This is a genomic window from Micromonospora sp. NPDC092111 (assembly GCF_044755745.1).
Classification (GTDB): domain Bacteria; phylum Actinomycetota; class Actinomycetes; order Mycobacteriales; family Micromonosporaceae; genus Micromonospora.
The window spans coordinates 1-49,859 of sequence record NZ_JBIVRQ010000017.1; the positions used below are offsets into that span (position 1 = coordinate 1).

General features: G+C 73.2%; 42 protein-coding genes and 1 pseudogene. 28 read left to right on the plus strand and 15 right to left on the minus strand.

Annotated elements, in window-relative coordinates:
- Positions 1–650 (minus strand): annotated as a pseudogene (locus tag ACIQG9_RS25275) (hypothetical protein); the annotation flags it as partial.
- A gap of 337 nt (positions 651–987) precedes the next feature.
- The gene (locus tag ACIQG9_RS25280) at positions 988–2,469 is read right to left on the minus strand and encodes an aminopeptidase P family protein (RefSeq protein WP_400406929.1); all 1,482 of its coding nucleotides are present in this window, start codon (positions 2,467–2,469) and stop codon (positions 988–990) included.
- A 110-nt stretch (positions 2,470–2,579) separates the two neighbouring features.
- On the opposite strand from ACIQG9_RS25280, the gene asnB reads away from it, so the two are divergent.
- Positions 2,580–4,541: an asparagine synthase (glutamine-hydrolyzing) gene (asnB, locus tag ACIQG9_RS25285; protein ID WP_400406932.1), complete on the plus strand. Its 1,962-nt coding sequence runs from the start codon at positions 2,580–2,582 to the stop codon at positions 4,539–4,541.
- A gap of 68 nt (positions 4,542–4,609) precedes the next feature.
- Here the strand turns inward: asnB and ACIQG9_RS25290 are convergent, their stop codons facing one another.
- Positions 4,610–5,731, minus strand: coding sequence for a lytic polysaccharide monooxygenase (locus ACIQG9_RS25290; RefSeq protein WP_400406935.1), 1,122 nt, complete (start codon positions 5,729–5,731; stop codon positions 4,610–4,612).
- A gap of 328 nt (positions 5,732–6,059) precedes the next feature.
- Here ACIQG9_RS25290 and ACIQG9_RS25295 point away from each other — a divergent pair, with 328 nt between their 5' ends.
- A complete protein-coding gene (locus tag ACIQG9_RS25295) occupies positions 6,060–6,992 on the plus strand; it encodes a carbohydrate kinase (RefSeq protein ID WP_400406938.1) in 933 nt (310 codons plus the stop codon).
- A gap of 31 nt (positions 6,993–7,023) precedes the next feature.
- On the opposite strand, the gene ACIQG9_RS25300 is transcribed toward ACIQG9_RS25295, so the two are convergent.
- Both ACIQG9_RS25300 and ACIQG9_RS25305 read right to left on the minus strand, forming a co-directional pair.
- Positions 7,024–7,854 (minus strand): MBL fold metallo-hydrolase, encoded by an 831-nt coding sequence (locus ACIQG9_RS25300; RefSeq protein ID WP_400406941.1) that lies wholly within the window; start codon positions 7,852–7,854, stop codon positions 7,024–7,026.
- A complete protein-coding gene (locus ACIQG9_RS25305; RefSeq protein ID WP_400406944.1) occupies positions 7,851–8,255 on the minus strand; it encodes a thioesterase family protein in 405 nt (134 codons plus the stop codon). The genes ACIQG9_RS25300 and ACIQG9_RS25305 overlap by 4 nt, the downstream gene beginning before the upstream one ends.
- Before the next feature lie 203 nt (positions 8,256–8,458).
- On the opposite strand from ACIQG9_RS25305, the gene ACIQG9_RS25310 reads away from it, so the two are divergent.
- Complete coding sequence (locus ACIQG9_RS25310; protein ID WP_400406947.1) at positions 8,459–9,508, plus strand: phosphatase PAP2 family protein; 1,050 nt, start codon at positions 8,459–8,461, stop codon at positions 9,506–9,508.
- A 118-nt stretch (positions 9,509–9,626) separates the two neighbouring features.
- On the opposite strand, the gene ACIQG9_RS25315 is transcribed toward ACIQG9_RS25310, so the two are convergent.
- The 3 genes from ACIQG9_RS25315 to ACIQG9_RS25325 form a co-directional block, all read right to left on the minus strand.
- Entirely contained in the window at positions 9,627–10,946 is a 1,320-nt protein-coding gene (locus ACIQG9_RS25315; RefSeq protein WP_400407147.1) for a PH domain-containing protein, read from the minus strand.
- 149 nt (positions 10,947–11,095) lie between these two features.
- Positions 11,096–11,614, minus strand: a complete 519-nt coding sequence (locus tag ACIQG9_RS25320) for a PH domain-containing protein (RefSeq protein WP_400406950.1) — start codon at positions 11,612–11,614, stop codon at positions 11,096–11,098.
- The gene (locus ACIQG9_RS25325; RefSeq protein ID WP_400406953.1) at positions 11,611–11,841 is read right to left on the minus strand and encodes a hypothetical protein; all 231 of its coding nucleotides are present in this window, start codon (positions 11,839–11,841) and stop codon (positions 11,611–11,613) included. Before ACIQG9_RS25325 ends, ACIQG9_RS25320 begins: the two co-directional genes overlap by 4 nt.
- A 239-nt stretch (positions 11,842–12,080) precedes the next feature.
- Here ACIQG9_RS25325 and ACIQG9_RS25330 point away from each other — a divergent pair, with 239 nt between their 5' ends.
- The 7 genes from ACIQG9_RS25330 to ACIQG9_RS25360 all read left to right on the plus strand — a co-directional run bounded on the left by ACIQG9_RS25330 (position 12,081) and on the right by ACIQG9_RS25360 (position 19,135).
- Positions 12,081–13,187, plus strand: a complete 1,107-nt coding sequence (locus ACIQG9_RS25330; protein ID WP_400406956.1) for an AAA family ATPase — start codon at positions 12,081–12,083, stop codon at positions 13,185–13,187.
- Positions 13,166–14,170 (plus strand): DUF58 domain-containing protein, encoded by a 1,005-nt coding sequence (locus ACIQG9_RS25335; protein WP_400407150.1) that lies wholly within the window; start codon positions 13,166–13,168, stop codon positions 14,168–14,170. Before ACIQG9_RS25330 ends, ACIQG9_RS25335 begins: the two co-directional genes overlap by 22 nt.
- A complete protein-coding gene (locus ACIQG9_RS25340; RefSeq protein ID WP_400406959.1) occupies positions 14,167–15,117 on the plus strand; it encodes a VWA domain-containing protein in 951 nt (316 codons plus the stop codon). The genes ACIQG9_RS25335 and ACIQG9_RS25340 overlap by 4 nt, the downstream gene beginning before the upstream one ends.
- Positions 15,118–15,721: 604 nt before the next feature.
- On the plus strand, positions 15,722–16,426 hold the full coding sequence (fabG, locus tag ACIQG9_RS25345; RefSeq protein WP_400406962.1) for a 3-oxoacyl-ACP reductase FabG: 705 nt from the start codon (positions 15,722–15,724) through the stop codon (positions 16,424–16,426).
- Between the two features lie 23 nt (positions 16,427–16,449).
- Positions 16,450–17,217, plus strand: a complete 768-nt coding sequence (gene fabI, locus ACIQG9_RS25350) for an enoyl-ACP reductase FabI (protein WP_400406965.1) — start codon at positions 16,450–16,452, stop codon at positions 17,215–17,217.
- 70 nt (positions 17,218–17,287) lie between these two features.
- Complete coding sequence (locus ACIQG9_RS25355; protein WP_400406968.1) at positions 17,288–18,319, plus strand: ferrochelatase; 1,032 nt, start codon at positions 17,288–17,290, stop codon at positions 18,317–18,319.
- 36 nt (positions 18,320–18,355) lie between these two features.
- A complete protein-coding gene (locus tag ACIQG9_RS25360) occupies positions 18,356–19,135 on the plus strand; it encodes an HAD-IIA family hydrolase (RefSeq protein ID WP_400406971.1) in 780 nt (259 codons plus the stop codon).
- 63 nt (positions 19,136–19,198) lie between these two features.
- Here ACIQG9_RS25360 and ACIQG9_RS25365 read toward each other — a convergent pair whose 3' ends face one another.
- The gene (locus ACIQG9_RS25365; RefSeq protein WP_400406974.1) at positions 19,199–19,993 is read right to left on the minus strand and encodes a hypothetical protein; all 795 of its coding nucleotides are present in this window, start codon (positions 19,991–19,993) and stop codon (positions 19,199–19,201) included.
- A gap of 129 nt (positions 19,994–20,122) precedes the next feature.
- Here ACIQG9_RS25365 and ACIQG9_RS25370 point away from each other — a divergent pair, with 129 nt between their 5' ends.
- On the plus strand, positions 20,123–20,935 hold the full coding sequence (locus ACIQG9_RS25370; RefSeq protein ID WP_400406976.1) for a DUF3097 domain-containing protein: 813 nt from the start codon (positions 20,123–20,125) through the stop codon (positions 20,933–20,935).
- Between the two features lie 24 nt (positions 20,936–20,959).
- On the opposite strand, the gene ACIQG9_RS25375 is transcribed toward ACIQG9_RS25370, so the two are convergent.
- Positions 20,960–22,273 (minus strand): serine hydrolase domain-containing protein, encoded by a 1,314-nt coding sequence (locus ACIQG9_RS25375; RefSeq protein ID WP_400406978.1) that lies wholly within the window; start codon positions 22,271–22,273, stop codon positions 20,960–20,962.
- Positions 22,274–22,367: 94 nt separating this feature from the next.
- Between ACIQG9_RS25375 and ACIQG9_RS25380 the strand changes: the two genes are divergently transcribed.
- The 4 genes from ACIQG9_RS25380 (at position 22,368) to ACIQG9_RS25395 (ending at position 27,374) form a co-directional block, all read left to right on the plus strand.
- A complete protein-coding gene (locus tag ACIQG9_RS25380) occupies positions 22,368–22,841 on the plus strand; it encodes an NfeD family protein (RefSeq protein ID WP_400406981.1) in 474 nt (157 codons plus the stop codon).
- 5 nt (positions 22,842–22,846) lie between these two features.
- Positions 22,847–23,953: an SPFH domain-containing protein gene (locus tag ACIQG9_RS25385; RefSeq protein ID WP_400406983.1), complete on the plus strand. Its 1,107-nt coding sequence runs from the start codon at positions 22,847–22,849 to the stop codon at positions 23,951–23,953.
- A 153-nt stretch (positions 23,954–24,106) separates the two neighbouring features.
- Positions 24,107–24,946 (plus strand): hypothetical protein, encoded by an 840-nt coding sequence (locus tag ACIQG9_RS25390; protein WP_400406985.1) that lies wholly within the window; start codon positions 24,107–24,109, stop codon positions 24,944–24,946.
- Between the two features lie 199 nt (positions 24,947–25,145).
- Complete coding sequence (locus tag ACIQG9_RS25395) at positions 25,146–27,374, plus strand: transglycosylase domain-containing protein (RefSeq protein ID WP_400406987.1); 2,229 nt, start codon at positions 25,146–25,148, stop codon at positions 27,372–27,374.
- 279 nt (positions 27,375–27,653) lie between these two features.
- On the opposite strand, the gene ACIQG9_RS25400 is transcribed toward ACIQG9_RS25395, so the two are convergent.
- Positions 27,654–29,492: a thiamine pyrophosphate-requiring protein gene (locus ACIQG9_RS25400; RefSeq protein ID WP_400406990.1), complete on the minus strand. Its 1,839-nt coding sequence runs from the start codon at positions 29,490–29,492 to the stop codon at positions 27,654–27,656.
- 64 nt (positions 29,493–29,556) lie between these two features.
- Between ACIQG9_RS25400 and ACIQG9_RS25405 the strand changes: the two genes are divergently transcribed.
- Both ACIQG9_RS25405 and ACIQG9_RS25410 read left to right on the plus strand, forming a co-directional pair.
- Positions 29,557–30,432, plus strand: a complete 876-nt coding sequence (locus ACIQG9_RS25405) for a TrmH family RNA methyltransferase (protein WP_400406993.1) — start codon at positions 29,557–29,559, stop codon at positions 30,430–30,432.
- Between the two features lie 41 nt (positions 30,433–30,473).
- Entirely contained in the window at positions 30,474–32,291 is a 1,818-nt protein-coding gene (locus ACIQG9_RS25410; RefSeq protein ID WP_400406995.1) for a PucR family transcriptional regulator, read from the plus strand.
- Between the two features lie 125 nt (positions 32,292–32,416).
- On the opposite strand, the gene ACIQG9_RS25415 is transcribed toward ACIQG9_RS25410, so the two are convergent.
- Entirely contained in the window at positions 32,417–33,766 is a 1,350-nt protein-coding gene (locus tag ACIQG9_RS25415; RefSeq protein WP_400406997.1) for a hypothetical protein, read from the minus strand.
- Between the two features lie 87 nt (positions 33,767–33,853).
- Here ACIQG9_RS25415 and murD point away from each other — a divergent pair, with 87 nt between their 5' ends.
- Entirely contained in the window at positions 33,854–35,203 is a 1,350-nt protein-coding gene (gene murD / locus ACIQG9_RS25420; protein ID WP_400407000.1) for a UDP-N-acetylmuramoyl-L-alanine--D-glutamate ligase, read from the plus strand.
- A gap of 425 nt (positions 35,204–35,628) precedes the next feature.
- Here murD and ACIQG9_RS25425 read toward each other — a convergent pair whose 3' ends face one another.
- The gene (locus tag ACIQG9_RS25425; protein WP_400407003.1) at positions 35,629–36,603 is read right to left on the minus strand and encodes a hypothetical protein; all 975 of its coding nucleotides are present in this window, start codon (positions 36,601–36,603) and stop codon (positions 35,629–35,631) included.
- Between the two features lie 271 nt (positions 36,604–36,874).
- On the opposite strand from ACIQG9_RS25425, the gene ACIQG9_RS25430 reads away from it, so the two are divergent.
- Positions 36,875–38,182, plus strand: a complete 1,308-nt coding sequence (locus ACIQG9_RS25430) for an aspartate aminotransferase family protein (protein ID WP_400407006.1) — start codon at positions 36,875–36,877, stop codon at positions 38,180–38,182.
- Between the two features lie 53 nt (positions 38,183–38,235).
- Complete coding sequence (locus ACIQG9_RS25435) at positions 38,236–39,738, plus strand: CoA-acylating methylmalonate-semialdehyde dehydrogenase (RefSeq protein WP_400407153.1); 1,503 nt, start codon at positions 38,236–38,238, stop codon at positions 39,736–39,738.
- On the opposite strand, the gene ACIQG9_RS25440 is transcribed toward ACIQG9_RS25435, so the two are convergent.
- On the minus strand, positions 39,710–40,018 hold the full coding sequence (locus ACIQG9_RS25440; protein WP_400407009.1) for a hypothetical protein: 309 nt from the start codon (positions 40,016–40,018) through the stop codon (positions 39,710–39,712). The genes ACIQG9_RS25435 and ACIQG9_RS25440 overlap by 29 nt on opposite strands.
- A gap of 190 nt (positions 40,019–40,208) precedes the next feature.
- Here ACIQG9_RS25440 and ngcE (ACIQG9_RS25445) point away from each other — a divergent pair, with 190 nt between their 5' ends.
- The 3 genes from ngcE (ACIQG9_RS25445) to ACIQG9_RS25455 all read left to right on the plus strand — a co-directional run bounded on the left by ngcE (ACIQG9_RS25445) (position 40,209) and on the right by ACIQG9_RS25455 (position 43,506).
- Positions 40,209–41,624 (plus strand): N-acetylglucosamine/diacetylchitobiose ABC transporter substrate-binding protein, encoded by a 1,416-nt coding sequence (ngcE, locus tag ACIQG9_RS25445; RefSeq protein WP_400407013.1) that lies wholly within the window; start codon positions 40,209–40,211, stop codon positions 41,622–41,624.
- 71 nt (positions 41,625–41,695) lie between these two features.
- On the plus strand, positions 41,696–42,604 hold the full coding sequence (locus ACIQG9_RS25450) for a carbohydrate ABC transporter permease (RefSeq protein WP_400407016.1): 909 nt from the start codon (positions 41,696–41,698) through the stop codon (positions 42,602–42,604).
- Positions 42,601–43,506 (plus strand): carbohydrate ABC transporter permease, encoded by a 906-nt coding sequence (locus ACIQG9_RS25455; protein WP_400407019.1) that lies wholly within the window; start codon positions 42,601–42,603, stop codon positions 43,504–43,506. The genes ACIQG9_RS25450 and ACIQG9_RS25455 overlap by 4 nt, the downstream gene beginning before the upstream one ends.
- Positions 43,507–43,523: 17 nt before the next feature.
- Here the strand turns inward: ACIQG9_RS25455 and ACIQG9_RS25460 are convergent, their stop codons facing one another.
- Complete coding sequence (locus ACIQG9_RS25460) at positions 43,524–44,510, minus strand: N-acetylglucosamine kinase (protein WP_400407022.1); 987 nt, start codon at positions 44,508–44,510, stop codon at positions 43,524–43,526.
- Positions 44,511–44,708: 198 nt separating this feature from the next.
- On the opposite strand from ACIQG9_RS25460, the gene ACIQG9_RS25465 reads away from it, so the two are divergent.
- Genes ACIQG9_RS25465 through ACIQG9_RS25485 form a run of 5 tightly spaced genes read left to right on the plus strand, consistent with a single transcriptional unit; the run spans position 44,709 to position 49,715 of the window.
- Positions 44,709–45,656, plus strand: coding sequence for a MurR/RpiR family transcriptional regulator (locus ACIQG9_RS25465; RefSeq protein WP_400407024.1), 948 nt, complete (start codon positions 44,709–44,711; stop codon positions 45,654–45,656).
- The gene (locus ACIQG9_RS25470) at positions 45,653–46,402 is read left to right on the plus strand and encodes a sugar isomerase domain-containing protein (RefSeq protein WP_400407026.1); all 750 of its coding nucleotides are present in this window, start codon (positions 45,653–45,655) and stop codon (positions 46,400–46,402) included. Before ACIQG9_RS25465 ends, ACIQG9_RS25470 begins: the two co-directional genes overlap by 4 nt.
- A gap of 25 nt (positions 46,403–46,427) precedes the next feature.
- On the plus strand, positions 46,428–47,864 hold the full coding sequence (gene ngcE / locus ACIQG9_RS25475; protein WP_400407029.1) for an N-acetylglucosamine/diacetylchitobiose ABC transporter substrate-binding protein: 1,437 nt from the start codon (positions 46,428–46,430) through the stop codon (positions 47,862–47,864).
- 20 nt (positions 47,865–47,884) lie between these two features.
- A complete protein-coding gene (locus tag ACIQG9_RS25480) occupies positions 47,885–48,793 on the plus strand; it encodes a carbohydrate ABC transporter permease (RefSeq protein ID WP_400407032.1) in 909 nt (302 codons plus the stop codon).
- 1 nt (position 48,794) lies between these two features.
- A complete protein-coding gene (locus ACIQG9_RS25485) occupies positions 48,795–49,715 on the plus strand; it encodes a carbohydrate ABC transporter permease (RefSeq protein WP_400407035.1) in 921 nt (306 codons plus the stop codon).
- Positions 49,716–49,859: the final 144 nt, after the last annotated feature.

Below are 49,859 nucleotides of genomic sequence, written 5' to 3' on the forward strand. Positions count from 1 at the left end.
GCGGCCGGGGCGGCTGCTCCGTGTGCTGCCTCGGGTGCCTGACCGCCCTGACCGCCCTGACCACCCGGAGCACCCTGCGGACCCTGCGGGCCCCATTGCAGGCGGGCGGCGTTGCCGTCCTTGAGGGTGAGGTCCTTGAGGGTGAGGTTGCCGCCGTCGGCGACTCGGAAGATGCGGAAGGCGTCTTCGGAGTCGCGCTTGATGGTGGAGTCGTCGCCCTTGATGGTGATGGCCTGTCGGATGGTGGGCAGGCCGGTGCCGGTCTTCTTGTCGTACCGGTCCAGCCTGTAGGTGCAGTCGCGGGCCAGCTTCAACGTGCCGCCGTGGTCACGGTTGGCCAGGTCGACGGCCTCGATCAACTTCTCGTCGTCACAGGGCACCTCCCGCACCCGACCGTGCTCGTCCCGGCCGCGTTGGTCCGGCGGCTTCTGTTCGGACGCGTCGGTGCCGTCCTTCTCCTCGGCCGCCTTGCCTGCGTCGCTGACCTTCTTCGGCGCGGCCGCGTGGTTCTCCGACGCGCGCTGCGAGTCGTCGGACTTGTTGTCCCGTGCGGCGAGACCCCCCAGCGCCGCCAGACCGACGACGCCGGTCAGCCCGGCCACGCCGGTGGCGACCCAGAGCGCCCGCCGCCTGTTCGTCGGTGGGGTCATCGGGGCCCCACCGTCGGTAGTCGTTACGTCGTTGGACATCAGAGCCTTCCGCCCTTTCGTGCTACAAAGGGGTCGCACACCTCAGGAGGGGCGACCAGCTACAAATCGGTTGTAGCCTCTGATGCACACCGTATGAGAAGGATCCTCGTGACGAGGACGTATCCGAGAAAACCGCACATTCGCCTCACATCTGGCGGCGGGCGACCCTTCGGAGCGTGCGGGCCAGGACGGCGACGAGCAGCGCAAACAGCGACGGGCCCCACCATCGGCGGCCCTACGACGAAACCGTCGTGGCTGCCGGCGGTGGGGCCCGCCGTCGTGGTCGTACCGGCCGGGATCAGCCCGGCAGACGCGGCCCTGCCTCCCGCTGCTCGGCCAGCCAGGTCTCCACCTCGGCGGAGCGGCGCGGCAGCCCGGCCGACAGGTTGACCGAACCCGTCGCGGTGACCAGGATGTCGTCCTCGATCCGTACGCCGATGCCGCGAAGCTCCTCGGGGACCAGCTCGTCCTCGGGCTGGAAGTACAGCCCCGGCTCGACGGTGAGCACGTAGCCCTCGCCGAGCGCGCCGTCGCGGTACGTCTCCTTGCGGGCGTTGGCGCAGTCGTGCACGTCGATGCCGAGCATGTGGCTGGTGCCGTGCAGGGTCCACCGCCGGTAGACCGTGGAGGCCGGGTCCATCGCCTCGTCGACGCTCACCGGCAGCAGGCCGAGATCCTTCAGCGCCTCGGCGAGCACCCGCATCGAGGTCAGGTGCACGTCCCGGAACGCCACGCCCGGCCGGATGGCGTCGATGCCGGCCTGCTGGGCGGCGTACACGGCGTCGTAGACCTGGCGCTGCAACGGGGTGAACCGGCCGTCGACCGGCAGCACCCGGGTCACGTCGGCGGTGTAGAGGTGGCGGTTCTCCACGCCCATGTCCATCAGCAGCAGCTCACCCGGCCGGGTCGCGCCGTGGTTGTGCACCCAGTGCAAGATCGTGGCGTGCTCGCCCGCGCCGACGATCGAGTTGTAACCGACGTCGTTGCCGTCGTGCCGGGCCCGCAGCGCGAAGATCCCCTCCAGCAGCCGCTCGGAGACCCGCCGGTCGGCCGGCAGCGCCCGGGCCACGTCCTCGAAGCCGCGTACGGTGGCGTCCACCGCGTCCTGGAGCTGGGCGATCTCCCACTCGTCCTTGACCAGCTTCAGCTCGGAGATGGCGATGGCCAGCTCCCGGTCGCGGGCCGGCTGGCCCTCCGCGCGGGCTCCGTCCCAGGGGCGCACCGCCGCGTCCACCCGGGAGTCGAACCCGCGCAGCACCCGGGTCCGCCCCGGCGCCAACCCGGCCAGGGCCGCGTCCAACTCGGTCAGGTCCTCCGTGGGCAGGCCCAGCTCGGTGGACTTCTCGGTCAGCGTGTGTCGCCGGCCCACCCACAGCTCGCCGTGCCGGCTGCGGAAGAACTCGTCGGTCTCCCGCGAGGACCGGGGGCGCATGTACAGCGTCGCGTCGTGCCCCGAGCCGTTGGGCCGCAGCACCAGGACGCTGTCCGGGTCGTGATCGCCGGTGAGGTACGCGAAGTCGCTGCCCGGCCGGAACGGATGGTCGGTGTCGTTGGCCCGTACCTTCTCGGTGCCGGTCGGGATGACCAGCGTCTCGCCCGGGAAGGCCGCGGAGAGCGCGGCCCGCCGCTTGGCGTGGTTGGGCACCTCCGGCCGGGGACCGACCGGCAGGGTGGTGTCGCGCCAGCCCTCCCGCATGAAGGACAGGAACGCCTCCGGGAAGTCCGGGTCGTGCGATTCGGTGCCGTCCGCCGGCTTGCTGTCCGTCCGTTCCTCGCCCATGGTCGGCTCCCTCCGCCTCGTCGCTGGTCCAGACGGTACCCCGGGCCCGGTCCGGAGGAGTGCCTGCGGTGCCGCGACGGGCGCTTCCCGCGCGTGGAAAGATGACGGCCATGTGCGGACTCCTGGCCTTCTTCAGCGCGAACGGCAACGCCGCGGCCCACCGTGACAACATCGCGGGGGCGTTGGAATGCCTGCACCACCGCGGACCGGACGAGACAGGGGTCGAGGTGGTCGGTGACGCCACCGGCCAGCACGCGGACGGGGTCTTCGCGCACAAGCGGCTGGCGATCATCGACGTCGCGTCCAGCCACGAGCCGCTGCCCTACGCGGGCGGCCGTTACCTGCTCACCTTCAACGGCGAGATCTACAACTACATCGAGCTGCGCGACGAGCTGGTCCGCAGCTTCGGCGCCCAGTTCGCCACCGCCGGTGACGGCGAGGTGATCGTCGCCGGCTACCACTACTGGGGCGAGCAGGTGCTCACCCGGCTGCGCGGCATGTTCGCCTTCGTCATCTGGGACCGGCAGGAGCGCCGGGCGTTCGGTGCCCGGGACTACTTCGGCATCAAGCCGCTGCACTACCTGGAGACCTCCGACGGCCTCTACCTCGCCTCGGAGAAGAAGGCGCTGCTGCCCTTCGCGCACTCCTACTACCAGGGCGACGCCGGGATCGACACGGCCAACCTCAGCCACTACCTGACCCTCCAGTACGTCCCCGAGCCCGGCACCCTGCACCAGGGGGTCAGCCGGATCGGCTCCGGCGAGTACCTGACCTGGACCCCGGGCGGCCGGATCGACGTGCGGCGCTGGTACCGGCCGGTGTTCCGGCCCGCCCCGGTCTCCGACGAGCAGCGGCTCTACCACGACATCCGGGAGACGCTGCGGGAGAGCGTCCGGATGCACATGCGCTCGGACGTGCCGGTCGGCTCGTTCCTGTCCAGCGGCATCGACTCCACCGCCGTGGTGGCCCTGGCGCGGGAGTTCAACCCGAACATCCTCACCTTCACCGTCGGCTACGACGTGCCCGGCTACTCCGAGATCGACGTCGCCCAGGACTCGGCCCGGCACCTCGACGTGACCACCATCCCGACCAAGATCGGGCCGCAGGACATGATCGACGCGCTGCCGAAGATCGTCTGGCACCTGGACGACCCGGTGGCCGACCCGGCCCTGGTTCCGCTCTACTTCGTCGCCAAGAAGGCCGCCGAGCACGTGACCGTGGTGCTCTCCGGCGAGGGCGCCGACGAGTTCTTCGGCGGCTACACGATCTACCGCGAGCCGCTCTCCCTCGGCACGGTCAACGGCCTGCCCGGCGGGGTGCAGAAGGGCCTGCGGGCGGTCTCCAAGGCGATCCCGCAGGGCGTCAAGGGCAAGAGCTTCCTGGAGCGCGGCACCACGCCGATCGAGCAGCGCTACTACGGCAACGCCCGGATGTTCACCGAGGAGGAGAAGCAGCACCTGCTGCGCCGCTACGACCCGTCGGTGCGGTACACCGACGTCACCGCCCCGATCTACGCCGAGTGCACCGAGCTGGACGACGTCACCAAGATGCAGTACGTCGACCTCTACACCTGGCTGCGCGGCGACATCCTGGTCAAGGCGGACCGGATCTCGATGGCCCACTCGCTGGAGGTCCGGGTGCCGTTCCTGGACCGGGCGGTCTTCGACGTGGCGGCCACCATCCCGGTGGACCTGAAGCTGCCGCCCCGCTCCGACGCCACCAAGTACGCCATGCGGCAGGCGTTGCAGGGGGTCGTCCCGCCGGCCATCGTCAACCGCAGGAAGCTGGGCTTCCCGACCCCGACCCGGGTCTGGCTGCGCGGCGAGATGTACGAGTGGGCCCGGCACGTGCTGTCCACCTCCGGCGCCGGTGACCTGGTCGACCTGTCGTACGCGATGCGGCTGCTGGAGGAGCACAAGCGGGAGGAGGCCGACCACTCCCGCAAGGTGTGGACCGTGCTGATCTTCTGCATCTGGCACGCCATCTTCGTGGCGAAGACCCTCGACCCGGGCATCCAGCGCAACCAGTCCGCCCTGCTCACCAAGCCGGTGGTCGGCAGCATGGTCCGCTGACGCCGTGCTGGTCGACCCGGAGGTCCGCGCCCGGCCGGGCGCGGACCTCCGGTCCTGCTAGCGGTGCGTCACCGACCGGTGCAGGTGACCGTGGGCAGACCGTTGGTCCCGGTCGTGCTGGCCGTGAAGCCGAAGGTGGTGGTCCCCTCCGGCGCGATGCTGCCGTTGTACGCGGCGTTGGTGACGGTCACCGACGATCCGCTCGTGCTCAGCGTGCCGTTCCACACCTGCGAGATCTGCTGACCGTTGGGCCAGGTCCAGTTCGCCACCCAACCGCCGTAGGTCCGGGAGCTGTGGTTCATGATCATGACCTCGCCCTGGAAGCCGCCGGTCCAGGCGCTGACCACCTTGTAGACCGCCATGCAGTCGCCACCCGGCGGCGGCGTCGTCGGGCTCGGCGGCGGGGTGGTCGGGCTCGGCGGGGGAGTGGTCGGGCTGGGCGGCGGGGTGGTGGGGCTCGGCGGGGGCGTCGTGCCACCACCGTTGCCGACCCCGGTCACCTCGCCGTTGCCGCCGTCGAAGGTGACGTCCGAGCAGCCGAAGAAGTTCTCCTGGCTGTCCGAGCGCACCCAGCGGGAGTAGATGATGTGCCGCCCGGACTTGCCCGACGGCAGGTTGCCACTGAAGTAGTAGTGCCCCTCGTTGGTGCCCGGCGAGCCGTTCTGCGGCGGGTTGGTCACCTGGAGGAACGGCTGCTCCTCCAGGTCGCTCCAGGCCAGCGGCCGGGTCGGGCTCCAGGTGTTCTTGGTGACGTAGAAGTAGAACGTGCCCGGGTGGTGGGCCCAGTTGCTGTACTTGAAGTCCAGCCGGGCACCGGACGTCAGGTGGGTCAGCGGCCAGTCGGTGCGAGCCAGGTCGTACCCGGTGTAGCCGGGGTTGCCGCCGCTGCACAGCTTGCCGTCGGGGATGAAGCCGACGGTGCGCCCGCCGGCGTCCGAGCGGAGCACGCTGAACCAGTTGTAGAGGGAGTTGGCGCCGCTCTGGGCGACGGCGGCGGAGCAGGCCGGGTTGATCGGCTTGATCTCGCCGGTGGGGCTCAGGCCGTCCTTCCAGCACAGGTAGGTCCGGCTGCCCGGGGTGATCGGCGTGCCGTGCGCGGCAGCCGGTTCGGGGCTCGACACCAGGGCGAGTCCGCCCAGGGCGAGGGTGGCGGCCGCGGTGAACAGCGCGGCCGTACGGGAACGGAGCACGAGCTTCTCCTGATCCGCGGGGTGGCGCGAGCGCCGCCCCGCACATGGTGGGGGATGCGTCGATCGCGGCGTCAGGCCGACGGCCCCGGAGGGCCGGACGGCCGCGTGCCGCCCCCGGTCCGTGCCCACGGACCGGTGCCTCTCGCGTCGACCCCAGCTCGTCGCCGGCGGTACGGCAGCCCCCGCACCGACCCGGCACGGGCAATCCCATCACGCCCGGACGAACCATGCAATAGCCGTTGCTCGATGTGTGAAGACGGGGGCCTCGCCCCGCCCCGGCGGGCACTGTGCCAGCCTGGTACCGAGCGACGACGGGCTGGGAGGCGACGTGGGATACGCGGTGGTGGTCGGTGAGGCACTGGTCGACCTGCTGGACGACGAGTGCGAGGGCCGGCCCGTGTTTCGCCAGGAGATCGGCGGCGGCCCGCTCAACGTCGCCGTCGGGGTGGCCCGGCTCGGCGGGACGGCCCAGTTCGTCGGCTCGCTCGGTGACGACGTGCTCGCCGACCGGATCCGCGCCTTCCTGGCCGGTGCGGGGGTCGGGCTGGCCGGCTCGGTCACCGTGCCGGCGCCCACCACGCTGGCGGTGACCACCCACTCCGGGGCCGAACCCGACTTCCGCTTCTACGGCGAGCCCCCGTCGTACGGCCTGCTCGCCGCCGACGACCTGGACGTGGCGCTGGTCGAGGGCGCCGACGTGCTCTACTGCGGCTCGATCGTGCTGCTGAGCCCGCCGACGCTGGCCGCCGCCCGCCGGGCCTGGGCACTCGCTCCCGGGCTGCGCGTCTTCGACCCCAACGTCCGCCCCCGACTGCTGACCGGCCCGACGGCGCTGACCGCCCTGCGGGAGGTGGTGACGGAGTTCGCCGCCGGGGCGCACCTGGTCAAGCTCAGCAGCGCCGATGCCGCGCTGCTCTGGCCGGGCGAGCCGGTCGAGGGGGTCGCGACGTACCTGCGGGAGCTGGGGGCCGGCACGGTGGTGGTCACCCTCGGCGCGGACGGTGCGGTGGTCGCCGCCGGCCCCGACCCGGTCCGGGTGCCCGCGCCGAAGGTACGCGCGGTGGACGCCACCGGCGCGGGCGACTCGGTGATGGCCGCCCTCGTCGCCGACCTGCTGGTCGACGGCGAACCGGCCGAGCCGGTCGACTGGCACCGGCGGGTGGCGTTCGCGCTGCGGGTCGCCGGCCTGGTCTGCGAGTCGCCCGGCGGGGCGGTCGCCATGCCCACCCGGGCCGAGGTGCTGCGCCGCTTCGTCGACTGAGCGCGCGGCGGCCCCGCCGTCGGGGGAGAGGCTAGCCGTTGCCGTCGAGTTCGGCGTAGCCGCGGCGGGCGGCGATCAGGCCGGGGCGGGCGCCGAAGGGCGAGTCGGCGGCGACCCGCTCCGGTGGGGCGGTCGCCGTGTGGGCGGCCCGGATCAGCCAGGCCAGCTCCACGAGCTGGGCGTGCTGCGCCCGGACGAAATCGACGTCCACCGGGTCGCCGTGCCCCGGCACCACCACCGTCGCGGGCGTGGTCATCCGCAGCAGCTCGGCGACCGCGTCCGGCCACTGCAACGGGTACGAGTCCTCGAAGGCGGGCGGCCCCGCCCGCTCCACCAGATCCCCGGCGACCAGCACGTCGGCGTCCGGCACGTGTACCACCAGGTCGGCGTCGGTGTGCCCGTGCCCGGGGTGGCGCAGCACCACCCGGCGACCCCCGACATCCAGCACCGTCTCGGTGTGCACGGTGTGCGTCGGCGCCAGCAGGACCGTCGTCGCCAGTTCGGCGGCGAGCTGTGGCTGTTCCTCGCGCATCTCCTCGTACGCCGCCCGGCGCAGCCGGTCCGGCTGCTCGCGGAGCGCGGCGGCGGCCACCTCGTGCGCGTACACCGGTCGGGCCGGGTCGGCGGCGAGCGTCGCGTTGCCGAAGCAGTGGTCGAAGTGGTGGTGGGTGTTGACGACCGTCCACGGGTGCGGGGTGACCGCCCGGGCCGCGGCGGCCAGCTCGGCGGCCTGCCCGGCGGTGGAGAGGGTGTCCACCAGCAGCGCCGCGCCGTCGCCGACGACCAGCGTGACGGTGACGTCGAGCAGTGGCTCGCGCAGCACGTGGACCCGGTCGGCGATCTCCACGAACCGGACGGTCACGACGCCCGCACCGCGCGTTCGACGAAGCGCTGCCGGTCGACCAGCGCCCGCTCCACCCGGCCCACCGCCACCGTCGCGTCGCCGTCGGTGACCGTCACCTCGAAGAGCAGCCGCCGGCCGCCGGCCTCGGCCAGTCGGGCCCGCGCGACCACCGTCCGCCCGACCGGGGTGGCGGCCAGGTGCTCCAGCTCGACCCGGACCCCGACCGTGGTCCGGCCGGCGGGCATCCGGGCGGCGGTGGCCGCCACGGTGGCCGCCTCGGCGAGGGCGAGCACCCGGGGCGTGCCCAGCACCGGCACGTCGCCCGAGCCCACCGCCAGCGCGGTGTCGGCGTCCGTGACGGTCAGCTCGATCCGGGCGGTCAGCCCGGGTGGGAACGGGCTCTCCGGCTGCTCCTGCATGCGCCCAGCCTAGGTGTTCGACGGTGATCCGGACCACGCCGACCGAGATCCCGCCGCCGCCCGGGGCCGGACCTGCCGTCCCGGCCGGCCGCTCCGACCAGGGCCGGGAGTCCGGTACCGGGCCGGGGGTGACTCCGCCGGTCGGCCACCGGACGGGTGGTCGGCGGCGGTCGATGCGTTGCCCGCCGTTAACCTAGACCGCGATGGCCGTCGTGACTGACCCCCAATCCCCCGCCCCGACCGGACCCGCCGACCCGCCCGCCGGCGGGCGACGCCGCGTGATCGCGATGTCGGTCTGGGGCGTCGTCTTCGTGGTGGCCTGGCTGGCCATCGGCCTGCCGACCGACCCGGCGTACGCCTTCCTGTGGATCTGGGCGGGCACCGTCGCGTGGAACTGGGGCCGGCCGTGGCGCACCCACCTGCGCTTCGCCCGGGACTGGATCCCGGTGTTGCTGCTGCTCGCCGTCTACAACCTCTCCCGCGGGCTCGCCGACAACGGGCGGATCCCGCACGCCTACGAGCTGATCGTCGCCGACCGGGTGATGTTCGGCTGGGCCACCGGCGGAGAGGTGCCCACGGTCTGGCTCCAGCAGCACCTCTACCGGCCCGAGGTGCACTGGTGGGACGTGGCCGTGAGCTGGATCTACTTCTCCCACTTCGTGGTGACCCTGGCCGCCGCCGCGGTGCTCTGGGTGCGGAGCCGCGACCGCTGGGCGGCGTACATGCGGCGCTGGGGTTTCCTCTGCGCGGCGGGCCTGGTCACCTACTTCGTCTACCCGGCCGCGCCACCCTGGTGGGCGGCGCAGAACGGCCTGCTCACCGAGGTCGCCCGGATCTCCACCCGGGGCTGGAAGGCGTTCGGCATGCACGGCGCCGGCAACCTGCTCAACGCCGGGCAGATCGCCTCCAACCCGGTCGCGGCGATGCCCTCGCTGCACACCGCGTGGGCCCTGTTCGTGGTGCTGTTCTTCCTCCGGGCCACCCGCAGGCGGTGGTGGCCGCTGCTGCTGGCCTACCCGCTCGCGATGACCTTCACGCTGGTCTACAGCGGCGAGCACTACGTCATCGACGTGCTGGTCGGCTGGGCGTACGTGGGGATGACGTTCCTGGTCGTCGGCCTGGCCGAGCGGGGCTGGCGGGCCTGGCGGGTCCGCCGCCGGCCGGACCGGGAGCCGTCACCGGCCCAGTTGGTCACCCCCCGGGACATGCCGCCGGAACCCGCCGCCGATCCGGCGCGGACCGCCTCCGGCTGATCCGGCGCGGGCCGCCGGTGGTTGTTCCGGCGCGGGCCGCCACGGCTGATCCGGCGTGGGGCCGCCTGCGGTTCCGGCGCGGGCCGGCCTCGGCCGGTCGGGAACGGGCCGGGCGGGGTCAGCGGGCGCGGCGCGCGGTGTGCGCCCGCGCGGTCAGCTCGGCCGCGAGGGCCCACGCCTCCGCCAGGTCCCGGTCGTGGGCGGCGGCACCGGCCCCGCCGGCGGTGTCGGCGTGCACCGTCGCCAGCCGCAGCCGCCGCTGCGCCGGGCCCTGCACCACCCGTACGCTCTGGATCCGGGCGTACGGCACCAGCGCCACCTGCCGGGTGAGCAGACCGGACCGGACGGCGAAGACCCGCTCGTCGAGCCCGGCGCCGAGCACCCGCGCGCTGAGCGGGCGCAGCCAGCGGGCCCGGGCCGGCGGGGCGGTCAGCGGCAGCGCGGTGAGCCGTACCCCGGGCAGCACCTCGGCGAGGAGTTCCTCGGCGGTGCGCAGGTCACCGACGGGGAGCAGCCGGTCCGGCCGGTTGCGGTCGTCCGGCTCGCCGCCGGAGTAGCCGGCGACCTCCAGCCGCAGCCGCAGCCAGCCCTTCATCCGCCACAGCAGCGGCCAGGTCACCCCGATGGTCTGCACCCGCACCAGCGGGACCGTCTGCACCCGGGTCTCCAGCAGGCCGTTGCGGATCCGCAGCCGGTCGGCCTCGCGGACCAGCCGGAAGTTCCAGTCGTCGAGCACCCGCCGGACCGGTTGCAGCAGCACACCGGCCATTGCGGTGAGGGTGCTGGCGACCGCGATGAACGACCAGGAGCCCTCGTTGACGAACTGCACCACCACGAAGGCCAGACCGAACGGGAGCAGGAACGCCTGCGGGGTGAGGAGTTGGCTGACCAGCAGGTCGGAGTTCGTCACGTCGTGCAGCGGGCGGCCGACCGGCTCGTCCGGCGCGGCCACCGGGGCGGCGGCCCCGGGACCCGGCGGGCCGGCCGGCTGGGCCGGGGTGGCGGCGGGCTCCCGGCCGTGCGTGCCGGCCGCGACGGCGAGCAGCCGCTGCCGCAGCCGGGCCGCGTCGGTGACCGAGAGGTACGCCAGCGGCGCCTCGGTCTTGCCCCCGCCGACCACCTCCAGCCGCAGCTCGGCCAGGCCGGTGAGCTGCGCCAGCAGCGGCCGGACCACCTCGACGGCCTGGAGGCGTTCCAGCGGGATCGCCCGGGTACGCCGCCACAGCAGGCCCTCGTGCACCCGCAGTTCCCGCCCGACGATGTGGTAGCCGGTGTTCCACCAGCTCACCACCGCCAGCACCGTGGCACCCAGCGCGAGCAGCACCACCATCGCCGCGAACCAGCCGAAGCCGACCCGGGACAGCGTCGACCAGGAGAGCCCGGCGATCACCACGACCAGGGACTTCGCCCCCTGCAACACCGGGCTGAGCGGGTGCAGCCGTTGCCGTGGCTCCGCGCCGGCCGGCGAACCGGGGGCGGGCGGACCTGCGGCGGACCAGCCGGGGGCGGGCGGGCCCGGGGCAGGCCAGCCGGGTACGCCGGCAGGCGGCTCGGGGTGGGCCGGAGCCGGGCCGGGGTGCCCGTCGGTCACAGCCCCTCCGCCCGGTCCTCGCCGAGCGCGGTGAGCCGATCCCGCAGCCGGGACGCCTCGGCCGGGCGCAACCCGGGCACCCGGGCGTCGCTGGCTGCGGCGGCGGTGTGTAGCTGCACGGTGGCCAGGTCGAAGGCGCGTTCCAGCGGCCCGGCGCTGACGTCGACGAACTGCATCCGCGCGTACGGCACGATGGACAGCCGTCGGACCAGCAGCCCGTGCCGGACCAGCAGGTCGTCGGCGCGTTCGGCGTACCCCCAGGCGCGGACGGCGCGGACGACGGTCACCGCCCGCCAGAGGCCGCCGAGCAGCACCACGGCGCATCCCGCGCCGAACAGCCAGTGCCCGCTGAACGCCCAGCCCAGCGCCAGCCCGACCAGCAGCACCGCCAGGCCCACGGCGAGCCGGAGCAACTCCACCCAGATCAGGTCGGTGGAGATGGGCTGCCAGCGGACGGTGGCCGGCCAGGGTTCCAGGGCACTGACCGGGGGCTGGGATGGCTCGGCACCGTTCACGGTTCGAGGGTATGCGATCCGGGGAGCGTGGTGACCTCCCGCAGGAACCCCCGGGCGTCGAGGAAGTCGCCGAGGGTGTCGCGGTGGGCCGGACAGGCCAGCCAGGTCTTGCGTCGCTCGGGCCCGTGCAGCCGGGGATTGTTCCAGCGCAGCGCCCAGACGGCGGGAGCGCGGCACCCACGGGACGAACAGATCGGTGCCTCGTCGGCGGGTGCGGGAGCGGTCACCCGGGGAGTCTAGTGCCGCCGGGGTGGGAGTTTGAGCGCCGGGCGACCACGGGGGGAGCCGCCCGGCGACGGGGTGAATCGTACACGTGGCAGGCCCCGTCGTGTCCACCCTCGTTCAGCGATTCGGCGATCCGGACGGCGTGGCGGAAATCGGGTTCTCCCCACCTCGGCTCTCAGCCGGGCATGCGAGTCTTGATACCGCACCACGCCGCGACGACCGACCATGCTGTGGAGGACCGGTGGCCCAGCCGACCACGCCCGACGCCCCGACCCCGAACGGGGCGGCACCCGTGACACCCGCGACGGTGACCACCCCGGCGCAGGACGCGACCCTGCTGGAACGCGCGCTGTTCGAGATCAAACGGGTGATCGTCGGGCAGGACCGGATGGTGGAGCGGATGTTCGTGGCGCTCCTCGCCCGGGGGCACTGCCTGCTGGAGGGCGTACCCGGGGTGGCCAAGACCCTCGCGGTGGAGACCCTGGCCAAGGTGGTCGGTGGCGACTTCGCCCGGGTGCAGTTCACTCCCGACCTGGTTCCCGCCGACATCATGGGCACCCGGATCTACCGCCAGTCGAGCGAGAAGTTCGACGTCGAGTTGGGCCCGGTCTTCGTCAACTTCCTGCTCGCCGACGAGATCAACCGGGCGCCGGCCAAGGTGCAGTCGGCGCTGCTGGAGGTGATGAGCGAGCGCCAGGTCTCCATCGGCGGCGAGACCCACCGGGTGCCCGACCCGTTCCTGGTGATGGCCACCCAGAACCCGATCGAGCAGGAGGGCGTCTACCCGCTGCCGGAGGCGCAGCGGGACCGGTTCCTGATGAAGATCGTGGTCGGGTACCCCACCGACGCGGAGGAGCGGGAGATCGTCTACCGGATGGGGGTCGCCGCGCCCGAGCCGGCGCAGGTCTTCACCAGCGACGACCTGCTCGCCCTCCAGCGCAAGGCCGACCAGGTCTTCGTGCACAACGCACTGGTCGACTACGCCGTCCGGCTGGTGCTGGCCACCCGTACCCCCGCCGAGCACGGCATGCCGGACGTGGCCCGGCTGATCCAGTACGGCGCCAGCCCGCGCGCCTCGCTTGGCCTGGTCCGGGCCACCCGGGCGCTGGCCCTGCTGCGCGGCCGGGACTACGCGTTGCCGCAGGACGTGCAGGACATCGCCCCGGACATCCTGCGGCACCGGCTGGTGCTCAGCTACGACGCGCTGGCCGACGACGTGCCCGCCGACCACGTGGTGCACCGGGTGATGTCGACCATCCCGCTGCCCTCGGTGGCGCCCCGGCAACAGGCGTCCCCGCCACCGGTCAGCGGTCCGCCGGCCGCCGGCTGGCCCGGGCAGCGGCCGTGACCGCACCGGTGCGCCCGGCCGACGCCGGTGGGGAGCGGACCGAGGCGGTGCTGTCCCGCTTGCAGTTGCTGGTCACCCGCAAGCTCGACGGGCTGCTCCAGGGCGACTACGCCGGGCTGCTGCCCGGACCGGGCAGCGAGGCGGGTGAGTCCCGGGAGTACCGCCCCGGCGACGACGTACGCCGGATGGACTGGCCGGTCACCGCCCGCACGACCATGCCGCACGTACGCCGTACCGTGGCCGACCGGGAGCTGGAGACCTGGCTGGCGGTGGACCTGTCGGCGAGCCTCGACTTCGGCACCGGCCGGTGGCTCAAGCGCGACGTGGTGGTCGCCGCGACGGCCGCGTTCACCCATCTCACCGTGCGCGGCGGCAACCGGGTCGGCGCGGTGATCGGCACCGGAGCCGAACCGCCCGCGCCGACCGGCCGGTGGCGGTCCGCCCCGCCGCCGCCCACCGGGCCGGGAACGCTGACCCGGGTGCCGGCCCGCTCCGGCCGGCGGGGGGCCCAGGCCCTGCTGCGGGCGGTGGCGCACACCCCGTCACGGCCCGGCCGTGGCGACCTGGGCGCCCTGGTGGACCTGCTCAACCGGCCGCCCCGCCGACGCGGCCTGGCCGTGGTGATCTCGGACTTCCTCGCACCGCCCGAGCAGTGGGGCCGGCCGCTGCGTAAGCTGCGGGTCCGGCACGACGTGCTGGCGGTCGAGGTGGTCGACCCGCGCGAGCTGGAGCTGCCCGACGTGGGGGTGCTGCCGGTGGTGGACCCGGAGACGGGGGAGCTGCACGAGGTGCAGACCGCCGACCCGCGGCTGCGCCAGCGGTACGCCGACGCGGCGGCCGCCCAGCGCGGCGCGATCGCCGCCGAGTTGCGCGCCGCCGGGGCCGGGCACCTGCGCCTGCGTACCGACCGAGACTGGCTGCTGGACATGGTGCGATTCGTGGCCGCCCAGCGGCACGCCCGCACCCGGGGGACGACGCGATGATCCGTTTCATGCAACCGTGGTGGCTGCTGGCCCTGCTGCCGGTGCTCGCCCTCGCCGCGTGCTACGGGTGGCGGCAGCGGCACCGCCGGGCGTACGCGATGCGGTTCACCAACGTGGACCTGCTGCGTACCCTCGTGCCCCGGGGCCTGGGCTGGCGGCGGCACGCGGCGGCCACCGTGTTTCTGCTGGCCCTGGTGGCGCTCGCCACCGGGATGGCCCGTCCGGCGGTCGACACGAAGGAGCCGCTGGAGCGGGCGACCGTCATGCTCGCCATCGACGTGTCGTTGTCCATGCAGGCCGACGACGTGTCGCCGAACCGGCTGGAGGCCGCGCAGGAGGCGGCGAAGCAGTTCGTGGGCGAGCTGCCGGCCAGCTACAACCTGGGGCTGGTCTCGTTCGCCAAGGCGGCCAACGTGCTGGTGGCCCCGACCAAGGACCGGCAGGCGGTGACCGCCGCGATCGACGGGTTGACCCTGGCCGAGGCGACCGCCACCGGGGAGGCCGTCTTCACCTGCCTGGAGGCGATCCGTTCGGTGCCGGCGGACGGCGCGGCCGGTATCCCGCCGGCCCGCATCGTCCTGCTCTCCGACGGTTTCCGCACCTCGGGGCGGTCGGTGGAGGAGGCCGCGGCGGCGGCGCAGGCGGCGAACGTGCCGGTCTCCACCATCGCGTTCGGCACCGACGCCGGGCAGGTGGACATCGGCGGTCAGTTGCAGCGGGTGCCGGTCGACCGGCTGGCGTTGGCCCAACTCGCCGAGACCACCGAGGGCTTCTTCTACGAGGCGGCGTCGGTCGCCGAGTTGAAGCAGGTCTACCAGGACATGGGTTCGTCGATCGGGTTCCGCACCGAGCCGCGCGAGATCACCCAGTGGTACGCGGGGGTGGCGCTGCTGCTGGCGCTCTGTGCGGGCGGGCTGAGCCTGCTGTGGACGTCCCGGATGCTCTGAGCGGGACGTCCGGGCCGGTGGCGGTCAGTGACCGCCACCGGCCAGCACGAAGATCACGACCACCCAGACGGCGGCGAGGGTGAAGCCCAGCGGGGCGACGTAACGGCTCATGGACGGCTCCGTGGCGACTGGACGGTCCGCGGGCGGGCGGGCCGCAGGGGTTGATCAGGACGCGCACACGAAGTCGTGACCGGGCTGCTCCACCGCGGGGCGTCCCGGCGCGGGACGACACACGCCGGCCTCCCCGGTCGACGGCCGAGGGTGGGACGGTGCGGGGAGCGGAAGCTGGGTCAGCTCCACCGACTGAGGCGTGGCTCAGCGGGGCTGACGGAGGGCCCGGCCACGACTGGGAGGATCGCTATTTCGCACAGCGATCACCTCCTGCGGTCGGCGGGGCCCGGAAGGCGAGCCACATTCGGCTCGCAGACGCCGGTCATCGTACAACGGGGACGCCGGGGACGCGTACTCGGCCGGCCGGGTCGGATCGGCACCCGGACGGGTCCGGCCGCACCCCGGCGCCGGATCACCGGGGCCGCCGTTAGCGCTTACCTGCCGGTAACGCCTAGGCTCCGACCGGAATGATCAGCTCAACTGAGGGGGACCCGTGGCCCGTACCGTGCTGGTGACCGGCGGCAACCGGGGGATCGGACTGGCCATCGCGCAGACCTTCGCCAAGCAGGGCGACCGGGTGGCGGTGACCCACCGTAGCGGCGACGCGCCCGAGGGGCTGTTCGGGGTCCGCTGTGACGTCACCGACTCCACCTCCGTCGACGCGGCCTTCACCGCGATCGAGGCCGAGCTGGGTCCGGTCGAGGTGCTGGTCGCCAACGCCGGCATCACCGACGACACGCTGCTGATGCGGATGTCCGAGGAGCAGTTCACCGGGGTGCTGGACACCAACCTCACCGGCGCCTTCCGCTGCGCCAAGCGGGCCTCGTCGAAGATGCTCCGGGCCAAGTGGGGCCGGATGATCTTCATCTCCTCGGTGGTCGGGCTCTACGGCGGCGTCGGCCAGGTCAACTACGCGGCCAGCAAGGCCGGCCTGGTGGGCGTGGCCCGCTCGATCACCCGGGAGCTGGGCAGCCGCAACATCACCGCGAACGTGGTCGCCCCGGGCTTCATCGACACCGACATGACGGCGAAGCTGCCCGAGGAGCGCCGCACCGAATACCGCAAGGCCATCCCGGCCGGCCGGTTCGCCGAGCCGGACGAGGTCGCCGGGGTGGTGACCTGGCTGGCCTCGGACGCCGCCGGCTACATCTCCGGCGCCGTCATCCCGGTCGACGGCGGCCTCGGCATGGGTCACTGAGAACGTACGGAGGAAGCCTTCACATGTCAGGACTGCTCGCCGGTAAGCGGCTGCTGGTCACCGGTGTCATCACCGACGCCTCGATCGCCTTCTCGGTGGCGAAGCTCGCCCAGGAGAACGGCGCCCAGGTCGTGCTCACCGGCTACGGCCGGCTCTCGCTGGTCGAGCGGATCGCCCGCCGGCTGCCCGAGCCGGCCCCGGTGATCGAGCTGGACGTCACCAGCCCGGAGCAGCTCGCCGGGCTGGCCGACAAGGTGCGGGAGCACGTCGACGGCCTCGACGGCGTGGTGCACTCGATCGGCTTCGCCCCGCAGAGCTGCCTCGGCGGCGGCTTCCTCGACGCGCCCTGGGAGGACGTGGCGACCGCGTTGCAGGTGTCCACGTTCTCGTACAAGTCGCTGGCGATGGCGGCGTTGCCGCTGATGTCGGCGGGCGGCGCCGTGGTCGGCCTCACCTTCGACGCCACCAAGGCGTGGCCGGTCTACGACTGGATGGGTGTGGCCAAGGCCGGGCTGGAGTCCGCCTCCCGTTACCTCGCCCTGCACCTGGGCAAGCAGGGCATCCGCAGCAACCTGGTCGCCGCCGGCCCGCTGCGTACCATGGCCGCGAAGTCGATCCCCGGCTTCGAGCAGTTCGAGGAGGCATGGGCCGAGCGCGCACCGCTCGGCTGGAGCCTCACCGACCAGGAGCCGGCCGCCCGGGCCTGCCTGGCGCTGCTGTCGGACTGGTTCCCGGCGACCACCGGTGAGATCGTCCACGTCGATGGCGGCTACCACGCGCTCGGCGCCTGACACCACCCGGAAACCGCACGGTCGAGGGGGCGTCGCGGGTCCGTCACGGCCGTCGGGGGAGAATGGCACCATGGCGTACGACGCGTTGGTGCTGGTCTCCTTCGGCGGCCCGGAGCGGCCCGAGGACGTGCTGCCCTTCCTGCAGAACGTGACCCGGGGCCGGGGCGTCCCGCCCGAGCGGCTGGCGGAGGTCGCCGAGCACTACCTGCGCTTCGGTGGCGTCTCGCCGATCAACCAGCAGTGCCGGGAACTGCTCGCCGCGATCCGGGCGGACTTCGCGGCCCACGGCGTCGACCTGCCGGTCTACTGGGGCAACCGGAACTGGGACCCGATGCTCGCCGACACCGTGGCGCAGTTGCGCGACGCCGGGGTACGGCGGGCGCTGGCCTTCGTGACCAGCGCGTACGGCGGCTACTCGTCCTGCCGGCAGTACCAGGAGGACATCGCCGCCGCCCGGGCCGCCGTCGGTCCGGACGCCCCGGTGATCGAGAAGCTGCGCCAGTTCTGGGACCACCCCGGCTTCGTCGAGCCGCACGCCGACGCGGTGCGCGCGGCGCTGGCCCAGCTCGACCCGGCCCGGCGGGAGACCACCCGGCTGGTCTTCACCGCGCACTCCATCCCCTGCTCGGCGGCGGCCACCGCCGGCCCGGACGGCGGACGGTACACCGCGCAGTTGGCCGAGACGGCCCGGCTGGTGCACGCCGCCGCCGCGCCCGACCTGCCGTACGACCTGGTCTGGCAGAGCCGCTCCGGCCCGCCGCAGGTGCCGTGGCTGGAACCGGACATCAACGACCACCTGACCGCGCTCGCCGGGCAGGGCGTGACGGGCGTGGTGGTCAGCCCGATCGGCTTCGTCTCCGACCACCTGGAGGTGGCCTGGGACCTGGACACCGAGGCGCTGGAGACGGCCAAGCAGCTCGGCCTGGACTTCGTCCGGGCCGGCACCCCCGGCACCGACCCCCGGTTCGTGGCGATGGTGCGGGAGCTGGTGACCGAGCGCACCACGCCCGACGGGGAGCGACGGCGCCGCCGCCTCGGCGAACTGCCGATGTGGGACACCTGCCCCACTCCGTGCTGTGTGCCGGCCGCCCGCCGTCCCTGATCCCGACCCACCCCCGACAACCCCTGGGACGACACGATGCTTGACCGCAAGCCGGTGCAGAGCTGGCTCACCGACATGGACGGCGTGCTGGTGCACGAGGGCCAGCCGGTGCCCGGAGCGCCGGAGTTCGTCAACCGGCTGCGGGCGTCCGGCAAGCCGTTCCTGGTGCTCACCAACAACTCGATCTACACACCCCGCGACCTCCAGGCCCGGCTGACCCGGATGGGCTTCGAGGTGCCCGAGCACGCGATCTGGACGGCCGCGCTGGCCACCGCCCAGTTCCTGGCCGACCAGCGGCCGGCTGGCACCGCGTACGTGATCGGGGAGGCCGGGTTGACCACGGCCCTGCACGCGGTCGGCTACGTGCTGACCGACTTCGCCCCGGACTACGTGGTGCTGGGGGAGACCCGCACCTACAGCTTCGAGGCGATCACCAAGGCGGTCCGGCTGATCAACGACGGGGCCCGGTTCATCTGCACCAACCCGGACGTGACCGGTCCGTCGGTGGAGGGCGCGCTGCCGGCGGCCGGCTCGGTCGCCGCGATGATCTCCAAGGCGACCGGGGTGGAGCCGTACTTCGTCGGCAAGCCGAACCCGATGATGATGCGTTCGGCGCTGAACACCATCAACGCGCACTCGGAGAGCACCGCGATGATCGGCGACCGGATGGACACCGACGTGCTGTGCGGCCTGGAGGCCGGGCTGGAGACCATCCTGGTGCTGACCGGGATCAGCACCAGGGCCGAGGCCGAGCGCTACCCGTACCGGCCGTCCCGGATCGTCAACTCGGTGCTCGACCTGATCGACGAGCTCTGAACCCGCCACCGCCGTGGCGAGCGCCGGATCGGCTGCCGGGGGCGCAGCGGGGCGGATCGGCTCTCAGGGCCGTAGCGGGGCGTTGCAGGCGGCGACCAGGGCCTGCCGGCAGGCGGTGGTGAGTGGCCGCAGCGCGGCGTCGCGCTGCTGGGCCTCGTGGTTGTTGATCGCTCCGCCGGGCGCGCTCTCCCCGGCCAGCGCCAGCACCCGGTCCAGCACGGCGGCCCGGGCGAAGAGCCGCCGGGCGCGCGGGTCGAACCCGGGCGGCAGGTCGGTGGCGCCGTCCGGGCGGCGCAGCGCGGCGAGCGCCCCGGCCAGCTCGGGCCGCCACTGGGCCACGTCGAGCCGGGTCAGCGCGGCGGTCGACTCGGCGAGCGCGGTGGCCAGTTCCGCCTCCGCCTCGGCCGCGCCTGGGCTGGCCAGGGACGCCTTCGGCGCGTCGGCCGGCAGCGGATAGACCCGCCACAGCACCGTCTCCCAGGTCATCCCGGAGCCGGAGGTGTGGGTGCGCACCTCGGGGATCAACCCGAGCCCGCCGGCCACCACGGCCTCCCCGGCGAGCAGCGCGGCGCCGGCGAAGTCGCCCGGACCGGGTAGTCCGCGTGGGTCGCCCGGGGCGGGCAGCACCAGCCGGATCTCGTCGGGCGAGAGCTTGGCCAGGGCCGGCAGCGCGTCCCGCAGCGGCACGTCCCGCCAGGTGCCGGGGGCGTCGGCGACCAGATGCTCCTCGTCGCCGGCGACGGACTCGGCGACCTCGTCGAAGGGCACCAGGCCGGCGCGCCACGCGCGCACCCAGGCCACGAACCGGCTCGACCGGCGGGCAGCCAGTGTGGCCGCGCCCGTTGCGGGGGAGGACATGCCGAAAGGGTACGTGCTCCCCGCCGCCTCTGTCTCGACTGCCGCATCGTAGGGCGGGGCGGCTGGCCGGGGAGGCGGCTGGGCGCGTCGGGAGGTGGTGGGGCGGGGGGTCGGGTTAGCGTGATCGACATGGCGGGGCGATACGGCGAGGACGTGCTGGCGGGGGACTGGCGACGACGGAAGGTCACCCCCGAGGTGGACGCCGAGGTGGATCTCGTGGTGGAGGACGCCGACTCGGGGTTCTGCGGGGCGGTGGTCGGGTTCGAGTCGGGCGCGGTGGTGCTGGAGGACCGGCACGGCCGGCGGCGGGTCTTCCCCCTGCTGCCCGCCGCGTTCCTGCTGGACGGGGCACCGGTGACCCTGCGCCGGCCGGTCCGCGCCCCGGTGCCGGCCGCCCGCCGGCGGACCGCCTCCGGCTCGGTCGCGGTGGACAACGTCCGGGCGCAGGTGGCCCGGGCCAGCCGGATCTGGGTCGAGGGCGTGCACGACGCCGCCCTGGTCGAGCGGATCTGGGGCGACGACCTGCGGGTGGAGGGCGTGGTGGTGGAGCCGCTGGACGGCATCGACGCGCTCGACGCCGAGGTGCGTGCCTTCGCCCCCGGGCCGGGCCGCCGGCTCGGCGTGCTCGTCGACCACCTCGTCCCCGGCTCCAAGGAGAGCCGGATCGTGGCGCGGGTGAACTCCCCGCACGTGCTGGTCACCGGGCACCCGTACGTCGACGTGTGGCAGGCCGTGAAGCCGGCGGCGCTGGGCATTCCGGCCTGGCCGGTGGTGCCGCCGGGCCGGCCCTGGAAGGAGGGCGTCTGCGCGGCGCTCGGGGTGGCCGAGCCGGCCGACCTGTGGCGGCGCGTGCTGTCCCGGGTGGACAGCTTCGCCGACGTGGAGACACCGCTGATCAACGCGATGGAACGACTGATTGACTTCGTCACCGAACCCGGCTGAGCGGCGTCCCGTCCGGTTGCCGGGTCAGGGTTCCCGGTCGGGGGTGCGGGTGAAGACGAAGGTGCCGATGTCCAGGGCCACCGGCTGCCCGGCCGGGTCCCGGACGACGGCCAGGACCTCACCGTCCTGTGCGCCGGAGCGTCCGCGCCAGCGGTCCGGGGCCTCGGGGGTGAACCGCAGCGTCGGCTCGCCGGGTCGGCCGGCCCACAGCTCGCCCGCCGGGTCGGCGCGGACCTCGTACTCGACGCCCATCCACCACCAGCGGCCGGTCAGCTCGGTCAGCTCCGCCGGTGGTGGCGTGGCGACCGGGGTCCACGGCGTCACCGGCGCCGGTTCGGCGTCCAGCACCAGGGTGAGCAGGTCCCGGGCGAGCCCGCCGATGTGGCCGGTGCGGAAGCCGTACGAGTTGGCGAAGCCGACCACGGCTGTCCGGGTGGGACGGTGCACCGTCAGGGCGGCCACGTACCCGGGCATCGACCCGCCGTGGCCGACGTACACCCGGTCGCCCTCGCGGTACAGCTCCACCCCGAGGCCGTGCCCGCCGCGCCACGAGTCCAGGTCGCTGATCACCACCGGAGCGCACATCTCGGTCAGGGTGTCGGCGGCCAGCACCTCGGGCGCCGGCTCGGCGAGGAACGCCGCCCACCGGGCGAGGTCGTCCACGGTGGACCAGAGCTGCCCGGCGGGCGCCATCGCCCCGGTGTCGGTACGCGGTTCCTCGCGCAGCGTGTCGTGCCACGGGTGCACCACGTAGCCGCGGGCGTACGGCTCGGCGGCCTGGTAGGTGGTGCGTCGCATCCCGAGCGGGGTGAACACCCGGTCGGTCAGCAGCTCCGCCCAGGGGGTGCCGGTGACCCGTTCCAACACCCCGCCGAGCAGCCCGTACGCCAGGTTGGAGTAGTGGTAGCCGGGCCGCGGCGGCTGGATGATCTTGGCCGGGGTCAGGCCGGCGACCAGGGTGGCCAGGTCGCTGCCCTCGACCCGCTCCCACCACCGGCCGTCGGGCTCGCGTTGCAGGCCACCGGCGTGGCCGAGAAGCTGGCGCAGGGTGAGCGCGCCGACCGGCGTGCCGGGCAGGTGCCGCTCCAGCGGGTCGTCGAGGGCGAGTCGGCCGGCGTCGCGTTCCCGCATCACCAGCGTCGCCGTCATCGTCTTGCTGATCGAGCCGAGCCGGTACTGGAGGTCGGCGTCGGGGTGGGGGTGGTCACCGGCGGCGGCGAGGTGGGCCAGCCTCCCGTCCCGTACCACCCCCACCGCCAGCGACGGCGTACGTCCGGTGGCCTGTGCCTGCGCGACCAGGGTGTCGACCTGGCGGACGGTGTCGGGCAGCAGGGTCACGACGGGCTCCTTCGCGGCGGTCGGTACGCGTGCGATCGAGCTTACTGATCTTCACGGGTGGGTGGGACGTGCGCGAACGTGTCACCATCGGGGAGTGGACGCCGTGGTGTGGATCGTGCTGGGTGTGGTGTTGGCGGTCGCCGAGATCTTCACGACGACGCTGTTCCTGATCATGCTGGCGGCCGGCGCGTTCGCCGCCGCCGGTGCCGCCGCGCTGGGCGCGCCCGTCGCGGTGCAGGCGGTGGTCTTCGCCGTGGTGTCGGCGCTGAGCGTGGCGGTCGCCCGCCCGACCATCCGCCGGCACATGCGGCCGGCGGCCGAGAGTGGTGAGCAGCCGTTCGGGGTGGAGGCGCTGGAAGGCGCCAGCGCCCTGGTGATCGAGCCGGTCGACACCGGGCGGGGTCTGGTGAAGATCGACGGTGAGCTGTGGAGCGCGCGCCCGTACGACGCGGCGCAGTCTTTCGAGCCCGGTGCGCGGGTGCAGGTGATCAAGGTCCGGGGCGCCACCGCCCTGGTGTGGCAGGACGACATTTCTCCCCCCGGCGAGCTGCCGGAAGCGAAAAGGTGAGCGGTATGGAATTTGCAGCGGTCCTGTTGGTGGCCGTGGCGTTGATCATTGTGGTGACGCTGGCGAAGGCGGTGCGCATCGTGCCGCAGCAGCGTCAGGACGTGGTGGAGCGACTCGGAAAGTACAAGCGCACCCTGAACCCGGGCCTGAACCTGCTGGTCCCGTTCGTGGACGCGGTGCGTACCAAGGTCGACATGCGCGAGCAGGTGGTCAGCTTCCCGCCGCAGCCGGTGATCACCTCGGACAACCTGGTCGTGTCGATCGACACCGTCCTCTACTACAAGGTGGTCGACTCGGTCCGGGCCACCTACGAGATCGCCAACTTCATCCAGGCGATCGAGCAGTTGACCGTCACGACGCTGCGTAACGTGATCGGCTCGCTGGACCTGGAGCGGGCGCTGACCAGCCGGGAGGAGATCAACCGGCACCTGTCCGGCGTGCTCGACGAGACCACCGGCCGGTGGGGCATCAAGGTCACCCGGGTGGAGATCAAGGCGATCGAGCCGCCGCCGAGCATCCGCGACTCGATGGAGAAGCAGATGCGGGCCGAGCGGGACCGCCGGGCGGCGATCCTGAACGCCGAGGGGCACAAGCAGTCGCAGATCCTCACCGCCGAGGGCGAGAAGCAGGCCGCGGTGCTGCGCGCCGACGGTGACCGGCAGGCCCGGATCCTCCAGGCCGAGGGGCAGGCGAAGGCGATCCGGACCGTCTTCGACGCGATCCACACCGCCAACCCGAGCCAGAAGGTGCTCGCCTACCAGTACCTCCAGGCGTTGCCGCAGATCGCCAACGGCACGGCCAACAAGGTCTGGATCGTCCCGGCGGAGCTGACCAAGGCCCTGGAGGGGATGGGCGGCGCGCTGGGCGGGTTGAGCCGGATGGTCGGCGACGAGCCGGCGCCGGAGGCCCGGGACACCGCCAGCGAGGTCGAGCGGGAGGCCGCGGAGGCGGCCCGGGCGGCGGCCACCGCCGCCCAGCAGATCCACGACGAGGTACGGGTCGCCGAGGCGCAGGCCACCGGCGGCAACACCCCGCCGGGGCTGCCCGCCCCGGAGCCGGTCTCCCCGGCCAGCGTGGTCAACGACCCCACGGACCAGCGCGAACGGGGCTGACCCGCCCGGCCGTCCCGCACTGGACGGCAAATGCGAGAAGTGCTCATGCGGCGCCCCGGTGCCTGCCACGATCGGTCCTGGAGGACGGGTGGTGGTCAGGAGCCGGGGCGCCGGATGCGTTCCGCGCCGCCCGTCGGAGCGGCGAGGTGACGCATGAAGGATCCGGCGCAGCGGTTGTTCTCCCGTACCCCGGTTCCGGGCGCGCACGACCCGGCCGGGCCGCTGGGCAGCCGGCGGGCCGGTGGAGGCTTCGGGGTGCTGCCCTTCGTCGGCGACCCCGGCCCGGCCGCACCGGCCACCAACGCCAGTTGGGCCTGGTCGCTGCGGCGGTTCGCCCGCGCCTCGGTGTGGCTGCTGCCCGCGTACGCGGTGCTCTACGGCCTGGTGGCGATGGCCAGCGACGGCGGGGTGGGCAACGACCCGTACCCGGCCGACGGCCAGCCGCTCTACCTGCTCGGCTGGGTGGCCGCGGTCTGGCTGGGCCTGCTCGCCCTGCTCGCGCTGACCGGCCTGCTGGCGGCCACCCGCAGCCGCCGGGTCGCGGTGGCCGGCCTGCTGGTGAGCATCGCCGGCACGGTGCTGATGCTGCCGTTCGCCGGGCTGGCCGAGCAGACCCCGGTCTTCGGCACCACCGCTCGGATGCCGGTGCTGGTCGGGGCCACCTGCTACAGCGCGGGTTGGCTGCTCATCGGCTGGTCGGTGGCCCGGTCCGGGATGTTCGCCATGGGCGACGGGGTGATGCTCATCATCGCCGCCCCACTGCTCGGGCTCGGCGGCGCGCTGGTCGGCTCGTTGCAGGCGTTCGGCGCGATCTTCGTGCTGATCGCCGGGATCGGCATCGGCTATCGCTCCGGGCGCCTCGTCCCCGCCGCGATCGCCCGGGACGCCGCCACCGCCAGCGTCGCCACCCCCGCCAGCGTCGCCCCTCCCGCCACCCCCGCCACCCCCGCCCCTCCACCCAACGGCCCCCAAGGCCCCCTCCCCGCCGCCTAACCCCACCCCACCACGCTCCCGGGACTCATCCCCCCGGCTCGGTGATCAAGAGCTTTGTGTCAGGGCACCGCCCGGAAAGCGCCCAAACCTCTTGATCACCGAGCCGGGGGGACGGTGGGGACGGTGGGGACAGGGGGGACCCGGGGGGAGGGGTGGGGACGGGAGGGTGGTGGGGTGGGGAAGTTGCTGGCAGGTGACGGTGAGTTACCTGACAATCGGCTGTCGGGGTGGCCCGCTGGTCGTCGCGGTGGCAATCCTGGAGTCCATGTCCCGACCCCGGACGCCGCTGACGCGGCTCTTCACCGTGCTGCTCGCCGGCCTCCTCGCCGGCCTGGTCCTCGCGGTCGCCGCGCTGCCGGGAAACCTGCTCGCCGGGTTCGCCACCAAGGCGGCGCTCGGGGCGTTCGACGACCTGCCGGCGGCGCTGCGGACCCCGGTCACCCCGCAGCGCTCCTACCTCTACGCCAACGACGGCAAGACGCTGCTCACCACGTTCTACGACGTCAACCGCACCGACGTGCCGCTGGCCGAGATCGCCCCGGTGCTGCGGCAGGCGATCGTCGCGGCCGAGGACCGGCGCTTCTACTCCCACGGCGGGGCCGACCTGCGCGGCATGGCTCGCGCCCTGGTGGCCAACGTCACCGGCGGCGGGACCGCCCAGGGCGGGTCCACGCTGACCATGCAGTACGTGCGCAACGTGCTCAAGACCGACCCCACCCGGACCGCCGAGGAGCGGCAGGCCGCCACCGAGCAGACCGTCGGACGCAAGCTCCAGGAGATCCGGTACGCCACCGAGCTGGAGAAGACCCTCGGCAAGGACGAGATCCTCAACCGCTACCTCAACATCGCCTACTTCGGCTCCGGGGCGTACGGCGTCGCCGCGGCCAGCCAGCGCTACTTCGGCAAGGCCCCGGCCGACCTGACCCTCGCCGAGGCCGCCCTGCTCGCCGGCCTGGTCCAGTCGCCCGACGCGTACAGCCCGATCGACGGTGACCGGAACGCGGCACTGGACCGGCGCGGGTACGTGCTCGACTCGATGGTCGCCACCGGCGCGATCAGCCGGGCGCAGGCCGACCAGGCCCGCGCCGAGAAGCTGACCCTGCACCCCACCGCCCAACCCAACGGCTGCACCGCCACCTCGACCGCCGACGCCGGCTTCTTCTGCGACTACCTGCGTCGCTGGTGGCTGGAGCAGCCCGCCTTCGGCGCGACTGCCGAGGAGCGGGAGCAGGCGCTGCGTCGGGGCGGCTACACGGTGGTCACCTCCCTCGACCCGGACGTCCAGGCCACCGCCGCCAGCGAGGCCCGCAAGGTCTACCCCGCCGACGACAAGCGGGCGTTGCCGATCGCCGCGGTCGAGCCCGGCACCGGCCGGGTCCTCGCCCTGGCCGTCAACCGCGAGTACGGGGTGGGGAAGAACCAGACCGTCAACCCGCTGGTCTCCGGCGGTGGCGGCGTCGACGGCTACCAGGCCGGTTCCACCTTCAAGCTGTTCACCATGCTGGCCGCGCTGGAGTCCGGACGTACCCTGTCCACCGGGTTCGACTCGCCGAGCCGGCTGACCACCCGTTTTCCCGCCGACGGCGAGGGCGCCTGCGACGGCAAGTGGTGCCCGGCCAACGCCAACCCGGCGCGGATGGACGGCTACCGGATGATGTGGGACGGCTTCGGCCGCTCGGTGAACACCTACTTCGTCTGGCTGGAGGAGCAGGTCGGCCCGGCCAAGGTGGTGGAGATGGCGCAGCGCCTCGGCATCACCTTCCGGTCCCGGGCCGACGCCGACTTCGCCCGCAACAACGCCGACAACTGGGGAGCGTTCACCCTCGGGGTGGCCGCCACCACCCCGCTCGACCTGGCCAACGCGTACGCCACCGTGGCCGCCGAGGGGATGTACTGCGCCCCGACGCCGGTGGTGTCGGTGACCGCCCCGGACGGTACGAGGGTGCCGGTCGGCGAGCCGTCCTGCCAGCGGGTGCTGTCACCGGACGTGGCCCGGGCCGCCACCGACGCGGCCCGCTGCCCGGTCGGCCAGCAGTCGGCGTACGGGCAGTGCAACGGCAGCACCGCCGGCGGGGTGGACCGGATCGTCGGCCGCCCGGTGGCCGGCAAGACGGGCAGTTCCGAGCTGAACGCCACCGAGACCTTCGTCGGCTTCACCCCGCAGGTCGCCGTCGCCGGCATCGCCGCCAACCCGGACGACCCGAGCGACGCGGTCGGCGCGGCGGTGCAGGGCGAGGTGATCACCGCGGTCGCCCGGACCATCCGCACCGCCGTCGACGGCCAGCCGGTCCGCGACTTCACCGCGCCCAGCCGGGAGCTGGCCGGCGACCCGCAGCGCCCCGCCCCGCAGCCGTCCCCCAGCCCCAGCCCGTCGGACCAGGGCCTCCCCCCGGACCTGCTGCGCTGGTTGCAGAACCGCCGGGGCTGACCCGGCCCGGGAGCATCGTCGGGGTTGACCCGGCGCGGGGTGCTGGCTCTGTCGGGGCTGATCCGTTGTGGGTGAGTGGCTCTGTCGGCCTGACCTGGCACCGGTGGTCGCACCTCGGGATGATCCGGGGGCTACGGGCCTCCAGGTCACCTCGGCTACCGCCTGCCGCTCGGTTCACTTCGGTGATCAAGAGGTTTGCGTCAAGGCAGGCGTCCGGCATGACGTAAACCTCTTGATCACCGGACCAGAGGTGGGTGGGGACGGAGCGAGGGTGGGGGGTTAGCGGTTTCGGCGGCGGGGGCGGTAGGTGGCGATGGTGGCGGGCAGGCCGCGCCGGATGATCCCGGCCCGGTCGGTGTCGCCGCGCAGCACCGCCGTCGCCGTCTTGCGCGCCTGGTCGACGGTGAAGTGCGGCGGCAGCATCAGCTCCGCCGGGTCCACCATCGCGTTCACCACCACCGGCCGGTCGGCGGTCAGTACCCGGCGCCACAGCCCGGCCACCTGGTCGGGGGAGTCCACCAGCTCACCGTGCAGCCCCAGCACCTCTGCCCACCGGTGGTACGCCACGTCGGGCAGGTCCTGACTGGCCGGGTAGCGCGGGTTGCCCTCGGTGGAGCGCTGCTCCCAGCTCACGAACGCCAGGTCCCGGTTGTTGAGCACCAGCACCACGAAGCGCGGGTCGGCCCAGCTCCGCCAGTTCTTCGCCACCGTGATCAGCTCGTTGACCCCGTTCATCTGCATCGCCCCGTCACCGACCAGCGCCACCAGCGGCCGGTCCGGGTGGGCGAACTTCGCCCCCAGGGCGTACGGCATCGCCCCGCCCATCGACAGCAGGGTGCCGGAGAGGCTGGCCAGCATGCCCGGACGGACCTGGAGGTGGCGGGCGTACCAGGCGGTGGCGGTGCCGCAGTCCACCGTGATCATCGCGTCGTCGGGCAGCGCGTCGTTGAGGGTGTGGAACAGCAGTTGCGGGTTGACCGGGTCGGCCGGCTGCCCGGCCAGCTCCGCCTGCGCCCGCCGCCAGGCCGAGGTGGCGTCGGCGATCGTCGCCCGCCAGGCGGTCGGCGCGGGGCCGTCGCCCAGCTCGCGCAGCAGCGCCCGCAACGTCGGGCCGGCGTCCCCGGTCAGGTTCACCTCGGTCGGGTAGCGCAGCCCCATCCGGGTGCCGTCCAGGTCGACCTGCACCGCCCGGGCCTGCCCCTGCGGCGGATAGAACTCCGAGTACGGCATGTTGCTGCCGACGATCAGCAGCCGGTCGCACTCCTGCATCAGCCGCCAGCTCGGGCGGGTGCCGAGCAGGCCGATCGCCCCGGTCACCCACGGCTGCCGGTGGTCCACCACGGTGAAGCCGAGCAGCGCGGTGGCCACCCCGGCGCCCAACCGTTCGGCGACCAGGCGTACCTCCTCCTCGGCGCCGAGCGCGCCCTGACCCACCAGCATCGCCACCCGCTCGCCGCCGCGCAGCGTGTCGGCGGCCCGGCGCAGCTCCGCCTCCGGGGGCACCGTCGACGCGCTGCTCGGCACCGCGCTGGTGTGGTAGTAGCCGTGCGCGTACGGCGGGTTCGGCACCGCCGCCTGGTCCTGCACGTCCAGTGGGAGCACCAGAGCGGTGACCGTCCGCCGGGACAGCGCCGTCCGGCAGGCCCGGTCCACCAGGTGCCGCACCTGCGACGGGTCGTCGAGCTGGGCCAGGAAGTCCGACGCCACGTCCTTGTAGAGGGCGAGCAGGTCGACCTCCTGGTAGTAGCCGCCGCCCTCGGCGGTCAGCGCGGTGTTCCCGATCAGGGCCACCACCGGCTGGTGGTCGAGCTTGGCGTCGTAGAGGCCGTTGAGCAGGTGGATCGCGCCGGGGCCGCTGGTCACCAGGGCGCAGCCGAGCGGACCGCCGCCGTACTTGACGTGCGCGCTGGCGGCGAAGCCGGCGGTCTCCTCGTGCCGTACCTGGACGAACTCCACCCGGTCGCCGGCCCGTTGCAGGGCCGAGGTCATCCCGTTGATGCCGTCGCCCGGGTAGCCGAAGTAGCGGTGTACGCCCCACTCGCCGAGCCGGGCCACGATGTGGTCGGCGACCGTGGCGTTCCTCGGCAACCGCCCGTCGGCTGCGGCGTCTGCGCTCATCGTGGTCGTCCCTCCGGTCGCGTCCTGTTCCCGCCACGTTCCCCGGGTACGCCCCGGAAAACCCGTGGCCCGCGCCGCTTCCCCGGACCGCCGTCGCCGGCCGTCGCCGGACACCGGGCAGAATCGTCCGGTGCCCGTCCACCAGATCACCGACCCCGACGACGCGCGGATCGCCGACTACCGCGCGCTGACCGACGTCGAGCTGCGCACCCGTTGGGAACCCCCGCACGGGCTGTTCATCGCCGAGGGGGAGCTGGTGTTGCGCCGCGCGCTGCGCGCCGGCTATCCCGCCCGGTCGTACCTGGTCGACGCCAAGCGGGTCGACCAGCTCGCCGACCTGGACACCGGGGACGCCCCGGTCTACGCGGCCACCCCGGACGTGCTCGAACGGGCCACCGGCTTCCACGTGCACCGGGGCGTGCTCGCCTCGTTCCGGCGCAAGCCGGTGCCGACCGCCGCCGAGGTGCTGGCCGCCGCCCGCCGGATGGTGATCCTGGAGGACGTCAACAACCACACCAACCTCGGCGCGATCTTCCGGGCCGTGGCGGCGCTCGGGGTGGACGCGGTGCTGCTCTCCCCGTCCTGCGCCGACCCGCTCTACCGGCGCAGCGTCCGGGTCAGCATGGGTGAGGTGTTCGCCGTCCCGTACGCCAGACTCGACCCGTGGCCGGACGCGCTGGCCCAGGTACGGGCGGCCGGCTTCACCGTGCTGGCGATGACCCCGGCACCGGAGGCGGTGCCGATCCAGCGGCTGACCGTCGACCAGCGGGCCCGCACCGCGCTGCTGCTCGGCGCGGAGGGGCCCGGGTTGAGCCGGGCGGCGATGCACGCCAGCGACGTCCGGGTGGTGATTCCGATGCGGCGCGGCGTCGACTCGCTCAACGTGGCCGCCGCCACCGCCGTGGCCTGCTGGGAGCTGGGCCGCGACGACCCGTGGTGAGTCGCGCCGGACGGTCGATCCTGGGCCTCACGGACGGTAGCGTGTCGCCCGTGTTCCCTACCGTCCGTGAGGTGCTCGCGCTCGACCCGGTCCGCCACGGCGCCCCGCGCCTGGTCGCCGGGGACGCCGGCCTGGACCGGCCGGTGCGCTGGGTGCACGTCACCGAGGTACCCGACATCGCCACCCTGCTCGGCGGCGGGGAGCTGGTCCTGACCACCGGCATCGGGTTGCCCGCCGACGACGCCGGGCTGCGGGCCTTCATCGGGGACCTGGCCGACGTCGGCGTCTCCGGGCTGGTCGTCGAGCTGGGCCGGCGGTACCTCACCGGGGTGCCCCGGGTGATGGCCGCCGCCGCCGAGCGGCGTGGCCTGCCCCTGGCGGAGCTGCGCCGGGCCACCCCGTTCGTGCGGATCACCGAGGCGGTGCACGCGCTGATCGTGGACGCCCAGCTCACCGAGCTGCGGGCCACCGAGGAGATCCACCAGCGGTTCACCGAACTCTCCGTGGAGGGGGCCGAGCCGGCGGAGGTGGTGCGGCAGGCCGCCGAACTGGCCGGCTGCCCGGTGGTGCTGGAGAACCTGTCCCGTCAGGTGCTCGCGTACGACCCGGCGGGGGAGAGCGCGGAGCTGCTGCTGGACGGCTGGGAGCAGCACTCGCGGCGGATCCGTCCCGCCGGGCGGACCGCGTACGACCCGGGCAGCGGATGGCTGGTCACCACCGTCGGGGCGCGTGGGCACGACTGGGGACGGCTGTTGCTGCGCTGGCCGGGCAGCGGTGACCTGACCACCGTGGGGCCCGGTCCGCAGGAACCGCCGGCCGCCGGCGTGCCGGCGTCCCCGGGCGACCCGGTCCGGCCGGTGCCCCAGGCCGGTGGCCCGGTGGTCGGTGGACAACCGCCGACCCGGCTGACCATCCTGGTCGAGCGGGCCGCCTCCACCCTGGCGCTGGGCCGGCTGATCCGGCGGGACGCCGAGGGCCTGGAACGGCAGATCCACCGGACGCTGCTGACGGCGCTGCTGGATCACTCCCGGCCGGTGGACGAGGTGACGCTGCGGGCCAGGGCGCTCGGCGTGGTGCTGGACCGGCGACATCTCGTCGGCGTGGTGGTCCGGTACCGGGCCGACGACCCGGCCGGTGACGGCGGGCCGCCGGTGGACGGTGGCCTGGCCGCCGGTCCGGCCCGGCTGCGGGACCTCGCCGAGGCGGTCGGCCAGGCGCTGCGCGAGGCGAAGCTGACCGCGCTCACCAGCGCGGTGGACGACCAGGCGGTCGGCGCGCTGCTCGCCCTGCCCGACCCGGCCGGCGAGGAGAAGGCGCTCGCCGCGTTCGCCGCGGCCCTCCGACGGGTACGCCTCGACGCCGCCCTGGCCCGGCCTGGGCCGGCGGGTCGGGCACCGGCCGCCGGACCCGGGGCGGTGATCGTGGCCGCCGGTTCCGGGGTGGGCACCCCGCGGGAGGCCGGCCGGTCGCTGATCGAGGCCCGGCAGGTCGCCGACGCCGCCCGCCGTGACCGCCGTGACCTGCCGATCTTCCGGCTGCCGCACGTCGGGCTCGCCGGTCTGCTGCACCTGCTGCGCGACGAGCCCCGGCTACAGACGTTCGTCGAGCGGGAACTCGGCGCGCTGCTGGCCTACGACGCCCAGCATCCTCGGGAGCAACTGCTCGGCACCCTGCGGGCGTACCTGGAGCAGGGCCGGAACAAGTCGGCCGGCGCGGCTGCCGCGCACCTGTCCCGGCCGGCCTTCTACGAGCGGTTGGCCCGGATCGGCCGGATCCTCGGCGTCGACCTCGACTCGATCGAGGCCTGCCTGTCGCTACACGTCGCCCTGCTCGCCCTAGACGCCGTCCGCGCCCCCTGACCCCCTCGGCCCCCCTCCCCCTCCACCCGCCTGTCGGTGTTGATCAAGAGGTTTGCGTCACCCGCCGCCCGGTTCGTGACGCGAACCTCTTGATCAACGGTGGGCAGGTGAGGGGGTGGGTGGGGTCAGTGGAGCGCGTCCAGCGCCTTGGCGTACGGGGCGGGGACGAAGTTCGGGCCGCCGGGGGTGAAGACGTCCGAGGTGGCGGCGGTCGCCCAGGCGGTCTCCGGTACCGCGTCGACCAGGGCGCGCACCACCGGGGCGTCCCGCCACTGGTCCTGCTCGGCGAGCAGGCTCAACGCCACCACCGACTCCTCGACCTCGCCGACGCACTCGAACGGCTTGTGCCCGTCGACGCCGAGCAGTTCCCGGTAGCCGGGGATCTGGGTGGCCTCGGCGAGCAGGTCACCGCCGAAGATGCCGACCACCCGGGCGCGCGGCATGAACGGCGCCATGGCCAGGAAGACGAACCGGCACTTCGGGCAGTTCCGGCACCACCGCGCGCTGGCGTCGCGCAGCTTGAACGCGGCGTTGCAGCTCGTCACCACCGCGTCGTACCGGTCGATGGCGGCGAAGAGCCGGGCGATGTGCAGCTCCGACAGCGAGCGCAGCAGCGAGAAGTACGGCTCGGTGAGCCCGGCGTGCTCGGCCAGCGCCGCCCGCAGCAGCCCCTCGGCCGCGATTCCCTTGGACCACTGGTGGTTGATCTCGTGACCGTTCCAGACCAGGTTCGGGTCGGACGCCGAGCGCTCGTTGGACATCACCACCGGGCCGAGGCCGTGCAGCACGGCGGTGGCGACCGCGATCAGCGAGTTGATCGCGGTGACCGGGATGTGCCCGTTCCGGGCGCCGGCCGCGTTCAGCTCGAACAGCACCGGGTCGATCCGCCGCCGGGCGGCCAGCGCGGGCAGCCCGGACGCCTCGTTCACCGACCCGATGACGTGGTTCGGGTTGACCGAGAACGGCACCGGGTCGAAGCCGGCCCGGCGCAGCGCCTCCAGGCTGACGATGGAGTCCTTGCCCCCGCCGACCGCCGACAGCGGTCGCCGGTCCGAGTCGTCGTACACCCGGGGTGGCGACACCTCGCCGGCCGGCACCAGCGGGCGCAGCTCCAGCACGTGCGGCAGTTCGTTGCGGTAGGCGTACTCGGCCAGGCCCCTGGTGTAGACGGCGGTGACCAGTTCGGCGGCGGCCCCGCCCAGCGGCGCCGGCAGCACCAGCCGGGGCGGCGCGGCGGCCTTGTAGTAGCTGACCCCGGCGACCAGGTGCAGCAGTTCCAGGACCCGGCCCAGGGTGGCCACCGTCTGGTCCGACGGCGGCTCGGCCGGCAGTGGCAGCGTGATCACCTCGGTGAACCGCTGCTCGCCGTCGGGGCCGGTCAGGGCGTAGTCGAACAACGCCTCGCCGGTGGCGAGATCGATCGAGTAGGACGGGAAGGTGAAGGCGTCCATCCGCCGGAGCTGCTCGTTGGGCACACGCCATACTAGGCCCTGGTTCGTCCGGCCGTGTCCGGCTGCGCCGGACCGTGCCCGAGCACCGCCGTCGACACCCGAGGAGAGTCCGTGCGCCTGTCCGATCTGCGCGGCCGTACCGTCGCCGTCTGGGGGGCCGGCCGGGAGGGCCGGGCCGCCGTGACCGCCATCGCCGCGCACGGCCCGGCCGACCTGGTCGCCGTCGACGACAGCGCCAACTTCCTCAGCCTCCCCTGGGAGGGGCCGCTCGCCGAGGCCGCACCGCTGGTCACCGGCGAGGAGGGGTTCGCCCGGCTGGCCGCCGCCGAGATCGTCGTCCGTTCCCCGGGGGTGCCCAACACCCACCCGTGGCTGGTGGAGCTGCGCCGGCGCGGGACCACCGTCACCCAGGGCACCGCGCTCTGGATGGCCGACCACGCCGACCGGACCGTCGGGGTCACCGGCAGCAAGGGCAAGTCCACCACGTCCAGCCTGATCAGCCACCTGCTCGCGGCGGTGGACCGGCCCAACGTGCTGGGCGGCAACATCGGCGTGCCCACCCTCGACCTGCCCGAGGCCGAGCTGTACGTGCTGGAGCTGTCCAGCTACCAGTGCAGCGACCTGACCGAGTCACCCCGGGTGGCGGTGGTCACCGCGCTCTTCCCCGAGCATCTGGACGCGCACGGCGGCGAGGCCGAGTACTACCGGGACAAGCTCAACCTGCTCGCGTACGGCCCACGGACCGTGGTGGTCAACGGCGATGACCCGCGACTGGCACTGGAGCTGGGCGACCGGGCGGTGGTACGCGCCGGCCGGCCGGACACCGCCCACGTCGCCACCGGCCCGGACGGCACCGCCTGGTTCCACCTGGGCGACCGGCCGCTCTTCCCGCGCGCCGTGCTGCCGCTGGTGGGCCGGCACAACGAAGGCAACCTGTGCGTGGCCCTCGCGGTGCTCGACGCGCTCGGGGTCGACGTCGTCGCCGGCAAGGACACCCTGGCCGTGGCGGTCGCCGGGTTCCAGGGGCTGGCCCACCGGCTCACCGAGATCGTCGACCCGTCCGGCCTGACCTTCGTCGACGACACCCTCGCCACCAGCCCGTACGCGGCGATGCACGCGATCGACGCGTACGACGGGCGGCCGTTGACGGTGATCGTCGGGGGCACCGACCGGGGGCTGGACTACGCCCCGCTGGCCGAGCACCTGGCCGAGCGGGAACTCACCGTGATCGGGATTCCGGACAGCGGCCCGCGCATCGTCGAGGCGCTGGCCGGGCTGCCGAAGGTGCGTACCGAGGTGGTCGACGACCTGGTGGACGCGGTCCGGTTGTCCCGGGCGCTGACCCCGGCCGGCGGGGTGGTGCTGCTCTCCCCGGCGGCGCCCAGCTACGGGCGGTTCCGCAACTTCGAGCACCGCTCCGCGGTGTTCGCCGAGGCGGTACGGGACACCGCCGCCGGCTGAGCCGGTCACCCCGGTTCGGTGGTCGCCGGGACGTTCCCGTCGCCAGGCGCGCCAGCGGGCGCCGGCCCGGCGGCGGGCCGGCGACGCCGCCGGGACCTGCTCCTCGTCGGTCATCTCAGCAGCCGTCGGAGGTGAACCGCATCCGCAGGTTCGGCAGCGTGAAGACGGCGGCCGTGGTGGCGTAGTTGTTCTGCCGCAGGTTGGTGCCTCGAACGCCACCACCTCGATCGCCTTCACCAACCAGCCGTTCAGCAAGTTCTCCGGCCCGGCGACCTGCTTCGGCGCCGCGTACTTCACGGCGACGTACGCCCCGGTGCGGGACGCCACCCAAACCGGCAGCCCGATCATCTACGTCAACTGACCCCACCCGGTGGGGGCCGGCGCCCGGCGGTTCGCCGCGCGTCGGCCCCCCGCTGCCCGTGCCGTCAGGGCAGGGCGGCGTGCAGCGCGCGCATCGAGCGCAGCGTCGAGCGGATCTCCTGGAGGTAGCGCCCCGGGGTGAGCGTCGGCTCCGGCAGCCGGGCCAGGTCGGGCAGTGCCGGGTCGACCCCGACGGTGTCCACCCCGCAGCCGTACGGCAGGGCGAGGGTGCGCAGCGCGTCGCAGTGCTGGAACGGCACGTAGATCGGCGCGGTCACCGCCAGCACCGGATCCCCGGGGCCGAGCCGGACGTGGCCGGCCCAGAAGCGCTGGGTGTCGGCGGTGTGGGCCCGACGCCGTCCCGGATCGCCGGACGGGGCGGCGAGCACCCGTACCGGCGGCAGGCCGGCGGGCCGGTAGGTCCGCGACGCCCAGCAGTGGTGCGGGTGGTCGGCATCGTGGCCGTCCCGGTCGGCCGGGCCGGGCACCCCGAACACCCGGCGTACCGCCGCGTCCAGCACGTCGACCTCGGTGGCGCAGGGCGGCAGGCCCGCCTCGGCCAGCGTCCGGTGCTCCAACTCGGCCAGCGGGCGGAAGCTGCCCAGCACGGCCACCTCCCCGGTCACCGCCGGGCCGGTGCGCAGCAGGTGCGCGGCGTAGGCGACCCGGCGCAGGCAGGCGGGTGCCAGCCCGCCGAGGACGACCAGATGGGCGTAGTCGGGGCGGGCCGGTGGCACCGGGTGGACCAGGCCGAGCGCGGCGGCGGCGGCCAGGACGAGCCGGGTCGTCGCCGGATCGAGGGCCGGCTCCCGTGCCTCGGGGCGTTCCCGGCCGGCCCGGAAGTCCCAGTGCCGGGCGGAGAAGTCGTCCAGCCCGGCCAGCGTCGCCGCCAGGTTACCGGCCGGCGGGTCGCCGCCGAAGTGGGCGACCAGGCGGCGCAGCGGCGGTGACTCCACCCACGCCCGTACGTCGGCCGTCAGCCGCGCGGCGGTGGCCCCGGCCGTGCCGTCGGGCAGTATCGTCACGCCCCGGATCCGCACCCGCCGGATGCTACCCGGGCCGGCCGACCCCGCCGGGCCGCCACCCGGGCCCGGCGGTCACCCGGTTCGATTGCGGATCGAGTGGTTGACCAGCGGGCCGACCGACGGAAAGGTAAGCGCAGATCACGCTTCGCCCCGGAAACCGTGGCGTCACAGTTGACGTGCTGTCAGGCGGGGGCCGTCGCTGCGCTACACAGTGACAGTTGTCCCTGCCGGACGGCGGTGAGAGCGTGCGAGGACCGCGAAACCGCCGCCGCTGAAGGGTGCGACGATGACCTCCGACGACCTGCTGGCCCGTCACCGGGCCGTGCTCCCGTCCTGGATGCCGCTCTACTACGCCGAGCCGATCGAGCTGGTCGCCGGGTCCGGTCGCCGGGTGACCGACGCCCAGGGCCGCAGCTACCTGGACTTCTTCGGCGGCGTACTGACCAACATGATCGGCTACGACATCCCGGAGATCCGCGAGGCGGTCGAGCGTCAGCTCCGCACCGGCGTCGTGCACACCTCCACGCTCTACCTGATCCGCCAGCAGGTCGAGCTGGCCGAGAAGGTGGCCCGGCTCTCCGGCATCCCGGATGCCCGGGTCTTCTTCACCAACTCCGGCACCGAGGCGAACGAGGCGGCGCTGCTGGTGGCCACCAACCACCGCCGCTCGCACCAGATCCTCGCCGTGCGCAACAGCTACCACGGCCGGTCGTACGCGGCGATGGGCGTCACCGGCAACCGGAACTGGACGGCCAGCGCGCTGAACCCGCTCCAGGTGGCCTGGCTGCACTCCGGCGAACGGCTGCGCGGACTGCTCGCCCGGCTGCCCGAGGCGGACCGGATCGACGCCGCCGTCGAGGACCTGCGTGAGGTCCTGGACACCCAGACCAGCGGGCAGGTGGCCTGCCTGATCGCCGAGCCGATCCAGGGCGTCGGCGGCTTCGTCGCCCCGCCGGACGGGCTCCTCGCCGCCTGGAAGAAGGTCCTCGACGAACACGGCATCCTGCTCATCTCCGACGAGGTGCAGACCGGCTGGGGGCGTACCGGCGAGCACTTCTGGGGCTACCAGGCGCACGGGGTCACCCCGGACCTGCTCACCTTCGCCAAGGGCGTCGGCAACGGCTTCGCCCTGGCCGGGGTGGTCGGCCGGGCCGAGGTGCTGGAGTCGGTGCCGGCGATCAGCTTCTCCACCTTCGGCGGCAACCCGGTCTCCACCGCCGCCGGCAACGCCGTCCTGGACTACCTGCGCGACCACGACCTCCAGGCCAACGCGGCCCGGGTCGGCGCGATCCTCGCCGACGGGCTGCGCGCCGGGGTGGCCGACCTGGACGGTGTCGCCGAACTGCGCGGCAAGGGGCTGATGCTCGCCGTCGAGTTCGTCCGACCCGGCACCACCGAACCCGACCCGGTGCTGACCAGCCGGGTCTTCGAGGCGTGCCGGGCCGGCGGCCTGCTGGTCGGCAAGGGCGGCCTGTACGGCAACGTGGTGCGGATGGGGCCGCCGCTGACCCTGACCGAGGAGGAGGCCCGCGAGGGGCTGGCGATCCTGGTCGACGCGATCCGCTGCGCCGTCGCGGCGGAGGCGGCCCGGTGAGCGCGGGGAGTGAGCCGGGTCCGCCGGCGCCGACCGGGGAGGCTCCGGTGGGTGTGGCCGGCGACGGGACCCTGATCGGGCACTTCGTCGACGGTAGGCCCACCGCCGGTGGCTCCGGGCGGCGCGGGGACGTCTTCGACCCGGCCACCGGCCGGCGTACCGGGCTGGTGGCGCTGGCCTCGGCCGCGGACGTCGCGGTCGCGGTGGCGGCGGCCGAGCGGGCGGCGCGGAGCTGGCGCGACGCGAGCCTGGCCCGGCGGACGGCGGTGCTCTTCGCGTTCCGCGAGCTGGTCCACGCCCGCCGCGACCGGCTCGCCGAGGTGATCACCGCCGAGCACGGCAAGGTGCTCGCCGACGCCGCCGGTGAGGTGCAGCGCGGCCTGGAGGTGATCGAGTACGCCTGCGGCATCCCGTCGGCGCTGCGCGGCGGGTTCAGCGAGAACGTCTCCACCGAGGTCGACTCGTACAGCCTGCGGCAGCCGCTCGGGGTGGTGGCGGTGATCTCGCCGTTCAACTTCCCGGTGATGGTGCCGCTGTGGTTCGTGCCGGTCGCGGTCGCCTGCGGCAACGCGGTGGTGCTCAAACCGAGTGAGAAGGACCCGAGCGCGGCGCTGCTGCTGGCCGAGTGGTTCGCCGAGGCCGGCCTGCCCGACGGGGTGCTGAACGTGGTCAACGGCGACAAGGAGGCGGTCGACGCGCTGCTGGACCACCCGGGGGTGAGGGCGGTCTCGTTCGTCGGCTCCACCCCGGTCGCCCGGTACGTGCACCAGCGCGGGTCGATGGCCGGCAAGCGGGTGCAGGCGCTGGGCGGGGCGAAGAACCACATGGTGGTGCTCCCCGACGCCGACCTGGACCTGGCCGCCGACGCGGCGGTCAACGCCGGGTTCGGCTCGGCGGGGGAGCGGTGCATGGCGATCTCCGCGCTGGTCGTGGTGGAGCCGGTCGCCGACGCCCTGGTCGCGAAGATCGCCGAACGGGTGGCCGGGCTGCGCACCGGCGACGGCCGGCGGGGCTGCGACATGGGTCCGCTGGTCACCGCCGGGCACGCCGAGCGGGTCCGGTCGTACGTGGCCGCCGGGGTGGCCGCCGGCGCGGTCGCGGTGGTTGACGGGCGGACGGTCAGCCCGGACGGCGAGCCGGGCGGCCACTGGCTCGGCCCGACCCTGTTCGACCACGTCACGCCCGACATGTCGATCTACACCGACGAGATCTTCGGTCCGGTGCTCGGCGTCCTCCGGGTCGGCTCGTACGACGAGGCGGTCGAGCTGGTCAACGCCAACCCGTACGGCAACGGCACGGCGATCTTCACCAACGACGGCGGTGCGGCCCGGCGCTTCCAGCACGAGGTGGAGGTCGGCATGGTGGGGATCAACGTGCCGATCCCGGTGCCGATGGCGTACTACTCGTTCGGCGGCTGGAAGTCGTCGCTCTTCGGCGACCTGCACGCGCACGGCGAGGACGGGGTGCGCTTCTTCACCCGGGGCAAGGTGGTCACCAGCCGCTGGCTCGACCCGCGCCACGGCGGGGTCAACCTCGGCTTCCCCACCCAGACCTGAGCGGCCGCAGCACGCCCGCCCCGGCCAGGTACGCCACCAGTGCCGGGACGGGCGTGCCGAGCGGTTCCGGCCTGACCTGGGCCAGCCAGGTCAGCGGGTACGCCCCGGGCAGGTCGGCGGGCGTGCAGTGGTCGGTGGGTCGGCCGGCGGCGTCCCGGCCGATCCCGGTCACCTTCGCGTGACCGAGAACGACCATGCTGATCGCCAGCGCGCGGAGCAGGTCGACGTACCGTTCCCGGCCGGCCGGGGTGTGTTCGGCGAGCGCCCGCAGGCGGCGCATGGGCCAGGCTGTGCCGGCCGGAGCCGGCCGGTGGTGATAACGGTTCGACCGTCGGGTCTTGAAGTCCGTCCGCCGCTGCCGTAGAAATTCTTCAGTAACAACATGTGAACTGAAGACAATCAACGTGCCTCGCGCGGCGGACGCCCCCGCCCCCCACCGGCGCCCGCCCGACCCGACCCGAGGAGAGCTGATGAACAGGCGCGACATGCTCCGGCGTACCGCCACCGCCGGCCTGCTGGCCACCCCCGCCGCCGGCCTGCTCGCCGGCTGCGCCACCGGCGGTGGCGGCGACAAGGTCGAGGGCGGCAGCTACCAGGGCACCAAGAGCGAACAGAACCCGCTGGGCGTCAAGGAGGACGCGCCGCTGGAGGTGGTCATCTTCAACGGTGGCTTCGGCGAGGAGTACGCCAAGGCCCACGAGGCCATGTACCGGGAGAGGTACCCCAAGGCGGAGATCAGGCACTCCGCCACCCAGGAGATCAGCAAGACCCTCCAGCCGCGCTTCGTCGACGGCAGCCCGCCCGACGTGGTCAACAACTCCGGCGCCGGCCAGATCGACTTCAACGGGCTGGTCTCCCAGAACGCCCTCGCCGACCTCGGCGACCTGCTCGCCGCGCCGAGCCTCGACGCCCCCGGCAAGACCGTCCGGGACACCCTGCTGCCCGGCGCGGTCGAGGTCGGCTCGTACGACGGCAGGTTCCTGGTGATGAACTACACCTACACCGTGTACGGCATCTGGCACTCCAGCAAGCTCTTCGCCGACCGGGGCTGGCAGTACGCGAGGACCTGGGACGAGCACATCGCGCTCTGCAAGCAGATCAAGGCCGCCGGCATCGCCCCGTGGACCTACGCCGGCCTGCACCCCCGCTACATGAGCTGGCCGCTGATCTCCACCGCGATCAAGTTCGGCGGGCCGTCGGTCGCCACCGCCATCGACAACCTGGAGCCCAACGCCTGGAAGTCCGACGCGATGCGGACCGCCGCCGACGCCTGGTACCAGATCGTCAAGGACAGGTACATCATGGACGGCTCGCCCGGCCTGGACCACAAGCAGTCGCAGACCGCCTGGTGCCAGGGCAAGGCCGCCTTCATCTCCTGCGGATCCTGGCTGGAGAGCGAGCAGTCCGCCGTCACCCCGGCCGGCTTCAACATGACCGTGGCGCCCACCCCGAGCCTGGGCAGCGGCGACAAGCTGCCGTTCGAGGCGGTCCGCGGCACGGCCGGCGAGCCGTTCATGGTGCCCGCCAAGGCGAAGAACCTCGCCGGTGGCCTGGAGTACTTCCGGACCATGCTGTCGAAGAAGGGCGCGCAGGACTTCACCCGGAAGGTCTCCAGCCTGACCGTGGTCGCCGGCGCCACCGACGGCGTCGAGTTGCCGTACGGGCTGACCACCGTGGTCAGGGCGCTGGAGGCGTCCGGGTCCAACGGCTTCAACTGGGTCTACAACAACTACTACCGCAAGCTGGAGCGCAACCTCGTCGACGCCGCCTGCGGCGAGTTCTTCAGCGGCCGGTCCACCCCGGCGGAACTCCTCGACCAGTGCCAGCAGGGCGCCGACTCGATCGCCCGGGACAGCTCGGTCAAGAAGTACAAGCGCGCCGCGTGACACCCGGCCGGTGGGGGTGGGCCGCCTGACACCCCGCCCGCACCGGCCGCCACCGGGAGGTAGGTCCCCACGTGAGACATGGCAAGTACCCGCTGATCGTCACCTTCCTGGTGCCGCCGGTGCTGCTCTACGTCGTCTTCGTCGTCTCGCCGTACCTGCAGGCGTTCCAGATCTCCACCACCGACTGGCTCGGCTACTCCGCCGACGCCAACCAGGTGGGGCTGGCCAACTTCCGGGCGCTGTGGCACGACGACTACGTCTGGAACGCGCTGAAGAACAACGCGGTCCTGCTGGCGCTGGTACCGGTGCTGACCATCGCCATCGGGCTGTTCTTCGCCACCATGCTCAACATGGGTGGGCGCAGGGGCCGGGCCGGGGTGACCGGGGTACGCGGCAGCGCGCTCTACCGGACGGTCTACTTCTTCCCGCAGGTGCTCTCGGTGGTCATCATCGCGCTGCTATGGAAGGAGGTCTACCACCCGAACAAGGGGCTGCTCACCAGCGCGCTGCACGCGGTGGGGCTGGCCTCACCCACCTGGCTCGGCGACCCGCGCACCGCCTTCTGGTGCGTGCTCGCGGTGATGGTCTGGAGCAACGTCGGTTTCTACGTGGTGCTCTTCGGCGCGGCCATGTCGGCGGTGCCGAAGGAGATCTACGAGGCGGTCCTGCTCGACGGCGCGTCCCGGCTGACCACGCTGCGCCGGGTCACCCTGCCGCTGCTCTGGGACACCGTCCAGGTGGCCTGGGTCTACCTGGCCATCTTCGCCCTCGACGGGTTCATCCTGGTGCAGCTCATGACCAACGGCGGCCCCAACTTCTCCACCGACGTGATCGGCGTACGGATGTACGACACCGCGTTCGGCAGCGAGACCAAGTTCGGCTACGCCTCGGCGATCGGCGTGGTGATGTTCTTCCTGACCCTGTCGGTGGCCGTGCTGTCGCTTCGGGCCGGCAAGCGTGATCGGATCGAGTACTCGTGACCACCGTCGACGACCCCACCGCACGGCCGTGCGCCACCACGACGGCCCGCGCCGCCGACCGCCCGGTCCGCCGGGAACGGGGCGTGGCGAACGTCCTCTCGCACGGGTTCCTGCTGTTCTGGGCCGCGCTGACCGTGCTGCCGCTGCTCTGGATGTTCCTCAGCTCGTTCAAGAGCAACGGCGAGATCCTGGCCGACCCGTGGGGCCTGCCGGAGACGCTGCGCTGGGACAACTGGGCCCGCGCCTGGACCGGGGCGCACATCGGCCGGTACTTCCTCAACAGCCTGGTGGTGGTGGCCGGCTCGGTCTCGTTGACCATGCTGATGGGTGCCACCGCCGCGTACGTCTTCGCCCGGTACGAGTTCCGGGGCCGGCAGATCGTCTACTACCTCTTCGTCGGCGGCCTGATGTTCCCGGTCTTCCTCGCCCTGGTGCCGCTGTTCTTCGTGGTCCGCAACGCCGGCCTGTTCGGCACCTGGACCGGCCTGATCCTGGTCTACGCGGCCTACTCGCTGCCGTTCACGGTGTTCTTCCTGACCGCGTTCTTCCGTACCCTGCCCACCTCGGTTGCCGAGGCGGCGCTGGTCGACGGCTGCGGTCACTTCCGGCTCTTCTTCCGGGTGATGCTGCCGATGGCCCGGCCAGGACTGATCAGCGTCGGGATCTTCAACTTCCTCAGTCACTGGAACCAGTTCCTGCTGCCCCAGGTGCTGATGCAGGGCGACGAGTCGAAGTGGATGCTCGCCCAGGGCCTCTTCGCCCTCTCGGTCAGCCAGGGGTACGCCGGCGACTACGCCCGGCTCTTCGCCGGGCTGAGCATCGCGGTGCTGCCGGTGCTCGCCGTGTACGTGGCCTTCCAGCGGCAGGTCCAGGCCGGTCTCACCGCCGGTCAACTCAAGTAGCCGTTGTCCGACAACGATCAGGCGAGCGGGACGAGCAGCGCGTGCAGGGCGACCGGGTCGGTGACCTCGGGCAGGTCACGGGCGGCGAGCCAGGCGGCCCCCGCCGCGCCGTCCCCGGCCGACCGGACCGGGGCGTCGGGCCAGCGCCGGACCGCCTCGGCGCGGACCGCCCGGGCCAGCGGGGTGTCGCCGGTGAGCAGCCCGCCGCCGAGCACCAGCGGTGCGGACGCTCCGGCCGGCCGGATCCGGGACGCGCTGGCCACGAGGTGCGCGGCGGCCTCCGCGATCAGGGCGGTGGCCACCGGTTCGCCCTCGACGGCGGCGGTCACCACCATCGGCGCCAACCGGGCCAGCTCGACCGGCGGGCGGCGGGTGACCGCCTGGACCAGGGCGTCCACCGTGTCCCGGGGGCGGGGTGCCACCTCGGCCGAGCCGAGCAGTTCGGCGAGCAGTCGCCGGCCGAGCGGGCCGGGCGCGGCGGCGGTGTCCAGGTCGGCGAGCAGCGTGCGAACCGCCTCGCGGCCCAGCCAGAATCCCGATCCGGCGTCGCCGAGCAGCCAGCCGTGCCCGTCGGCGACCCGGTCCAGCCGCAGGTCGTGAACCCGCGCCGCGATCGCCCCGGTGCCGGCGATCAGCACGGTGCCGTCCTCGGCGGCGGTGCCCGAGGCGTACGCGACGAGGGCGTCGCCGTGCACGGCGTACGGGCAGCGCAGGCCCGCGTCGGCCCAGGCCCGGTCGAAGGCGGTGCGGCCGGCCGGGTCGGCGAGCAGCCGGGCGGCCCCGGCCAGCCCGATGGTGCCGGCGCGGACCCGGGCCGGGTCGACGTCGCGTAGCGCCCCGCGCAGCGCGGTGCGTAGTTCGGTGGCGGCCCGTTCGGCCCCGTGGCTGGTGGGGTTGCCGCCGCCGCCCCGGCCGGTGCCGAGGCGTTCGCCGGTGAGGGTGAGGGCGGTCGCCCGGGTGGACGTACCCCCGACGTCGAGACCGACCACGACGGTGTCGGACATGCTCACGGGCCTCCCGGAGGGTGTGTGCGGTGGTGTTCATGCTGGTGGGCCCGGTGCCGACGGGCAAGGCCGGCGGCCGGTGCAGGGGTGGTGCGGCAGGTAACAGTTTGAAAACTTCGCCCACGGTCTTGACACGAAGGGGCCTTCAGTAAGAACTTTTACCACTAACAGTTAACACTCTTTTCGAAAGGCGTTCCGATGGCCGAGCATGAGGTGGACACCGCCGCGGGGACCGCGGTGGTCGACGCCGAACCGGTCGACCGGCGGGGCGCGGACGGGGTGCTGGCCAGGGTCCGGGCCGGCACCGGGGAGCTGACGGGGGCGTTGCGCCGGGTCGCCGAGCATGTGCTCAGCGACCCGGAGGCGGCGGCCCGGGCGACCATAGTGGAGCTGGCCGAACGCAGCGGCACCTCGCCGGCCACCATCACCCGGTTCTGCCGGGCGATGGGCTTCGACGGCTACGCCGACCTGCGGCTCGGTATCGCCTCCGAGACCGGCCGGGCCCGCTCGGCCGGCTGGACCGTCGACATCGGCCGGGAGATCCAGCCCGGCGACCCGCTGGAACGGGTCCTCGACCAGATCATGGCCGCCGACACCCGGGCCATGCACGACACCGCCGCCCTGCTCGACCTGACCGAGGTGGAACGGGCCGCGGTCGCCATCGCCGGCGCCGCCCGGGTCAACATCTTCGGCGCCAGCGGCAGCGCGCTGGTCGGCGAGGAGATGCAGTTCAGCCTGCACCGCATCGGCGTGGCCGCATGGGCCTGGAGCGACGTGCACGAGGGGCTGGCCAGCGCCGCGCTGCTCGGCACCGGGGACGTCGCGCTCGGCATCTCGCACACCGGGCAGACCCGGGAGACCATCGAGATGCTGGCCGAGGCCGGCAGCCGGGGGGCCACCACCGTGGCGCTGACCGGCTTTCCCCGTTCGCCGCTGGCCGAGCTGGCCGACATCGTCCTGCTCACCGCCAGCCAGGCCACCACCTTCCGCCCGGACGCGCTGTCCGCCCGGCACCCCCAGCTCGTCGTGCTCGACCTGCTCTACATCGCCGTGGCGCAGCGCACCCACGACCGCGCCCACGCGGCCTTCCGGCGTACCGCCCAGGCCGTCGACGGGCACAAGGCCGCGAAGGGAGCCGCGTCATGATCAGTGCCCAGGGGTACGCCCGGGCCGTCCGTCCCGTCCTCGACCGGCTGGTCGAGTCCCAGGCCGAGGCGATCGGCCGGGCCGCCGACCTGATCGCCGCCAGCCTGCGCGCCGGCGGCGTGCTCCAGGCGTTCGGGGCCGGCCACTCCGAGGCGTTCGCCGCCGAGCTGGTGGCCCGGGCCGGCGGGCTGGTCCCGGCCAACCGGATCTCCCTGCACGACCTGGTGGTGCACGGCGACGCGCCGCCGGACGTGCTCACCGACCCCAAGCTGGAACGCGACCCGGCCATCGCCCACCAGCTCTACCCGCTGGCCGGGCCGCAGCCGGCCGACGTCTTCCTGGTCGCCTCCCAGTCCGGCATCAACGGCTCGGTGGTCGAGCTGGCGCTGCTGGTCAAGGAGCGCGGCCACCCGCTGATCGCGGTCACCTCGGTGGCGCACACCGCCCGGGTCGCCCCTCGGCACCCGTCCGGGCACCGCCTCGCCGAACTCGCCGACGTCGTGCTGGACAACGGCGCGCCGTACGGCGACGCACTGCTGCCGCTCGAGGGCGGCGGCGCGGTCTGTGCGGTCTCCTCGGTCACCGCCGCGCTCCTGGCGCAGCTCCTGACCGCAGAGGTCGTACGACGGTTCCACCAGGCCGGGGAGGTACCCCCTATCTACCTCTCCGCCAACGTCCCCGGTGGGGACGAGCACAACCTCGCCCTCGAGTCGCGGTACGCCGGGCGCCTCCGGCGAACCGCCTGACCCGAACACACAAGGAGAGACGACGATGTCGAATACCCCCGAGAACCCGGTCGAGCTGAGCCGGCGTACCCTGCTGGGCCGCACGGCCGCGGCGGGCCTGCTCGCCACGCCGGTGGTCAGCCTGCTCGGCGCCTGCGCCACCAGCGGCTCCGACGAGGGCGGCAGCAAGGCGGAGGAGGGCACCAAGAGCGCGGCCAACCCGCTCGGTGTCAAGGACGACGCCCCGCTGGAGGTGGTCATCTTCAACGGCGGCTACGGCGAGAAGTACGCCACCGACGTGCACGAGCCGCTGTACAAGAAGGCGTTCCCCAAGGCGGAGATCAAGCACCAGGCCACCCAGGCGGTCTCCACCGTGCTCCAGCCCCGGTTCGCCTCGGGCAACCCGCCGGAGTTCGTCAACAACTCGGGCGAGAAGCTGATCGACTTCGGCTCGCTGGTCGCCGACGGCCAGTTGATGGACCTCACCGAGCTGTGGGACGCCCCGTCGGTCGACGACCCGGCCAAGAAGGTCCGCGACACCGTCGTCCCCGGCACGGTCGAGGCCGGCTCGTTCAACGGCAAGCCCTTCGTGCTGTACTACGTCTCCACCGTCTTCGGCATCTGGTACTCCGGCAAGCTGTTCAAGGACAACGGCTGGGCACCGGCGAAGACCTGGTCGGAGTTCACCACCCTGCTCGACCAGATCAAGGCCAAGGGCATCACCCCGTACGGCTACGCCGGGGCGAACGCGGCCTACTACCAGTGGAACGTGATCCTCACCCACGCCGCGAAGATCGGCGGCACCGACGTGCTCAAGAACATCGACAACCTGGAGGACGGCGCCTGGCAGCAGGACGCCGTCAAGCAGGCCGCCGAGGCGTGGGCCGAGATCGGCGCCAAGTACGTCGACAAGAGCTTCGAGGGGCTCAAGCACACCGACGTGCAGCTCCGGCAGAACCAGTACAAGCTGGCCCTCTACCCCAGCGGTGACTGGCTGGAGGGCGAGCAGAAGAAGGACACCCCGGCCGGCTTCGACTACCAGCTCATGCCGGTGCCGAGCCTGTCCGCCTCGGACAAGCTGCCGGGCACCGCGGTGCGGGCCACCGCCGGTGAGGGCTACTTCGTCTCGGCCAAGAGCAAGAACCCGCGCGGCGGCCTGGAGTACATGCGTCAGATGCTGTCGGTGGCCGGTGCGAAGGGCTTCACCGAGGTGGTCAAGGCCCCGACGGTGGTCACCGCCGGCAGCGAGGGCTTCGCCTTCCCGCCCGGTGTGGCCAGCTCGCAGGCCGCCCTCAAGGCCGCCGGCCAGGACGTGTTCAACCTGTACTTCGACGGCTGGTACAAGGAGATCGACACGGAGGCGCGGACCGCCACCAACGAGCTGATGTTCGGCCGGATCAAGGCGGACGCCTTCGTGGAGCGGATCCAGAAGCGGGCCGACGCGATCAAGAAGGACAGCTCCGTCGCCAAGTTCAAGCGCTGACCGATCGGAGTAGCGGGATCATGCGGCACGGCAAGTATCCGTTCGTGATCGGGTTCCTCTTCGTCCCGGTCACGCTGTACGTGGTCTTCGTCATCGCACCGTACGCGCAGGCGTTCCAGATTTCGATGACCAACTGGCGGGGGCTGTCCGCCCCGCAGTGGGTGGGCCTCGACAACTACCGGCGGCTGCTCGACGACGGGCGCTTCTGGCAGGCGGTCCAGCACCACGGCGTACTGCTGCTTGCCCTGCCGCTGATCACCATCGCCATCGCGCTCTTCTTCGCCTTCCTGCTCAACGTGGGCGGCCGGAGCGTGGGTGGCCAGCGGCAGGGGGTCCGGGGGGCGAAGTTCTACCGGGTGGTGTTCTTCTTCCCCCAGGTCCTGGCGGTGGCCATCATCGCGGTGCTGTTCCAGATGGTGTACCGGCCGAACGAGTCCGGCCTGATCAACGGCGTGCTGATGAAGATCGGCCTGGACCCGGTGCTCTTCCTGATCCGGCCCAACCTGGCCCTCTGGTCGATCATCGCGGTGCTGGTCTGGCAGGCCGTCGGCTTCTACGTGGTGCTCTTCTCGGCCGGGATGGCCTCCATCCCGGGCGAGATCTACGAGGCGGCCGAGATGGACGGGGCGAGCAAGGTGACCCTCTTCTTCCGGGTCACCCTGCCGCTGCTCTGGGACACCCTCCAGGTGGCCTGGGTCTACCTCGGCATCGCCGCGTTCGACGCGTTCGCCATCGTCTCGGTGCTCTCGGTGGACGGCGGCGGCCCGGACGGCGCCACCACGGTGCTGGCGGTGGAGATCTACCGCAACGCCTTCGTCTACTCGAAGTACGGCTACGCCTCGGCGATGGGCGTGGCGCTGTTCTTCCTCACCATCACGTTCGCGGCGTTGACGCTGCGGTTGACCAAGCGGGAAAGCGTGGAGTACTGAGATGAAGTCGCAGACGACGCTGCCGCCGGGCTCGGCGGCCACCCCGCCGGGCCGGCCCCCGACCCCCGCCGGCCGGCGTCGGGGCGAGCACCGTGAGGTACGGCTGTTCAGCGGTCTCGGTCAGGTGGCGCTCGCCGTCTGGGCGGTGATCGTCATCGTGCCGATCCTCTGGACCTTCCTGGCCGCGTTCAAGAACACCAGCGAGATCTTCAGCAGCCCGTGGACGCTCCCGGCGGAGCTGCGCTGGGAGAACTTCGGCCGGGCCTGGACCAAGGCGCACGTGGGCCGGTACTTCCTCAACAGCGTCTTCGTGGTCTCGTGCAGCACGTTCGGCACCATGCTGTTCGGCTCGATGGCGGCGTACGTGCTGGCCCGGTACAAGTTCCGGGGCAACCGGGCGATCTACTACCTGTTCGTCTCGGGGTTGGCCTTCCCCGTCTTCCTGGCCCTGGTGCCGCTGTTCTTCGTGGTGAAGAACCTGGGGCTGCTGGACACCCACACCGGCGTGATCCTGGTGTACATGGCGTACTCGCTGCCGTTCACCATCTTCTTCCTGGCCGCGTTCTTCCGGACGCTGCCGAACTCGGTGGCCGAGGCCGGCATGATCGACGGCTGCTCGCACACCCGGCTGTTCTTCCGGGTGATGCTGCCGATGGCCAAGCCGGGTCTGATCAGTGTGGCGATCTTCAACATCATCGGGCAGTGGGCGCAGTACCAGCTACCGCTGGTGCTGCTCTCCAACGCCAAGGACAAGTGGGTGCTCACCCAGGGCATCGCCGACATCTCGGTCAACGCCGGTTACGAGGCCGACTGGTCCGGCCTGTTCGCCGCCCTGACCATCGCCATCCTCCCGATGATCATCGTGTACGCCGTCTTCCAGCGCCAGATCCAGTCCGGCCTGACCTCCGGCGCGGTGAAGTAACCCGGTCGACCGTCGGGGGGGGGGGGGGGCGGGCCCCCCCCCCCCCCCGGGGGGGACCCCCCGGGGGGTGGCGGGGGGGGGGGCGGATGCGGGGGGGGGGGGGGGGGGGGGGGGGGGGGGGGGGGGGGGGGGGGGGGGCGGGCG

Coding starts and splice junctions, on each gene's coding strand:
- ACIQG9_RS25485 (WP_400407035.1), top strand. CDS start 48,795: ATGAAGTCGCAGACGACGCTGCCGCCGGGCTCGGCGGCCACCCCGCCG.
- ACIQG9_RS25390 (WP_400406985.1), top strand. CDS start 24,107: ATGAAGGATCCGGCGCAGCGGTTGTTCTCCCGTACCCCGGTTCCGGGC.
- asnB (WP_400406932.1), top strand. CDS start 2,580: ATGTGCGGACTCCTGGCCTTCTTCAGCGCGAACGGCAACGCCGCGGCC.
- ACIQG9_RS25310 (WP_400406947.1), top strand. CDS start 8,459: ATGGCCGTCGTGACTGACCCCCAATCCCCCGCCCCGACCGGACCCGCC.
- ACIQG9_RS25360 (WP_400406971.1), top strand. CDS start 18,356: ATGCTTGACCGCAAGCCGGTGCAGAGCTGGCTCACCGACATGGACGGC.
- fabI (WP_400406965.1), top strand. CDS start 16,450: ATGTCAGGACTGCTCGCCGGTAAGCGGCTGCTGGTCACCGGTGTCATC.
- ACIQG9_RS25400 (WP_400406990.1), bottom strand. CDS start 29,492: ATGAGCGCAGACGCCGCAGCCGACGGGCGGTTGCCGAGGAACGCCACG.
- ACIQG9_RS25440 (WP_400407009.1), bottom strand. CDS start 40,018: ATGCGCCGCCTGCGGGCGCTCGCCGAACACACCCCGGCCGGCCGGGAA.
- ACIQG9_RS25280 (WP_400406929.1), bottom strand. CDS start 2,469: ATGGGCGAGGAACGGACGGACAGCAAGCCGGCGGACGGCACCGAATCG.
- ACIQG9_RS25305 (WP_400406944.1), bottom strand. CDS start 8,255: ATGCAGGAGCAGCCGGAGAGCCCGTTCCCACCCGGGCTGACCGCCCGG.
- ngcE (WP_400407029.1), top strand. CDS start 46,428: ATGTCGAATACCCCCGAGAACCCGGTCGAGCTGAGCCGGCGTACCCTG.
- ngcE (WP_400407013.1), top strand. CDS start 40,209: ATGAACAGGCGCGACATGCTCCGGCGTACCGCCACCGCCGGCCTGCTG.
- ACIQG9_RS25470 (WP_400407026.1), top strand. CDS start 45,653: ATGATCAGTGCCCAGGGGTACGCCCGGGCCGTCCGTCCCGTCCTCGAC.
- ACIQG9_RS25370 (WP_400406976.1), top strand. CDS start 20,123: ATGGCGGGGCGATACGGCGAGGACGTGCTGGCGGGGGACTGGCGACGA.
- ACIQG9_RS25460 (WP_400407022.1), bottom strand. CDS start 44,510: ATGTCCGACACCGTCGTGGTCGGTCTCGACGTCGGGGGTACGTCCACC.
- ACIQG9_RS25465 (WP_400407024.1), top strand. CDS start 44,709: ATGGCCGAGCATGAGGTGGACACCGCCGCGGGGACCGCGGTGGTCGAC.
- ACIQG9_RS25340 (WP_400406959.1), top strand. CDS start 14,167: ATGATCCGTTTCATGCAACCGTGGTGGCTGCTGGCCCTGCTGCCGGTG.
- ACIQG9_RS25480 (WP_400407032.1), top strand. CDS start 47,885: ATGCGGCACGGCAAGTATCCGTTCGTGATCGGGTTCCTCTTCGTCCCG.
- ACIQG9_RS25385 (WP_400406983.1), top strand. CDS start 22,847: ATGGAATTTGCAGCGGTCCTGTTGGTGGCCGTGGCGTTGATCATTGTG.
- ACIQG9_RS25355 (WP_400406968.1), top strand. CDS start 17,288: ATGGCGTACGACGCGTTGGTGCTGGTCTCCTTCGGCGGCCCGGAGCGG.
- ACIQG9_RS25365 (WP_400406974.1), bottom strand. CDS start 19,993: ATGTCCTCCCCCGCAACGGGCGCGGCCACACTGGCTGCCCGCCGGTCG.
- ACIQG9_RS25430 (WP_400407006.1), top strand. CDS start 36,875: ATGACCTCCGACGACCTGCTGGCCCGTCACCGGGCCGTGCTCCCGTCC.